Source organism: Leeuwenhoekiella sp. CH_XMU1409-2 (assembly GCF_037029365.1).
Classification (GTDB): domain Bacteria; phylum Bacteroidota; class Bacteroidia; order Flavobacteriales; family Flavobacteriaceae; genus Leeuwenhoekiella; species Leeuwenhoekiella blandensis.
Window position 1 is genome coordinate 288,357 of the sequence record NZ_JAYMEI010000001.1, and the last position, 57,671, is coordinate 346,027.

At 40.4% G+C, this 57,671-nt stretch carries 56 protein-coding genes (2 of these 56 cut by a window edge); 34 read left to right on the plus strand and 22 right to left on the minus strand.

The window, feature by feature from the left end; all coding sequences use genetic code 11:
* Positions 1-535: the 3' portion of a gliding motility lipoprotein GldD gene (gene gldD / locus WA338_RS01200; protein WP_050759307.1), read on the plus strand. Its footprint begins 32 nt before the window's first position; the window shows 535 of its 567 coding nt (coding positions 33-567); its start codon lies off the left edge, out of view; its stop codon occupies positions 533-535.
* A gap of 59 nt (positions 536-594) precedes the next feature.
* A complete protein-coding gene (locus WA338_RS01205; RefSeq protein WP_272987072.1) occupies positions 595-1,488 on the plus strand; it encodes a DMT family transporter in 894 nt (297 codons plus the stop codon).
* A gap of 72 nt (positions 1,489-1,560) precedes the next feature.
* Here the strand turns inward: WA338_RS01205 and WA338_RS01210 are convergent, their stop codons facing one another.
* Both WA338_RS01210 and WA338_RS01215 read right to left on the minus strand, forming a co-directional pair.
* Entirely contained in the window at positions 1,561-3,630 is a 2,070-nt protein-coding gene (locus WA338_RS01210) for an insulinase family protein (RefSeq protein ID WP_336091725.1), read from the minus strand.
* Between the two features lie 51 nt (positions 3,631-3,681).
* A complete protein-coding gene (locus tag WA338_RS01215; RefSeq protein ID WP_336091726.1) occupies positions 3,682-5,001 on the minus strand; it encodes a M16 family metallopeptidase in 1,320 nt (439 codons plus the stop codon).
* Positions 5,002-5,211: 210 nt separating this feature from the next.
* Between WA338_RS01215 and WA338_RS01220 the strand changes: the two genes are divergently transcribed.
* From WA338_RS01220 to WA338_RS01245, 6 genes are all read left to right on the plus strand, one after another.
* Positions 5,212-5,679 (plus strand): DUF4199 domain-containing protein, encoded by a 468-nt coding sequence (locus WA338_RS01220; protein ID WP_009778561.1) that lies wholly within the window; start codon positions 5,212-5,214, stop codon positions 5,677-5,679.
* Between the two features lie 103 nt (positions 5,680-5,782).
* The gene (gene rplU / locus WA338_RS01225) at positions 5,783-6,268 is read left to right on the plus strand and encodes a 50S ribosomal protein L21 (protein ID WP_272987067.1); all 486 of its coding nucleotides are present in this window, start codon (positions 5,783-5,785) and stop codon (positions 6,266-6,268) included.
* 25 nt (positions 6,269-6,293) lie between these two features.
* The gene (gene rpmA / locus WA338_RS01230) at positions 6,294-6,557 is read left to right on the plus strand and encodes a 50S ribosomal protein L27 (protein ID WP_009778563.1); all 264 of its coding nucleotides are present in this window, start codon (positions 6,294-6,296) and stop codon (positions 6,555-6,557) included.
* Positions 6,558-6,740: 183 nt separating this feature from the next.
* Entirely contained in the window at positions 6,741-8,315 is a 1,575-nt protein-coding gene (locus WA338_RS01235) for a tetratricopeptide repeat protein (protein WP_009778564.1), read from the plus strand.
* Between the two features lie 163 nt (positions 8,316-8,478).
* Positions 8,479-11,307, plus strand: a complete 2,829-nt coding sequence (locus tag WA338_RS01240) for a TonB-dependent receptor (RefSeq protein WP_009778565.1) — start codon at positions 8,479-8,481, stop codon at positions 11,305-11,307.
* 1 nt (position 11,308) lies between these two features.
* A complete protein-coding gene (locus WA338_RS01245) occupies positions 11,309-12,331 on the plus strand; it encodes a phytase (protein WP_336091727.1) in 1,023 nt (340 codons plus the stop codon).
* 75 nt (positions 12,332-12,406) lie between these two features.
* Here the strand turns inward: WA338_RS01245 and WA338_RS01250 are convergent, their stop codons facing one another.
* Entirely contained in the window at positions 12,407-12,745 is a 339-nt protein-coding gene (locus tag WA338_RS01250; RefSeq protein ID WP_009778567.1) for a TM2 domain-containing protein, read from the minus strand.
* A gap of 42 nt (positions 12,746-12,787) precedes the next feature.
* Between WA338_RS01250 and WA338_RS01255 the strand changes: the two genes are divergently transcribed.
* On the plus strand, positions 12,788-13,669 hold the full coding sequence (locus tag WA338_RS01255) for a hypothetical protein (protein WP_154648884.1): 882 nt from the start codon (positions 12,788-12,790) through the stop codon (positions 13,667-13,669).
* 55 nt (positions 13,670-13,724) lie between these two features.
* On the opposite strand, the gene ahcY is transcribed toward WA338_RS01255, so the two are convergent.
* On the minus strand, positions 13,725-15,041 hold the full coding sequence (gene ahcY / locus WA338_RS01260) for an adenosylhomocysteinase (protein ID WP_009778569.1): 1,317 nt from the start codon (positions 15,039-15,041) through the stop codon (positions 13,725-13,727).
* A 57-nt stretch (positions 15,042-15,098) separates the two neighbouring features.
* Here ahcY and WA338_RS01265 point away from each other — a divergent pair, with 57 nt between their 5' ends.
* The 8 genes from WA338_RS01265 (at position 15,099) to WA338_RS01300 (ending at position 21,753) form a co-directional block, all read left to right on the plus strand.
* Positions 15,099-15,731: a 4'-phosphopantetheinyl transferase family protein gene (locus WA338_RS01265; RefSeq protein ID WP_040532470.1), complete on the plus strand. Its 633-nt coding sequence runs from the start codon at positions 15,099-15,101 to the stop codon at positions 15,729-15,731.
* On the plus strand, positions 15,728-16,453 hold the full coding sequence (locus WA338_RS01270) for a geranylgeranylglyceryl/heptaprenylglyceryl phosphate synthase (RefSeq protein ID WP_009778571.1): 726 nt from the start codon (positions 15,728-15,730) through the stop codon (positions 16,451-16,453). The genes WA338_RS01265 and WA338_RS01270 overlap by 4 nt, the downstream gene beginning before the upstream one ends.
* A 1-nt stretch (position 16,454) precedes the next feature.
* Complete coding sequence (pnuC, locus tag WA338_RS01275; protein WP_009778572.1) at positions 16,455-17,087, plus strand: nicotinamide riboside transporter PnuC; 633 nt, start codon at positions 16,455-16,457, stop codon at positions 17,085-17,087.
* A gap of 5 nt (positions 17,088-17,092) precedes the next feature.
* Positions 17,093-17,608 carry an AAA family ATPase gene (locus WA338_RS01280; protein WP_009778573.1) on the plus strand — a complete coding sequence of 172 codons (516 nt, stop codon included), beginning with the start codon at positions 17,093-17,095 and terminating at the stop codon, positions 17,606-17,608.
* Positions 17,605-19,149: a DUF4301 family protein gene (locus WA338_RS01285; RefSeq protein WP_009778574.1), complete on the plus strand. Its 1,545-nt coding sequence runs from the start codon at positions 17,605-17,607 to the stop codon at positions 19,147-19,149. Before WA338_RS01280 ends, WA338_RS01285 begins: the two co-directional genes overlap by 4 nt.
* The gene (arfB, locus tag WA338_RS01290) at positions 19,149-19,550 is read left to right on the plus strand and encodes an alternative ribosome rescue aminoacyl-tRNA hydrolase ArfB (protein ID WP_336091732.1); all 402 of its coding nucleotides are present in this window, start codon (positions 19,149-19,151) and stop codon (positions 19,548-19,550) included. Before WA338_RS01285 ends, arfB begins: the two co-directional genes overlap by 1 nt.
* 244 nt (positions 19,551-19,794) lie before the next feature.
* On the plus strand, positions 19,795-20,118 hold the full coding sequence (locus WA338_RS01295) for a hypothetical protein (protein ID WP_009778577.1): 324 nt from the start codon (positions 19,795-19,797) through the stop codon (positions 20,116-20,118).
* A gap of 279 nt (positions 20,119-20,397) precedes the next feature.
* Positions 20,398-21,753, plus strand: a complete 1,356-nt coding sequence (locus WA338_RS01300) for a sigma-54-dependent transcriptional regulator (protein WP_272987052.1) — start codon at positions 20,398-20,400, stop codon at positions 21,751-21,753.
* On the opposite strand, the gene WA338_RS01305 is transcribed toward WA338_RS01300, so the two are convergent.
* On the minus strand, positions 21,743-24,157 hold the full coding sequence (locus WA338_RS01305; protein ID WP_336091735.1) for a hybrid sensor histidine kinase/response regulator: 2,415 nt from the start codon (positions 24,155-24,157) through the stop codon (positions 21,743-21,745). The two genes, WA338_RS01300 and WA338_RS01305, sit on opposite strands and share 11 nt — an antisense overlap.
* Before the next feature lie 283 nt (positions 24,158-24,440).
* On the opposite strand from WA338_RS01305, the gene WA338_RS01310 reads away from it, so the two are divergent.
* Positions 24,441-26,654, plus strand: coding sequence for a TonB-dependent receptor (locus WA338_RS01310; RefSeq protein ID WP_272987049.1), 2,214 nt, complete (start codon positions 24,441-24,443; stop codon positions 26,652-26,654).
* 45 nt (positions 26,655-26,699) lie between these two features.
* Here the strand turns inward: WA338_RS01310 and WA338_RS01315 are convergent, their stop codons facing one another.
* The gene (locus tag WA338_RS01315) at positions 26,700-27,149 is read right to left on the minus strand and encodes a hypothetical protein (RefSeq protein WP_273006634.1); all 450 of its coding nucleotides are present in this window, start codon (positions 27,147-27,149) and stop codon (positions 26,700-26,702) included.
* 171 nt (positions 27,150-27,320) lie between these two features.
* Here WA338_RS01315 and greA point away from each other — a divergent pair, with 171 nt between their 5' ends.
* A complete protein-coding gene (gene greA, locus WA338_RS01320) occupies positions 27,321-27,797 on the plus strand; it encodes a transcription elongation factor GreA (RefSeq protein ID WP_272987046.1) in 477 nt (158 codons plus the stop codon).
* A 103-nt stretch (positions 27,798-27,900) separates the two neighbouring features.
* Here greA and WA338_RS01325 read toward each other — a convergent pair whose 3' ends face one another.
* Positions 27,901-30,465 (minus strand): alpha/beta hydrolase-fold protein, encoded by a 2,565-nt coding sequence (locus tag WA338_RS01325; RefSeq protein ID WP_272987044.1) that lies wholly within the window; start codon positions 30,463-30,465, stop codon positions 27,901-27,903.
* Between the two features lie 512 nt (positions 30,466-30,977).
* Here WA338_RS01325 and WA338_RS01330 point away from each other — a divergent pair.
* Complete coding sequence (locus tag WA338_RS01330; protein WP_009778584.1) at positions 30,978-31,367, plus strand: HIT family protein; 390 nt, start codon at positions 30,978-30,980, stop codon at positions 31,365-31,367.
* Here the strand turns inward: WA338_RS01330 and WA338_RS01335 are convergent.
* From WA338_RS01335 to WA338_RS01345, 3 genes are read right to left on the minus strand one after another with little or no spacing between them, the layout of a single operon-like run.
* Positions 31,364-31,720: a hypothetical protein gene (locus WA338_RS01335; RefSeq protein ID WP_009778585.1), complete on the minus strand. Its 357-nt coding sequence runs from the start codon at positions 31,718-31,720 to the stop codon at positions 31,364-31,366. The genes WA338_RS01330 and WA338_RS01335 overlap by 4 nt on opposite strands.
* Positions 31,721-31,752: 32 nt before the next feature.
* On the minus strand, positions 31,753-32,340 hold the full coding sequence (locus WA338_RS01340; protein WP_009778586.1) for an NUDIX domain-containing protein: 588 nt from the start codon (positions 32,338-32,340) through the stop codon (positions 31,753-31,755).
* Positions 32,337-33,491 carry a sensor histidine kinase gene (locus WA338_RS01345; protein WP_009778587.1) on the minus strand — a complete coding sequence of 385 codons (1,155 nt, stop codon included), beginning with the start codon at positions 33,489-33,491 and terminating at the stop codon, positions 32,337-32,339. Before WA338_RS01345 ends, WA338_RS01340 begins: the two co-directional genes overlap by 4 nt.
* Before the next feature lie 163 nt (positions 33,492-33,654).
* Here WA338_RS01345 and WA338_RS01350 point away from each other — a divergent pair, with 163 nt between their 5' ends.
* The 3 genes from WA338_RS01350 (at position 33,655) to aat (ending at position 35,862) form a co-directional block, all read left to right on the plus strand.
* Complete coding sequence (locus WA338_RS01350) at positions 33,655-34,536, plus strand: flavin reductase family protein (protein WP_009778588.1); 882 nt, start codon at positions 33,655-33,657, stop codon at positions 34,534-34,536.
* A 36-nt stretch (positions 34,537-34,572) separates the two neighbouring features.
* Positions 34,573-34,950: a DUF3127 domain-containing protein gene (locus WA338_RS01355; protein ID WP_009778589.1), complete on the plus strand. Its 378-nt coding sequence runs from the start codon at positions 34,573-34,575 to the stop codon at positions 34,948-34,950.
* A gap of 273 nt (positions 34,951-35,223) precedes the next feature.
* Positions 35,224-35,862, plus strand: a complete 639-nt coding sequence (gene aat, locus WA338_RS01360; protein ID WP_040532475.1) for a leucyl/phenylalanyl-tRNA--protein transferase — start codon at positions 35,224-35,226, stop codon at positions 35,860-35,862.
* Positions 35,863-35,921: 59 nt separating this feature from the next.
* On the opposite strand, the gene WA338_RS01365 is transcribed toward aat, so the two are convergent.
* Entirely contained in the window at positions 35,922-36,506 is a 585-nt protein-coding gene (locus tag WA338_RS01365; protein ID WP_040532477.1) for a DNA-3-methyladenine glycosylase I, read from the minus strand.
* A 144-nt stretch (positions 36,507-36,650) separates the two neighbouring features.
* Here WA338_RS01365 and WA338_RS01370 point away from each other — a divergent pair, with 144 nt between their 5' ends.
* Complete coding sequence (locus WA338_RS01370) at positions 36,651-37,289, plus strand: thioredoxin family protein (RefSeq protein WP_009778593.1); 639 nt, start codon at positions 36,651-36,653, stop codon at positions 37,287-37,289.
* Here WA338_RS01370 and WA338_RS01375 read toward each other — a convergent pair.
* From WA338_RS01375 to WA338_RS01395, 5 genes are all read right to left on the minus strand, one after another.
* Positions 37,267-38,001, minus strand: a complete 735-nt coding sequence (locus WA338_RS01375; RefSeq protein ID WP_009778594.1) for a hypothetical protein — start codon at positions 37,999-38,001, stop codon at positions 37,267-37,269. The two genes, WA338_RS01370 and WA338_RS01375, sit on opposite strands and share 23 nt — an antisense overlap.
* Positions 38,002-38,062: 61 nt before the next feature.
* Positions 38,063-38,776, minus strand: a complete 714-nt coding sequence (gene truB / locus WA338_RS01380) for a tRNA pseudouridine(55) synthase TruB (protein WP_009778595.1) — start codon at positions 38,774-38,776, stop codon at positions 38,063-38,065.
* Positions 38,777-38,800: 24 nt separating this feature from the next.
* Positions 38,801-39,598, minus strand: coding sequence for an undecaprenyl-diphosphatase UppP (uppP, locus tag WA338_RS01385; protein ID WP_009778596.1), 798 nt, complete (start codon positions 39,596-39,598; stop codon positions 38,801-38,803).
* Between the two features lie 18 nt (positions 39,599-39,616).
* Positions 39,617-39,892: a DUF3098 domain-containing protein gene (locus WA338_RS01390; protein WP_009778597.1), complete on the minus strand. Its 276-nt coding sequence runs from the start codon at positions 39,890-39,892 to the stop codon at positions 39,617-39,619.
* Positions 39,893-39,961: 69 nt separating this feature from the next.
* The gene (locus WA338_RS01395) at positions 39,962-40,840 is read right to left on the minus strand and encodes a cell division protein FtsX (RefSeq protein ID WP_009778598.1); all 879 of its coding nucleotides are present in this window, start codon (positions 40,838-40,840) and stop codon (positions 39,962-39,964) included.
* A gap of 172 nt (positions 40,841-41,012) precedes the next feature.
* On the opposite strand from WA338_RS01395, the gene WA338_RS01400 reads away from it, so the two are divergent.
* From WA338_RS01400 to WA338_RS01425, 6 genes are all read left to right on the plus strand, one after another.
* A complete protein-coding gene (locus WA338_RS01400) occupies positions 41,013-41,936 on the plus strand; it encodes a ketopantoate reductase family protein (RefSeq protein WP_272987038.1) in 924 nt (307 codons plus the stop codon).
* A gap of 202 nt (positions 41,937-42,138) precedes the next feature.
* Complete coding sequence (gene leuS, locus WA338_RS01405) at positions 42,139-44,973, plus strand: leucine--tRNA ligase (RefSeq protein WP_272987037.1); 2,835 nt, start codon at positions 42,139-42,141, stop codon at positions 44,971-44,973.
* 139 nt (positions 44,974-45,112) lie between these two features.
* Positions 45,113-46,225, plus strand: coding sequence for an alanine dehydrogenase (gene ald / locus WA338_RS01410; protein ID WP_272987035.1), 1,113 nt, complete (start codon positions 45,113-45,115; stop codon positions 46,223-46,225).
* A gap of 83 nt (positions 46,226-46,308) precedes the next feature.
* Positions 46,309-47,019, plus strand: coding sequence for a zinc metallopeptidase (locus tag WA338_RS01415; RefSeq protein WP_272987033.1), 711 nt, complete (start codon positions 46,309-46,311; stop codon positions 47,017-47,019).
* Between the two features lie 85 nt (positions 47,020-47,104).
* Positions 47,105-47,320: a hypothetical protein gene (locus WA338_RS01420; protein WP_009778603.1), complete on the plus strand. Its 216-nt coding sequence runs from the start codon at positions 47,105-47,107 to the stop codon at positions 47,318-47,320.
* A 7-nt stretch (positions 47,321-47,327) separates the two neighbouring features.
* Positions 47,328-47,633 carry a type II toxin-antitoxin system RelE/ParE family toxin gene (locus WA338_RS01425; RefSeq protein WP_272987031.1) on the plus strand — a complete coding sequence of 102 codons (306 nt, stop codon included), beginning with the start codon at positions 47,328-47,330 and terminating at the stop codon, positions 47,631-47,633.
* A gap of 63 nt (positions 47,634-47,696) precedes the next feature.
* On the opposite strand, the gene tyrS is transcribed toward WA338_RS01425, so the two are convergent.
* Positions 47,697-48,995 (minus strand): tyrosine--tRNA ligase, encoded by a 1,299-nt coding sequence (gene tyrS / locus WA338_RS01430; protein WP_272987029.1) that lies wholly within the window; start codon positions 48,993-48,995, stop codon positions 47,697-47,699.
* A gap of 193 nt (positions 48,996-49,188) precedes the next feature.
* Here tyrS and WA338_RS01435 point away from each other — a divergent pair, with 193 nt between their 5' ends.
* The gene (locus tag WA338_RS01435; RefSeq protein ID WP_040533105.1) at positions 49,189-50,214 is read left to right on the plus strand and encodes an NAD-dependent epimerase/dehydratase family protein; all 1,026 of its coding nucleotides are present in this window, start codon (positions 49,189-49,191) and stop codon (positions 50,212-50,214) included.
* Here the strand turns inward: WA338_RS01435 and WA338_RS01440 are convergent.
* Genes WA338_RS01440 through WA338_RS01450 form a run of 3 tightly spaced genes read right to left on the minus strand, consistent with a single transcriptional unit; the run spans position 50,192 to position 52,731 of the window.
* Complete coding sequence (locus tag WA338_RS01440; RefSeq protein ID WP_009778607.1) at positions 50,192-50,662, minus strand: DUF4296 domain-containing protein; 471 nt, start codon at positions 50,660-50,662, stop codon at positions 50,192-50,194. The two genes, WA338_RS01435 and WA338_RS01440, sit on opposite strands and share 23 nt — an antisense overlap.
* The gene (locus WA338_RS01445) at positions 50,659-51,999 is read right to left on the minus strand and encodes a dihydroorotase (protein WP_009778608.1); all 1,341 of its coding nucleotides are present in this window, start codon (positions 51,997-51,999) and stop codon (positions 50,659-50,661) included. The genes WA338_RS01440 and WA338_RS01445 overlap by 4 nt, the downstream gene beginning before the upstream one ends.
* Positions 52,000-52,731 carry a polyprenol monophosphomannose synthase gene (locus WA338_RS01450; RefSeq protein ID WP_009778609.1) on the minus strand — a complete coding sequence of 244 codons (732 nt, stop codon included), beginning with the start codon at positions 52,729-52,731 and terminating at the stop codon, positions 52,000-52,002. It abuts the gene before it with no gap.
* Positions 52,732-52,839: 108 nt separating this feature from the next.
* Here WA338_RS01450 and WA338_RS01455 point away from each other — a divergent pair, with 108 nt between their 5' ends.
* Positions 52,840-53,499, plus strand: a complete 660-nt coding sequence (locus WA338_RS01455) for a DUF4271 domain-containing protein (protein WP_009778610.1) — start codon at positions 52,840-52,842, stop codon at positions 53,497-53,499.
* Positions 53,500-53,541: 42 nt separating this feature from the next.
* A complete protein-coding gene (locus tag WA338_RS01460) occupies positions 53,542-54,288 on the plus strand; it encodes a uroporphyrinogen-III synthase (RefSeq protein WP_040532481.1) in 747 nt (248 codons plus the stop codon).
* A gap of 61 nt (positions 54,289-54,349) precedes the next feature.
* On the opposite strand, the gene pckA is transcribed toward WA338_RS01460, so the two are convergent.
* Complete coding sequence (gene pckA, locus WA338_RS01465) at positions 54,350-55,960, minus strand: phosphoenolpyruvate carboxykinase (ATP) (RefSeq protein WP_009778612.1); 1,611 nt, start codon at positions 55,958-55,960, stop codon at positions 54,350-54,352.
* Positions 55,961-56,030: 70 nt separating this feature from the next.
* Entirely contained in the window at positions 56,031-56,417 is a 387-nt protein-coding gene (locus WA338_RS01470; RefSeq protein ID WP_009778613.1) for a DUF423 domain-containing protein, read from the minus strand.
* 63 nt (positions 56,418-56,480) lie between these two features.
* Here WA338_RS01470 and WA338_RS01475 point away from each other — a divergent pair, with 63 nt between their 5' ends.
* Positions 56,481-57,671 carry the 5' portion of a saccharopine dehydrogenase family protein gene (locus WA338_RS01475; protein ID WP_009778614.1) on the plus strand. Its footprint extends 174 nt past the window's final position, so only the first 1,191 of its 1,365 coding nucleotides appear in the window; it begins with the start codon at positions 56,481-56,483; its stop codon lies off the right edge, out of view.

Sequence of the window (57,671 nt, forward strand, 5' to 3'; positions counted from 1 at the left end):
TTTTTTGTGCGTGAGTTTATTCTCGTGCAAAGAGGATGTGTTGCCTAAACCAGATGGTTTTTTGGCGCTCAATTATAGCGAGCCAAAGTATATAGATTATGGAAGTGCCGATTGTCCCTACGGATTTATGAAAAACACCAAAGCAGTTGTGCGTTATAAAAGCGATTGCTCTGCAGTGCTTGAATATCCTGAGATGAATGGGGCATTATATCTTACCTACAGGCCGGTAGAAAATAATATTAAAGAATTGCTCATTGACGCGCAAAAACTCACCTATGAGCACGTTGTAAAAGCCGATAATATTGCCGAAGAAAAGTATGTAAATGAGTATCACGGCGTCTACGGTATGTTTTACGATGTGGCGGGTAACGCGGCTTCTCAGTCTCAGTTTTATGTGACTGATAGTACTTCGCATTTCATCACAGGCTCTATTTATTTTAATGTAACTCCCAATTACGACAGTATTCTACCTGCGGCGGCTTATCTTAAAAACGACATTAGGCATTTAATGGAGTCCCTCCGCTGGAAGAAATAATAGCTTCACGATGCTATTCTGACTTTTAAATCTCAATTTTGCAGCCTCAAAATAGAGCTATGCAGGCATCTAATAAAAAGTGGCTATATCTTTTCATTCTTTCCTTGATCTGGGGTACCTCGTACATCTTGATCAAAAAAGGTTTGGTGGGTCTTACCCCTTTACAGCTTGGAGCATTTCGCATCATTTTTACAACAATTTTTCTTTTTCTTATTGGTTTTAGATCACTGTTTAGAATTACAAAGACACAATGGGGTTGGGTGGCGTTAAGTGCGCTGCTGGGTACTTTTTTACCGGTGTTTTTATTCGCTTATGCCGAAACGCAAATCGACAGCAGTATTGCATCGATCTTAAATTCTTTAGTGCCGTTATTCACTATTTTTCTTGGCTTTTTGCTGTTTAAGATAGCCTTTACACGCAATCAGGTGGTAGGTGTGATTCTGGGATTACTGGGTGCGGCCATTCTTATCTTTCAAGGAGCAGAAGTGAATCCTGATCAAAACTACGTTTTTGCAGGTTTGGTGGTTATTGCGGCCTTATGTTATGCGGGTAATGCCAATATCTTGAAGTCAAAACTTCAAGAGGTTTCTTCGCTGGCTATTGCAGTAGGAAATTTTAGTGTTATGCTTATTCCTGCGGTAATCGTGCTTTATTTCGCCGGTGGAATGCAGCTCGATGTTGCAGAACCTGCGATTAGAAGTTCATTGCTGTATATTGTGATTTTGGCATTTTTCGGTACTGCATTGGCTAAAATTCTATTCAATAAATTGGTTCAAATCTCTTCTGCTGTGTTCTCAACTTCAGTAACCTATTTAATTCCGATAGTGGGCATTTTTTGGGGATTGCTTGATGGTGAGCGTTTCACGTTGATCCATCTCCTAGGAGCCGGCGTTATTTTAACCGGTGTTTATCTGGTGAATGCCAATAGAAAACAAAAAAAGACCAACAGTTAAGTTGGTCTTTCTTGATTTATTAGTTCCACCGAAGGGTTTAAACCCCTTACCTATTTGGCAAAAACCTACTTTTTACTGAAAGTCAGCGTCACTCACACCTTCATTAACTTTAATCTCGGTAAAAGTAAATTCGATGTTTTGAGGTCCCATCGATTGTGAAAGTTTGTGAGGGAATAACACACCGCCTACAGACTTATAATCGTCAAAAAGCATAGTTTGTACAAAGGTTTGTCCTTGCATTTGTTGTGTTGTTTCTTCCTTCAGTTTTAAGCCGCTTTCAGTAGCATAAAATGCTTTCTTAGCATCTGTCAATTGAATTACGTAAGCATCTTTACCATCTACTTTTTCAACGCCTTTTAATGTGATCGTTTCATCGCCTAGCATTGCCATTTCAGGAATGATAGCAGCTTCTTTTTTAAGGGCTTTTATTTGCTCTGCTGGCAGGTTCATTGTTTGTCCTTGTTTAGAAACTGAACCAGAATCCCCGTTAAGTACTTGTTTAGACATTACATTACCCATGACAGAGATTTCCTCTAAATACTGGTTATTGCTCGTCTTTTTGATGGTAAGTTTAAGCGGTGTTCCTTGCACGCTTCCTTCTCCCAACATCATTATAGAATTGATACCGGCAACAGCCTCTTGACCACCAACGGCTTCAATATAACTGTTGAAAACGTCTGTAGCTGTAAGGCCTTCTGGCATTGCTACTTCATAAGAAGGCTTTGCTACATTGTTGGCATTTTTGTCATAATATTTTACCGGAATGGTTTTTCCGTTAAAGCTTACCTTTTCTAAGTTTTCTAGAACCTCACTGCCTTTTCCTGCGATCACGATGCGGGCATTATCACTTAAAAAATACTTTTTAGCAACACGCTGTACGTCTTCAATAGTAACGGCGTTGATCTTGCTTAAATAATTCTGATAGAAATCTTCAGGAAGACCTTCGGTTTCTTTGTTAAGCGCAAAACGTGCGATAGTACTTGGCTGCTCTAAAGAGCGCACAAAACTACCTATATATTTAGCTTTTGTATTTTTAAGATCCTTTTCAGTAACGGGTTCTTGACGAATCTTGTCAATCTCTTCTAGGAACGCAACTACAGAGCTGTCTGTCACCATATTTCGCACACTTGCTGAAGCGCTAAAAGAAGTCTTGCCGTATTTGTCATTATTTATACTGGAATAAGCGCCATAGGTATAGCCTTTATCTTCTCTAAGGTTTAAGAATAAGCGGCCTTCTCCACCGCCACCCAGAATCTGATTGGCCATCAATGCCGGAAAGTAATCTGGATCACTCATTTTAAGATCAACAAGATTCTCAACAATTACCTGAGATTGTACTGCATTAGGCATATCAACAAAATTGATTTCGGTAGTTGCAACATTTTCTGGATTCGAGAAATCGTTGCTTAATGCAGCTCCTTTTTTCCAATCTTTAAAATAGGTAGTTACCCAGTCTTTAATGTCTTTATAGTCAACATCTCCTACCACAACGAGATAAGCGTTATTTGGGATAAATGCCTTGTTGTAAAAAGCCTTAGCGTCAGCAAGAGTAATACCTTCAATACTCTCTTGAGTTTCAAACTCCCCTTTAGGATGGTCTTTACCATAAAGTAAGGCACGGCTCACTTTACCAGCAGCAGCTTCTACACTTTTTTCATTGGTTTTTAAACTTTCAATAAGGATCTCTTGCTCTTTTTCAAATTCTTCTTGTGTGAAATTTGGGTGAATAGCAGCGTCTGCAAGAAGTTCAAGAATGCGTTCTGCATATTGTGAAAGTCCGCCTGCGGAAGCATATTGAGAACCAAAATTCATACGAGCTCCCATATAATCTACTTCCTCATTAAAATCATCTTTGCTGATGTTGGCAGAACCTTTTCCTAGCAAAGCGCCTGATAAGGCTGCAGCTCCTGTTTTTTCTCCTTCTGCAATAGGTGGATTGTCAAGCGTTAGTGTGTAGGATACGCGTGGTAATTTGTGGTTTTCTACAACAATAACTTTGAGTCCGTTTTTTAACGTGAAGGTTTCCGGTTCGCTAAGATTGATCTCAGGTGCAGGTCCCGGTTTTGGTTGTGTGCTTCGGTCTATTTGTGCAACAGCACCAAGGCTGCAGATAAATAGTAAGCTAAAGAATATATTTTTCATCTAAATTATATTTTATTTTCGTTTCTGAAGATTAAGCGGTAGAGCTTTCGATTATTGCTCTTCTTTTTTAGGAAGATATTCTACTTCTACGCGTTGGTTAGGCTTTAGGTATTTGTTTGCTACTTCCTTAATTTCTTCCCGTGTGATAGAACGATAGATTTCGATTTCAGAATTGATCAGGTTTGTGTCATCATAAAGCATGTAGTTGCGTGCTAAAGTATTTGCAATACCAGAAACACTTGAATTTGAATTCACAAAATTGGTTTCAGCCTTATTCTGTAGTTTTTCATAATCAGATTCAGAAATAAGTTCCTTACGCAGTTTTGCAATTTCTTCTTCCATACCTTCAAGAAGGGTGTCTAAACTGGTTTCGCCTAGCGGAAGACCAAAAATGATGTACATGCCATAATCTTCTTGCTCGAGATTGATCGCTCCGATCTGCAGGGCTTTCTTCTCATCGTCAACCATTTTCTTATAAAGCTTAGAGCTTTTTCCGTCGCTTAAGTATGAAGAGATCATATTTAAAACATAAGCATCGCGATCGCCGTAGCCCGGTGTGCGATATGCAGTAAGAATCGCAGGAACCTGAATATTTGAATCATAAAATTGGGTGCGCGTAGCTTCTGTAATAGGCGTTTCGGTAGGATAACTACGCTCAAGCTCTGGTCCGCTAGGAATAGGCCCAAAATAATCTTCGATCATTTTTTTAGTTTCATCAACTTCAATATCACCGGCAACTACAAGCACTGCATTGTTAGGCTTGTAATATTTTTTGAAATAGTCTTGAAATTCCTGAAGTGAAGCCGCATCAAGATCTTCCATGTAGCCTACGTTAGGATCTTTGTATGGGTGATTCTTGAAAAGCTGTTCGCTGATGGCAAACAAGAATTGCCCGTATGGAGAGTTGTCGTAGCGAAGACGACGTTCTTCTTTTACCACCTCATTTTGCGTGTCGACCCCATCTTGTTTAATGATTGGGTGCAGCATGCGTTCAGATTCCATCCATAATCCTAATTCCAGATTATTTGAAGGGAATACCTCATAATAATACGTACGGTCTTGAGAAGTATTGGCATTATTGGTTCCGCCGTTTGAACTTACGATCTCAAACCATTTTCCGTTTTCAATATTTTCAGTCCCTTCAAAGAGCAAATGCTCAAAGAAGTGTGCAAAGCCGGTACGGCCATCTTCGCGATCTTTACCACCCACGTGATACATAACAGAGGTTGTAACCACAGGTGCAGTATTGTCTTGATGTAGGATAACATGTAGCCCGTTGTCAAGATCATATTCTTCAAATTCTACCTCTTGCGCCTGAATAGTAAGGCTCATTGCAAGAATTGAAGCCAGTGAAAAAAACGTTTTTTTCATGAAAAAGAGTATTTATTTTGTTTCGGTTATACGTAAGTTAAAGAATGCCTTTGTTACACGCTGCCTCAACTTTAACATTAATGATTATGTTTAATTGTTTTAGAGGTTAATTAAACAAAATTTAAGGTGACTTCACTAAATTTAACAAGATGTTAGCTGATATTGAGTGATTTAATAGTGAAATTTATAAGGAATCAAAAAAATAAAGTTATGCTTAAAATCGCACTTCCTATACGTTTTGGCATCGCCATATCAGCTGGTTTGATCGCCTATTTTCTTGTTTTAGCCTTATTTGGGCTACATACAAACCCATTGTTTAGTCTATTTAACGGGGTAATTACCGGTTTTGGGATTTATGAAGCCATCAAGTTTTATAAGCTAAGTAAAGGCAAAGATTTTGAATACGGAGATGGTTTTTCTGTGGGCGTAGTGACCGGCTTTGTCGCAACTATTATTTTCACGGCCTTTTTTGGTCTGTATGCAGGAAATATCAATCCGGAATTTCTAAGCAATATGATCACCGCCTGGGAAACTACCTATAATACAAGTCTGGGTAGTGTTATCTTTGTAGTCGCTATTATGGGTTTTGCGACAAGTACCGTACTCACCCTCAGTTTTATGCAATTATTTAAACCAAGCTGGAATTTAAAGAAGAAGCCTAAAACTTCACAGGCTTAAAATTACATTATACATTTGTATTGTAAGTAAATAGCTGTATATTTGCGCCCTCTTAAACCAGAAGGTTTGAGAATTTTAAAAACTATTTTTTAATAATTACGCTATGTACGCAATTGTAGAGATAGCAGGGCAGCAATTTAAAGTTGCAAAAGACCAGAAGGTTTTTGTGAACCGCTTGGCAGGAGAAGAAGGAGACGAAGTTTCTTTTGATAAAGTTCTTTTGGCAGGAGATGGTGACAACATCACTTTAGGCGCCCCGGCTATAGAAGGAGCTCTAGTAGGAGCAAAGATTTCACGTCACTTAAAAGGAGACAAAGTAATTGTTTTCAAAAAGAAAAGACGTAAAGGTTATAAGAAGAAAAATGGTCACCGTCAATCTTTAACTGAGATTGTAATTGGCGATATTTCTTTAAAAGGAGGCAAAAAAGCTGCTCCTAAAGCTGAGAAAAAAGAAGAAGCAAAAGCTGAATCTTCTGATGATTTAAGTAAGCACACTGTAGCTGAACTTAAAGAAATGGCTAAAGAACAAGGTCTTGAAGGATATTCTTCAATGAAAAAAGCCGAATTAATTGAAGCTTTAAGTAAATAATAATCTACTAAAAACTTAAAATAAAATGGCACACAAAAAAGGAGTCGGTAGTTCGAAGAACGGTAGAGAATCAGAATCGAAACGTCTAGGTGTTAAGATTTTTGGTGGTCAAGCTGCAGTAGCAGGTAACATCATCGTTAGACAACGTGGTAACACACATCACCCAGGTGAAAATGTTTACGGTGGAAAAGATCACACTTTACATGCTAAAGTAGACGGTATCGTTAAGTTTACTAAAAAGAAAGACAACAAATCTTATGTATCTGTAGTTCCTACTGCAGAAGCTTAAGAAACGTTTGTTACTAGTATAGAAGCCTCATTGTCGCAAGAGACAATGAGGCTTTTTTTTTTGGCGCCGACAGAGGTTCAAATACTCCTAGGCTTGCCTCGAGGTAGTTTACGGTTCTGATTTAAACTTAATCTAATAATCAGGTAACATTAGACCGGTATATTGCTCGATTAAGCAGAAGCAATGTTGAGGTATTTCTTTTTTATCATCGTTTTTTTAGCGACTAGTGGTCTTCAGGCGCAGCAAAATAAAGAGCGTTTTCTCATTTTTGAAGATTCTGTGTTCTATGCGTACAAGAGCCGATTAGATTCGGCGAAAAAGAGACAAGATGAAAAGGAATTAAGTCTTGCGCACTTAGATTTAGCACGTTTTTATAAACAGAGTCAGATCTACACAGAGGCGGTCACGCATTACAATGCAGCGCTTACCAAAAATGCAAATCACAGCAGTCAGTTTGCCGCGACAGTAAAAAATGAGCTGGCAGAAATTTACATTGCCCTTAGTAACTACACAAAAGCAGCAGAACTTTTAAATAGCAGTTTAGGGTATTCTGAAAAACAACATTTTTTACAGCTTCAGGCAAAGAGTTACCAGCTTTTGGGAACTTGCTGGGAAAAGCAGGAGCAGCCTGAAAAGGCACTGACTTTTCAGCAGCGAAGTTTACAAATCTATAGAGATCTTAAAGATGTTCAAGGAGAGGCTGCTGTTCTTGAAAACATTGGTAGTATTTACGAGGATCTTGAGGATTATGATAAGGCCTATTCCTATTTTGAGAAAGCCTTCAGTTATTTTAAAAATGCGGGAAATGAAGCGCAGGTCAACGCATTAAATAACCTTGCTGATGTCTACCGAAAAAAGGGAAACTACGCGCAAGCCATTGCTAAAACTCAAGAAGCTTTAGCCCTGGCTGAGACCTATAAAAATGCTCATCAGGTTGAAAGCGCGTATAAAGATCTGGCAAAAGCATATGCCTTATCCCAGGATTTTGAGCAGGCACATCATTATGCGTTAGCCTATCAAGATCTGGTAGAAAAGCAATTTTATTCTCAAAACTTTAATCAGCTTAATGCCTTGCAAACGGTATACGATACCAAAGAAAAGCAAGCGAAGATCGATTTGCTTGAGGCAAAAAACAAAACGGCACAGATTAAGTTTGTTGGACTGTTGCTGCTCATTATTGTTCTCATTGCTACAACAGTGCTGTTTTTTTATGTTCAGAAAAGAAAAAGACAAGCAAGATTGGACGTTGAGTTGTACAAACAACGCGCACTAGAAGCAGAACTAGAAACCAAAGCAGCTCACGAACAAAATCTGCAAAATCAAATTCAGCTTAAGACCGCTGCGCTTTCTAAATACAGTTTGAGTTTGGCTCAAAAGAACAAGCTGCTGGAGGAAGTTTCGGGTACGCTACAAAAACTGAGTACACGCAAGCGAATGGATATTCCAAGCAAACTTCATGAGCTTTCTAATGATCTCAATGTGCATTTGCAAGAAGAGGACGAGTGGGATCAGTTTATGAGTTTGTTTGATGAGATTCATCCAGATTTTACAAAAAAGCTTAATCAGATCGCATTACAGAAATTAACAGCAACAGAGCTTCGGTTGTGTTTGCTGCTTCGATTGGGGCTTTCTTCAAAAGAAATCGCTTCCGTACTGCGCATTACACCAGATAGTGTGCGTGTGGCGCGCTACCGTCTTCGTAAAAAATTACCGCTGGAGAGTCAGGACGAACTCGTAACTTTTATGTTAAAGTTATAGAAACGCCTCTTGTTTTGCTTCAAGGTTATGCCTGTGTAAACTTTAGGTAATTGTTGCCTTGTTGTAGCCTGCAATTTCTTGATTCTTTACAATTTGTTAGACTTTAGTTTAGCCCGTATTTAAAGGGCTCAGGTAAATTTGGTGCAAACAAAACATCAAAAACATGAAAATAATTACTAGTCTAAAGTTGCTTGTTGTAACGCTACTTTTTACCTTAAATTATTCCGGATTATCTGCACAAGAGGGCATTATTCAGGGGGTAATTACAGATGAATACGGTATCAATGTTCCGGGTGCCGCGGTGATGATAGATGACCTTAATAAAGGAGCTGTTTCTAACCAAGATGGGAAATTTACCTTTGTTGAAGTTCCTGAAGGAAACCACACGCTTACCATAAAATATTTAGGTTTCGCAGATTTCACTAAAGAGGTGATGGTTAATGCAGGCAAAACCACCTCGGTTTCTATTTTATTGGCTTCAGAAGAAACGCAACTCGACGATGTGCAACTTGTAGGTTTTAGCGCAGGCGGTCAGGCAAGAGCATTGAACACACAAAAAAACAATGTAAATATCACCAATGTGGTCTCTACAGATCAAATCGGGAAATTCCCTGATGCCAATATTGGTGACGCGACAAAGCGTATTCCGGGGATCACGATGCAAGTAGATCAAGGGGAAGCGCGTAATATAATCGTGCGTGGTCTTGCACCACAATTAAACTCGGTAACCTTAAACGGAAGCCGTATTCCTTCGGCAGAAGGAGATAATCGTAACGTGCAGATGGACCTTATTCCTTCTGATATGATCCAGACTATTGAAGTGAATAAAGCGGTAACGCCGGATATGGATGCAGACGCTTTAGGTGGATCTGTAAACTTGGTGACACGTTCTACGCCGCAGCGTTTTAGACTTTCGGCAACGGGTGGTTCAGGAGTTAATTTTATTACTGATAAACGCATCTTAAGCGGATCGTTCTTAGTAGGTGATCGTTCAAAAAACAAGAAGTTTGGTTGGATGGTTTCAGCATCGATCAACGATAATGACTTTGGAAGTGATAATGTTGAAGCAGAATGGACAGACACTTTTGAATATACCAACGCTGCCGGTGAAGAGGTGGAGATGGAAGTGAATCCGTACGCGAATGTTTATGAGAATCGCAAATATTTAGTACAGCGTGTGCGACGCAGTTTTTCAGCAAATTTTGATTATAACTTTGATGAAAACAATGAGATCTATTTAAAAACGATGTATAACTGGCGCGATGACCGCGAGAATAGATTCCGTTTTGAAACCGAAGTTTTAGATGCAGAAGACATTATGGAAGGCGATTTTGAGATCGTAAACGGTACACCTGCTCGTTTTCCGGTAGAAGCAAAACGCGAGACTAAAGGTGGTATTCCCGGTGGAAGAATTCAAAACAGACGTCTTGAGGACCAGCGTATGCAAAACTATAGTTTAGGCGGAAATCACCTTTTTGGAAACCTGAAGTTCACGTGGATGGGTTCTTATGCAAAAGCTTCAGAAGAGCGTCCTAACGAGCGTTACTTAGTGTATGCTACCGAATACGGAATCAATAACGAGATCAACGACACGCGCAAACCTATTCATACGCCAGCTGCTGCAGAAGATTTCAGCGAATTTGAATTAGACGAGCTTACTGAAGAATACCAGTTTACTGAAGAAAAAGACATCAATTTCTTTGCAAATTTTGAACTTCCTGCAGATTTCTTTGCTCAGGGTGATGGTAGCGTGAAATTTGGTGTGCGTGGCCGTTTCAAAAATAAAAACAGAGCCAATAACTTCTTTGAATATTCACCGCTTACCGGCGCTTTAGACAATCTTGCGATGGTAGATCAGCGTATTTATAATGACAATGATTTTCTGGCAGGAACAAAATACAATCCGGGAGTGTTTGCTTCTCCGGAATATTTGGGAAGTCTTAATTTAAATGATGCTGCTGCTTTTGAAGGTGAAGCACTTCCTGATGAATATCTTGGTGACAACTTTGATGTGACCGAAAATGTATACGCCGGTTATGTGATGACCAATCAGAAACTTTCTGACAAATTGAGCGTACTTGTAGGTCTTCGTGTTGAAAATACGCGCATAGAAAGTACGGGTAACAACTTTGACGTGGACGAGCCGGAAGCTTTTACACAAATCAACGACGAGAGTTCGTATACTAACGTATTGCCTGGTGTACATTTTAAATACAACGCTTCAGAAAATACGGTGTTACGCTTTGCGTGGACCAATACATTAGCGCGACCTAACTACATCGACCTTGTACCTTACAGACAGCGTGAAGATGATGAGGTTTCCATTGGTAATCCACAGTTAGATCCTACTACTTCGATGAACTTCGATTTTATGGCTGAGAAGTATTTCAGTTCTGTGGGTATTCTTTCGGGAGGTGTGTTTTATAAAGACTTAAATGACTTTATTTACACGAGCGTTTCAGAAGAAGAAAGTACGGGTTATGAATTGTACCAGCCGCTTAACGGAGATAAAGCGCGTATTTTTGGTGCAGAGATTGCCTTTCAGCGTCAGCTTGATTTCCTTCCGGGATTCCTTAAAAACTTTGGGATTTATGCTAACTATACCTACCTAAATTCTGAAGCAAAAGGTATTGCTAACGAAGACGGTGATATGCGCGGAGACCTTGACTTGCCTGGTTCTTCACCTAATATGTTTAACGCGTCGATCTCGTATGCAGATAAGTGGTTTAGCGCGCGTCTTTCAGGAAATTATTCTGATGCATATATCGACGAATTAGGAGGTAACGCTTTTGAAGATCGTTTTTATGACGAGCAGTTTTTCTTAGACTTTAACGCGACTGTTTTCTTGTCAAGAAACCTTCAGGTGTATGCTAACCTAAACAACATTACTAACCAACCCTTACGTTACTACCAAGGTGCTAGAAACCGTACTATGCAAATGGAATACTACAGCACGCGTTTAACTTTTGGTGTAAAATATGATTTATTCTAGAATGAGAAATTTAAAGTATATCGCCGCCATAGGCGCGGCAGTGGTTTTATTTTCCTGCGGAAGCAAAAAATCGCAACTGCCAGAAATTAAACCGGATATTATTACCGAACACGTAAAGTATGATACCGATGATCCTGCGATCTGGATCAATCCGGAAGATGCGTCGCAAAGCATCGTTTTTGGTACCGATAAGGACACAGATGGTGGTATTTTTGCCTTTGATCTTGAAGGAAAGATTATTCCTGAGAAATCAATTCCCAATATTCAGCGTCCTAACAATGTGGATTTGCGTTACGGTTTTCCGGTAACCGATTCTACACAAACCGATATCATCGCGTTTACCGAAAGAGAGCGTAAAATGTTACGTATTTATTCGGTGCCTGATATGCAACCTTTAGACGGTGGTGGTTTTCCGGTGTTTGCTGATGACGCTAATGAGGAATTTCAGTATCCTATGGGTGTGAGTTTGTACAAATCGGCTGCTGACGGAGCATTCTATGCGATTGTTGGCCGTAAAACAGGACCTTTAGAAAACTATCTGTATCAATATAAGATCACAACTCAATCAGACAGTCTGGTAGGTTTTGAGTTGGTGCGCAAGTTTGGAAACTTCAGCGGTAAAAAAGAGATCGAAGCTATTGCTGTTGATGATGCGCTGGGATTTGTGTATTATTCTGATGAAGGAGATAGCGTAAAAAAATATTATGCAGAGCCTTCTAAAGGAAATGAGCAACTCGCCGCATTTGGTCAAGAAGATTTCTTAGAAGATATTGAAGGGATCGCGATCGCAGCTTACGAGGACGGAAGTGGGATGATCATTGTGTCAGATCAGCAGCAGGGACAATTCAATATTTACGACCGTAAAACCAATGAATTGATCAATGTATTGAATCTCACGACAACAGAAACCGATGGTTGTGAAGCGGTCACCGTGCCTTTAAATGACACCTTTAAAAACGGCTTGTTTGTCGCGATGAATGACGACGGAACCTTTTACTATTACGACTTGGGTAAGCTGAAATAAAGGCTGCCTCAAATCATAGTTCATAAAAAAACCCGCCAATTTTGGCGGGTTTTTGAGTTTTTAAAATAATACGGATTATAATCCTGGGTAGGTTCCGGTAATGATTTCGATACCATCAATAACCCAACCTACGATAAAGAATCCTGCGGTTAAGATAAAGATGATGTTCCATAAAATAGGACTGCCTAAATACCATCTGTGTGCTGCAAAGGCTCCTAAAAATAACCAAAGTAAGATGGCAACGGTTTGACGATCTGCCGCTACAGCAGCAGGAGAAATAAGTTCGCTTGAAGCTTCAGCAGCAGCGTTAACTTCAGTGGTTGCTTTTGCTACACGCTCTACAGGAAAGCCGGCAAAAGTTGTTGTTGAAATCATTAGCAGAAGTGCCAGTGAAAAGATAATTTTGAAATTCATAAGATCTAAGTTTAATTAAACTATCATAAAAAGTACGCTATTTTGAGAAATCCTTCCTTTCGATTATTCCTGTTTTTGATATGTTTAACTTTTACAACTGCGCTTCAGGCACAGGAATATGAGTTCTTTGGCGTCATCAAATTAAATGATACTTCCTTCATTAGTTACAAGGTTTTGTTTGACCGTGTCAACGATTCTATACAAGGATATTCTCTTACCGATTTTGCCGGAAAGCACGAAACTAAATCAAACATTAAAGGCTATTACAATGAAGATGAAAACCTGCTAAGCTTTGAAGAATACGACATTGTGTACACAAAGTCACCTGTTGTACAAAAAGATTTTTGCTTTGTAAACTTTGAAGGAAAGGTGCGCAATTTAGATCGGGTCAAAGCCTTCAGCGGAGATTTTAAAGGGCTGTATGCAGACGGTACTTCTTGCCTCGACGGAATGATCATTGTAAACTCTGGTCAGGAGGTAAAAAAGCGTGTTGAGAAAATAGATAAAGTGGTACAGCGTTCCCGTAAATTTTCAGATTCTATTAAGAAAAATATCAAGGTAGCTAAGGTGCTTGACACCCTCACACGTAACATCATTGCAAAAGATGAAAACCTGAATATTTTCACGCGCGACCAAAAAATAAAACTCGCGATCTATGATGCGGGAAAAGAAGATGGCGATGTGATCAATCTTTATGTAGATGACAAACCGGTTTTAGAAAATTATACGGTGCTGCACGAGATCAAATACTTAGAATTCGATCTTGAAAATGTAGAAACTAAAATTAGAGTAGAAGCGGTAAGCGAAGGAACTTCGTCTCCCAATACTGTGCGATTAGAAGTGGAAGACAGTCGCAATTTTGTGCGTACCATCACCAATTTAAAAGAAGGAGAACACGCGCAAATGACGCTGGTAAAAAAATAACCCCCGCAGTACTGCGAGGGTTTTATAGCTTAATCTCTTAATTGTAGAATTAATTTTAGTATCTGTAATACTCCGGCTTGTAAGGTCCTTCAACGGTTACACCGATGTATTCAGCTTGCTCTTCGTTAAGTTGCGTCAACTCAACACCTATTTTTTCTAAGTGTAAAGCAGCAACTTTCTCATCAAGATGTTTTGGCAGCATATATACTTTATTCTCGTAGTTGTCGCTGTTTTTCCAAAGCTCGATCTGTGCCAAAGTTTGGTTAGTAAACGAGTTACTCATCACAAAACTTGGGTGACCGGTTGCGCAACCTAAGTTTACCAGACGTCCTTCAGCAAGAAGAATAATATCTTTCCCGTCGATGGTATATTTATCAACCTGAGGTTTGATCTCGTCTTTAGTGTCACCATAGTTTTCATTTAACCAAGCAACCTGGATCTCATTATCAAAGTGGCCTATGTTACACACGATGGTTTTGTCTTTCATCGCCTTAAAGTGCTCAGCACGTACGATATCTTTATTTCCGGTAGTGGTGATCACAATGTCAGCTTTGTCAAGAACCGTTTCTAAACGCTTTACTTCAAAACCATCCATTGCCGCTTGTAGCGCACAAATAGGATCAATTTCGGTAACGGTTACTATAGAACCTGCACCTCTAAACGAAGCAGCGGTACCTTTACCTACATCACCATAACCACAAACCACAACGCGTTTTCCTGCAAGCATTACATCGGTAGCACGACGTATCGCGTCTACTGCACTCTCGCGGCAACCAAATTTATTATCAAACTTAGACTTGGTTACACTGTCATTCACGTTGATCGCCGGCATAGGCAACGTGCCTTTGTTCATACGCTCATATAAACGGTGAACTCCGGTAGTGGTTTCTTCAGAAAGACCTTTAATTGCAGCAGCAAGTTCTGGGTATTCATCAAGAACCATATTGGTTAAATCACCACCGTCATCAAGAATCATATTTAACGGCTCGCGCTCTTCCCCAAAAAATAAGGTCTGCTCGATACACCAGTTAAATTCTTCTTCGTTCATTCCTTTCCAGGCATAAACCGGGATTCCTGCAGCAGCAATTGCAGCAGCAGCGTGATCTTGAGTAGAGAAAATATTACAAGAACTCCAGGTAACATCTGCACCTAGCGCTACAAGCGTCTCGATTAAAACAGCGGTTTGTATGGTCATATGCAAACAGCCCGCGATACGAGCACCTTTTAAAGGTTGTTCTGCGCCATATTCTTCACGCAAAGCCATAAGGCCAGGCATTTCAGCTTCGGCAAGTTCTATTTCTTTTCTTCCCCAAGCTGCCAAAGAAATATCTCTGACTTTATAAGGAACGTACTGCACGGTTTTCGTTGACATAATCTTATATTTACAATTCTTATTTTTTGCAAAAATACGTAATATCTACTAGTTAACGTGCCACTTTTCAAAACTATAACGCCCAATCCTAGCACTCAGGTTTACATCTGGAAGGTGGAAGAATCTGTTGAGACCTTGTCTGAAAATGTGAATCTTACACAACATTGTCAGGCGCGTTTTGAAAGTATGAAATCGCAATTGCATCAGCGCGGATTTTTAAGCATACGGCACTTGTTGCACGTGGCCGGTTATACCGATCACGATCTGTATTACACCGAAAATGGTAAGCCGCATCTTAAAGATGGCAAATACATTTCGATAACGCATTCTTACAATTTTACCGCGATTATCGTGAGTGCAACGGTTGAGGTAGGCATTGATATTGAAATGCAACGCGATAAGATCTTGCGCATCGCTTCCCGTTTTACACCACTCAAAGAATACCGAACCTTGGCAAATGATGATGCAGTAATTAGAAAGCTTACGATCGTTTGGGGTGCTAAAGAAGCATTGTATAAGATTTACGGAGTGAAAGGCTTGAGTTTTCTTCAACACATCAACGTTACCAATTTTGATTTTGAGGATTATAAAACCGATGCGGTAATCAATTACCACGGAAAGCACAGCAAATATGCTATTGATTTCCTGGAGTTTGAAGGCTTTACATGTGTTTATGCTCAGGCATTATGATCGAAAAATTAGCGCATAGCGGAACCAGTATTTATTCAGCGCTTTTAAAATCGATTGAAGCTGAAAAACCGCTTTTTGCCATACTTTTTGATCCCGAAGAACTTTCTGAAACGTTTTTGACGCAGCAGCTTTCAAAGCTACCCGAATTCACTACACACATTCTCGTTGGGGGAAGCACCGCTACACAAGCACAAACACAGGTCGCGGTTAATTTGATCAAACAAAAAACTTCTTTACCGGTGCTTTTGTTTCCTGGAGATTACCGGCAAATAACTGCAGCGGCAGATGGAATTTTGTTCTTAAGTCTTTTATCTGGAGAAAATCCGGAGTATTTGATTCGGCAGCAAATACAATCTGTGGGAAAATTGCGTGCTTCAGCCTTAGAGATCATTCCTACCGGATATATTTTAATCGATGGTGGAAAACAAACTACGGTAGAACGCGTGAGTCAAACGCAGGCGATTCCGCAAGAGTTGGTGCAACGCATTGTAGACACAGCGCTGGCGGGAGAATATTCAGGTAAAAAACTCATTTACCTCGAGGCCGGAAGCGGCGCGTTAAATCCTGTTTCCGAAGAAATCATTCAAGCCGTAAAAGACGCGATTTCTATTCCGCTAATCGTAGGTGGTGGCATACGAAGTCAATTAAAACTTGAAGCTATTTATGCAGCGGGAGCAGATCTCGTTGTGGTAGGAACGGCTTTTGAACAAGGAAATTTTTAGTATGAGTGCAGTATTTGATTTTTTCTTTGGGCAATATGCAGATTATGAGACCTCATCAATAATCCTCGAAATTATCGCGGTGATTTTTGGATTGCTTTCTGTGTGGTATTCCAAACAAAATAACATTCTCGTTTATCCAACGGGGATGATAAGCACGTCGATTTTTGTGTATTTATTACTCAAATGGGGACTTCTGGGAGATATGATGATCAACGTATATTATTTCTCGATGAGTGTTTACGGCTGGTATGTCTGGACGCGAAAAGTAGATGAAGAACATGTAACTCCAATCGCAAGAGCTACGGCGAAAGAACACCTGTGGTCTGTAATAATTTTTGTGGCTACCGTGCTTTTTGTATTTGGCGTCTATACCTATTTTGAGAAGTGGACGAGCTGGACGGCTTATGTAGATACTTTTACCACAGCAGTATTTTTTGTTGGAATGTGGCTCATGGCAAAGCGTAAAATTGAAAACTGGATCTACTGGATCGTGGGAGATATAATCTCTGTACCACTGTATTTTTACAAAGGTTTCACATTTACCAGTTTTCAATATCTTATTTTTACGGGACTAGCTATTTATGGTTTTGTCGCTTGGAAAAAATACCTCAACAACAGTCCGGTTCCTGCTTAAAAATCGTGCTTTTCGGTCCCGAAAGTTCCGGGAAAACTACGCTTGCAAAAAAGCTTTCTGAATATTACCAAGGCACTTGGGTGCCAGAATTCGCGCGGGAATACCTTCAGCAGAAGTGGGATGCTGAGCAGAAGATTTGTGAGCCTCAGGATATCTTGCCCATTGCGATTGGCCAGATGAAGCTTGAAAATGCAGCCGTAAAATCCGAAAAAAAAGTAGTATTTTGTGACACAGACCTTTTAGAAACAAAGGTTTATAGTGAAGCATACTACGATGGCTGGTGTGACGATGAAGTTGCTAAAGCAGCTTTAGAAAACACCTACGATCTGTATTTGCTTACGTACATAGATACACCCTGGCAGGCAGATGATTTAAGAGACCGGCCAGATCAACGAGAAGAAATGTTCGCCTATTTTAAACATTCTTTAATTAAACACGGCCGCCCCTACCTGCTTGTTAAAGGAAGTTTAGAAGATCGAATGCAATTAATAACCAACCATTTAAATTCTTTACTCAATTGAATTTTACAGACCAAGAAATCAACGAAATCAAAGATCACGGTTTAACTCCTGAACAAGTTAAATCACAAATTGATCTTTTTACAAACGGGGTACCTAATGTCAAACTTGTTGCGCCGGCAACAGTTGCAGACGGGATTTTTAAATTGTCTGATGCCGAAGAACTTTCGTATTTAGACTATTATGAAGATAGAAAATCAGAACTCGATCTTCTAAAATTTACACCGGCCTCAGGAGCTGCGAGCCGTATGTTTAAAAAGATCTATCAGTTTTTAGAAGACTATGATGCTTCAAAAGAAACGATAGACGAGTACCTCGAGCGCACTGATGATGATCATATGCAAGCATTTTTTGCTGGCTATAAAAAGTTTCCGTTTTACAACCACATTATCGATGGTCTTGATGAGGAAACAAAAAAGGATGAAAACGCAACAAAATATGCTTTTATCAAAACGATGATGGCTGAAGATGGGGAGAACTACGGTAATCTGCCTAAAGGTCTGATTCCTTTTCATTACTACGGGGCATATATGGCAACCGCTTTTGAAGAGCATTTGCATGAGGCAGCAGCCTATGCGGCAAAAAATGGTCAAGCCGATTTACATTTTACAGTTTCACCAGAGCACAAGGAGGCTTTTGAAAAGGAGTTTGACGCCATTCACGCTTCTGTGAGCAATACGACTAATGTGAATTTTGATGTTGATTATTCCTTTCAAAAGCCTGAAACCGATACGGTGGCGGTTACGATGGAGAATAAATTGTATCGTAAAGCAGATGGTTCTTTACTCTTTAGACCCGGCGGACACGGCGCACTTATCGAAAACCTAAACGATGTAGATGCAGACGTGGTTTTTATTAAAAATATTGACAATGTTTTGGTTCAGGATAACATCCAGGTATTGTCTAGAACAAAGCGTTTTCTGGCCGGTTTACTGCTAAAAAAGCAAGAAAGTGTTTTTAAATATGCCGAACTTTTAGATAAAGATTCTATTTCTGAAAGTGAATTGGCAGAGTTGGTGAAGTTCTTAAAAGAAGATTTCAGTACGCGTATTGATGAGGCTTATGCATCTTTTTCTAACGAAGAAAAGAAAAGTTATTTAAAGGAGCTTCTAGATCGTCCTATTCGTGTGTGTGGGATGGTAAAGAATGAAGGCGAGCCGGGCGGTGGCCCGTTTTGGGTTGAAGATGAAAGCGGAAAAGTAGCGCTGCAAATTATTGAAAGCGCTCAGGTAAATGACAAAGACGACCAGCAAGAAGCGATCTTTAAAAATTCTACGCATTTTAATCCGGTAGATATTGTTGCCGGAGTGCGCAATTATAAAGGCGAAAAATACAATCTGCTCGATTATGTAAACCCTGATCTGGCTTTTATCGCATATAAAACCGATGGTGGAAACGAAATTAAAGCCTTAGAACTTCCGGGCTTATGGAATGGTGCCATGGCACGCTGGAACACGCTTTTTGTTGAAGTGCCTCTGGAAACGTTCAATCCGGTTAAGACGGTAAATGATTTACTGAAACCATCGCATCAGGCAGGAGCGTAATGAATAAGGAAGCGCTCTTTCAGGAATGTGATTTTAAGGCAGTTCGTAGTAGCGGCCCGGGCGGGCAACACGTAAATAAAACATCTACAAAAGTTATGTTACATTGGAGTCTTAAGGACTCCAATGTTTTTTCTGAAGATCAAAAGCAGCGTTTATATAAACGCTTACAAAACAAACTTACCACCGATGATCAATTGGTTTTGTCTTATGATCAGAGCCGCAGTCAACATAAAAATAAAGATGAGGTTTTTAAAAATCTCGTTAGACTTTTAGAAAACGGACTCCTAAAACCGAAGCGTCGCAAAAAAACAAAGCCTTCTCTGGCTTCTAGAAAACGCAGGCTAGATTCTAAAAAGCGCAATGCCGAGAAAAAAGCCAATCGCAAACCGCCTTCTTTCTGAAGAATTGAAAGTATTTTAAATAAATTCTTTAAAAGTGTGGATTATGTCCACACTTTTTTTGTGGAATTCTCTTTTTTCTACAGAATCCTTTTTGAAATGTATTTCTGTCAAGATTCACATTTACAAGGTTTTAATGGGTTTGACCGAAGCTTTTTTGATGATGGTATGATTTTGCTACTTATCTAAGCGAACCTTTGATGTTAAAGGTTTTAAAATCAGATTAAACACATTAAAATATAGAATCATGAAAAATTTAGTAATGACCGTAGCAGCAGCTGCAACCATGTTGTTTGCAGCAGAAAATGTAAACGCACAAGAAGGCGAAGAGGTAGCAGTAACTACCACAGAGTTGCAAGCACCGGTAGAAGGATACACCAAAATTGATGTTGCAGATCTTCCAGATACGGTAACCAAAGCGGTAGCAGAAGATAAAGAAGGGGCTAAAGTCACAGAAGCTTGGGTTGATGCCGAAAACAAGACGTTTAAGTTAACCTTAGAAGCTGAAGACGCAGAACCAGAAACTGCATATATTAATGCAGCAGGTGAATGGATCGAGCCAAAAGAGTAGGTTAGGTTTCCCTAATTTGAGTTTTTAATACTAGAGTGGTTAAAAATTCAAATTTAAGCCCCGGCGTGAGTCGGGGCTTTTTTATTGGCGCCACAAAAGGTTTTGATATTTTCAGTATTGCCTAGACGTAGTTTACTTATCACGCCTAAAAATCCTTAACTTTTTTTTACGAATTAAATGTTTACCACAGTGGGTGGTATTTGTACTTTTATCGATACCGCTAAGGGAGTTTGAGATTCCTAGGCTCGCTTCAAAATAGATTACCTAAAACTAATTGATTTGTCAAAAATCTTACTAATAGAAGATGACGTAGCATTTTGTAAAATGCTTGAAACCTTTTTATCAAAAAAGGGATATGAGTTGATTAGTGCTTTTGCAGCCGGCGAAGCCTATAAGATCTTGGCGAATCACGCAGTAGATTTGGTGATTACAGACGTGCGTTTGCCTGATGATGACGGCCTTAGTATTCTTAAACATATCAAGGAAGATTATAATAACATACCGGTTATTCTTATGACCGGTTATGCCGAAGTAAATAAGGCGGTTGAAGCGATGAAAGAAGGGGCCTTTGATTATATTTCAAAGCCGGTGCGTCCAGACGAACTCTTAAAGATCGTTGATAAAGCTTTACAAGCTGAAGCTGAAGAAGAGCCGAAAACTTCAAAAAAAGCTCCCAAGTCAGCAACTGCTGCACCACAAGCTCCAACCGGATTCATAAAAGGAGTAAGTGATGCCTCGGCAAAACTAAATCAATATATAGATCTGGTTGCGCCTACTAACATGTCTATTCTTATAACTGGAGATAGCGGTACAGGTAAGGAATATGTTGCAAAAAGCATTCACGATAAAAGTAAGCGTCAGGCTCAGCCGTTTATTGCGGTAGATTGTGGCGCAATTCCTAAAGAAATCGCGGGGAGCGAATTCTTTGGTCATGTCAAAGGTTCGTTTACAGGAGCCGTTAACGATAAAGTGGGGCATTTTGAAGCAGCCAATGGCGGAACCCTTTTTTTAGATGAAATAGGCAATCTTTCTTACGAACTTCAAGTGCAATTGCTTCGGGCTTTGCAAGAGCGAAAGATCAAACCTGTTGGAAGTAATAATGAAATTGCAGTAGATATTCGAGTGGTCGCAGCAACCAATGAAGACCTTGAAGAAGCGGTGAAGGAAGGAGATTTTAGAGAAGATCTTTACCATCGTCTGAATGAATTTTCAATTGAAGTGCCGCGTTTGCGGGAGCGTCAGGAGGATTTGATGCTTTTTATAAATCTATTTCTAGATCAGGCCAATAAGGAGCTGGAGAAAGAAGTAGAAGGCTTCAGTCCGGATGCGGTGGAAGCCTTGATTCAATATTCGTGGCCGGGCAACTTGAGAGAGTTGAAAAACATCGTAAAGCGTATGGTGCTGTTGGCTCCTGCAGCTGTGATTCCGAAGGAATTGTTACCACGGGAAATTCGTGTGGCCATGATTGAAGATAAAAAAGACGATTACGCATTATTCAACGCAAAAAATGAGCAGGAGCGCATTTTAGATGCTCTTGAAAAAACCGGCGGAAATAAAAGCAAAGCCGCTCGTCTGCTTGATATAGATCGAAAAACGCTCTATAATAAACTGAAGCAATACGACATTAAGCTATAACATTTTGCTTCAAAGCTTCCAAAAGCGCTTCAGTTTTTTGGATGCTTTGTGTTATAATACGTTGTATTTCCTGCTTTTTCCTTTGAGCTAACTCTGGATTTTCTAATTGTTCTAGTAGTGCAATTACCTCATTTGCTTCAAGCTGGCGCATCATGGGTGAAATTTTGTGTGCAATTTGATTGATTTGCTCCGGGTGCGCTCGATGCTTGTCCAGCTCAATCAAACTTGCTGAGGTGCTTTCAACAAAAACGCTAAGAATGCTTTTTAACGAATCGTCATCGTCTGCGGTGAAGGCTTTGAGTTGCTTCAGGTCATAAAGATCGCTAGATGCGCTTGCTTTTGTGGCTATAGTGATATTCTCTTTTTCTTCAATTTGAGTACCGCCAAAATCTTTTAAAATGTGCAACAACGCACTGGGTCTGTACGGTTTTTTTAGATTTTCGGAGAAGCCAAAATGCTTATAATCGGCCTGTTTTAAGGTTTCATTTCCGCTTAAAGCAATCACCGGAATATCTTGTAATTCAGTGTTTGACTTTAGTGTTTTTATGAATTCAATACCGTTCATCACCGGCATCTGAATGTCTGAAAGAATAAGGTCGTATGTGTTTTTATTAATCAGTTCTAGTGCTTCTTTTCCATTAGAAGCGGTATCTATTTTTAAGTCGAAGGGAGCCAAAGTAGCTTTAGTAAGTTGTTGCTGAACAGGCTCATCATCTATGATCAAGATACTTTGAAGCCTGCCGAGATGAACTTCGGAAAGATCCTGGTCAAAAGCTGCTGGTTCTTGATGTTCAGTTTGCTCCACAGGAACGATTAAAGTAAACGTACTCCCTTTCCCCGGAATACTTTTCAGCTGAAGTTTTCCCTCTAATAATTCGGTTAATTTCTGGGAAATAGATAAACCAAGACCAAAACCACCATACTTGCGCTGGGTGGTTTCTTCGGCTTGTGAAAACTCTTTAAAAATAAGCTGTTGCTTCTCTTTAGGAATCCCGCAGCCGGTATCAATTATTTTAAATCTTAGGTTTTTTCCGTCTTTGTGCAGTGCGACAGTGATGCTTCCTTCTTCGGTGAATTTATACGCGTTGGTGATGAGATTCGCGAGAATTTGTTTGATCCTAAAAGGGTCGCTTAAAAAGATAGTGTCCAGTTCATCGGGAATTTCAGTATGAACTTCAACTCCGGTTTTTAAAGGTTGTGGTAAGCTTACGACGATTACATCTTCAATCAACTTTTTAGGATTGAAGGGTACTTTTTCAACGCTGATTTTTCCGGCTTCCAGCTTTGCAAAATCCAGCAGGTCATTGACCAGTTTTAAGATGTAATCGCCAGATTTTTGTACGGTGTCTAGATACCGCATTTGCTTGGCATCTACAGCGGTTTTTTTCAGCAAATCGGTAAAACCTAGAACCGTGTTTAAGGGCGAGCGCATATCGTGCGTTATGGTTGCCATCAATTGCTCTCTACTTTTTAAAAGCGATTGGGCTGTCGCATTGCTTTCTTCGAGTTCCCGACTGTATTGCTGGCTGCGTGAAGCATCCTTAAAAATCATAATCACAAATCCGATAGCAAGCGAAACACTAAGGATCCCAATGATCTTCAGCGTTTTTGAAATCTCTTGAATTCTACTGTTTAAGAGGGCTTCACGTTGTCTGGCAGTGAATGTGCCTTCACGTTCTAAAGTGCTTAAAAGATTGCGTATTTTAAGGTTGATGCTGCGGTCGTTCGCCAGCAGAGTATTCTCCCGGTTTATAATGTCAAGTTCCAATTCCTTCTTACGCTCTTCGATTTTGGAGAGCGTTCTACGTACGGTTTCTGCCATCGATTTGAGGCCTTGATCTTCGTCTCGCGTGTCTTTGCGTATGTATTCATTAAAATCTACAATCACACTTTTGATATAAGGATCAACCGAATCTAAGCGCGGATCGTTCTCATAATCTTCAAAGTAAATATCTTCTTTTACGAGTTCGTCAAGGGCTTCGTCGTAATAATTACGCGAGTATTGTTCATCGCGTAAACGCACCATCGCCTTTATATTGCTCGTTTTGTTTGAGAGTAGCATTTTGATACTATCCAGCTGCTCGTTCTGCTCTTTGGTTTCTGTGAGGCGTTGTAGGGAATCGAGCTCTATTTTTATACTGTCAACCAGCACCTGATATTCTTTAAACTGTTGTTGCGAGCCGGTAGCCATTGCAGTCCTACCTATGGTTTCAGCCTCATAAAGATAACTCAGTGCATTGCTGGTAAAGGTGAGTTTTTGATTGGTCGCCTGCTCTTTTTTAGGCGGGTAAATAAAAGTTTTAAGCTGTGGATAAATAAAATAAATAGCGACCGATACCAGCAAACCAATCATGATATAGCCGGTAAGGACCTTGAGGGTGATGGATCGCTTGGTGTTCTTCATAGAATTTTAAAATTAAGATTCGCTTAAACAAAAGCCCTTAATTTTTTGATAAAAGCATAATTATTGTTTTACATTTGCGCCCTAAATCTCAAAGGGGTGCTTAAACTTCTGTTTTAGAGCAGAAAGCGAGCTGAGATCATACCCAATGAACCTGGGCAGATAATGCTGCCAAGGGAATCGCTTAAAAAAGCGGGTGACGACCTGCGTGTTTTTAAGCAACATTGCATATTAACTTATAGTAACACAGAATAATTGCCCCTTTTATTCGTAAAAATTTTTACGAATGAAAACTCTTTTATTCGCCTGTGCTGCCACTTTAACGACTTTTGGCGCACTCGCACAACAAACACCACAAGATTCTACCGATGTAGAAAAACTAGATGAGGTGCTGGTACAATCGGTACGTGTAGATGCCGATTCGCCCATCACGTACAGCAATTTGTCTAAAGACGAAATCAACGAGCGCAATCTGGGACAAGATCTGCCTATTTTACTCAATTATTTACCCAGTGTAGTTACCACTTCTGATGCCGGCGCCGGTGTGGGCTATACCGGTTTTAGAGTGCGTGGTACCGGCAACCGCGGTATTAATGTAACCATAAACGGAATCCCGTATAACGATGCCGAAAGCTTGGGAACGTTCTTTGTGAATTTGCAAGATTTTAGCAGTTCGATACAAAGTGTGCAGTTGCAACGTGGAGTAGGAACATCAACTAATGGAGCCGGAGCTTTTGGTGCCAGTTTAAATATTTTGACCGATGCGGCTACGCTGGAAGCTTACGCTGAAGTCAATGCTTCAGGCGGATCTTTTGATACGCGTAGAGCCAATGTGAAATTTGGTACCGGACTTATAAATGATCATTTTACTTTTTCCGGAAGGCTTTCTGCTATAAAATCTGACGGATATGTAGATCGTGCCAGTTCAGATTTGAAATCCTATTACCTTCAGGGCGAATACCGCAACGAGAAGACGTTGTTAAAAGCTGTTGTTTTTGGCGGTCACGAGGTAACTTACCAGTCGTGGAATGGTATCGACGCGCAGACTTTAGCGACGGACAGAACGTACAATCCTATAGGTTTCCAATACGATGATGATGGAAATTTTGAAGGTTTTTATGACAATCAGGTTGATGATTACAAGCAAGATCACGTGCAACTGCACTGGAATCAAAAATATGGCGGAGGCTGGTCAACACAGCTGAGTTTAAACTACACCATGGGTCGTGGCTTTTTTGAAGAATATGTAGATTCTTGGTATTATGCCAACGTGAATTTCTCTAGCGATGCGACTTTTGATTTCATTGGCTGGGAACCGTATGAAGTTGATGGAGAATTACAAACCGATACCGATCTTATTCGCCGTCGCTGGCTAGACAACCGCTACTATGTGGCAAACCTGACAACCAATTATAAGTCAAACGCAATAGATTTTGATGCCGGAGTTTTTGGTAGTATGTATAGTGGCGATCATTATGGCGAGATCACTTGGGCACGTTATTTTGCTCAGGATGAAGAAGCCGGTTACCGTTATTATTTTGGCACCGCAGATAAAAATGAGTTTACCACATTTGCTAAAGCAACTTGGCGCATAAACGATATGTGGAGTGTTTTTGGAGATTTACAAGGGCGTTTTATTAGCTACGAAACCGACGGGATCAACAGCGATATTGACGAATTTATCATCGATGAAAACTATTCGTTTTTCAATCCGAAAGCGGGATTGACGCTTACGCTGAATGAGGAAAATAAAATTTATGCTTCTTACGCCAGAGCCAATAGAGAGCCTAGTCGTACCGATTTTGAAAACGGAAATCCGGTGCCGGAAACTTTAAATGATTTTGAATTAGGTTATCGTTTTACTAAAGAGCGTGCGCGTGTTTTTGCCAATCTTTATTTTATGGATTATCGCGATCAGCTTGTGCTTACCGGTGCGATTGATGATGTAGGAGCGCCTATTCGTCAAAACAGCGGTTCGAGCTATCGTTTAGGATTGGAGGTAGAAGCAGGATTTCAGTTGGGAAGCAAATTTGCGATCACGCCCAACCTTGCCTTGAGTACCAATAAAAACCGTGACTTTTTCTTTCAGCGAGATGGGGAGTTGCAGAATTTAGGGAATACCAATATTTCTTTTTCACCAGAAATCGTAGCGGGTAATCGCCTTGATTTCTTTCCGGTTCAAAACTTGCGCTTGTCGCTACTTTCTAAATACGTAGGAGAACAATATTTAGGAAATATAGACGCCGAAAGTTCTAAGCTTGATGCGTATTTTATCAATGACTTTAACGTGCAGTATGATCTGAAGAATATAGGCTTTGCAAAGCGGGTTACGCTAACTGCTTTGGTAAATAATATCTTCAGTGAAGAATATGTTTCAAACGGTTATTTCTTTACTTATGATGAGGTCGCCAATTCTGGAGCAGTAACTACAGTTGAAGGAGCGGGATATTATCCGCAGGCAAAAATCAATTTTTTACTTGGTGCGACGGTGCGATTTTAGGGGATCACACCAGAAGCAGAAAAGCCGGCAAATTGCCGGCTTTTTTTAATATGAAACAGTGATAATATTTCTATTTTGAGAGACCCTGTATTCAAGCAGTGTGTACGGTAATTCTTGGGCGGTATCCTGACCGGTAAATAAAGTATAGGTGTTATCCTCACAGGGGCATGTTGCTTCGGTACCATTTAAAGTCATCGTAGAGCAGCTATTAGGAACGTGATTGGGGTCTGTTGCTTCCCACGCACGAATTCCTGCACCGGTATTGATGATAAATATTCCGCGGATGCCAATCCCAGGCTCATATATTGCATTTCCAGGAAATTCTAATATACTATACGTTCCGAAATTGGTGTTAAGGTTTACGCTAAAAGAAAAAGGATTTAAATTAGGATTGTTGATGCGGTTATCATCTGCGCTACAGCCTGTCAGAAATATTGCCGCGATCAAAAAAACGGGTAAAAATTTCACTCCAAAAGAAAATTTAAGGTTTATCAATTTATAAAATTTTAGAAGTAACAATTAATAAATTCGTATATTAGCAATGCTTAATCCCGTTTCTGATGGGATTTTTTGTGTTTATAAGCGAGCATGTTCTTTCGCAGGCTAAACACGATTTTGAATAAACGAAAATCACACACATTACATTGTGCATTAATAGACGAAGTTATGAGTAAAGTATCATACTATACAGCAGAAGGATTAAAAAAATTAAAAGACGAGCTAAATCAGCTTAAAGATATTGAGCGTCCTAAGGCGTCACAAGCAATTGCTGAGGCTAGAGATAAAGGGGATTTGAGTGAAAATGCAGAATATGATGCTGCCAAGGAAGCGCAGGGAATGCTTGAGATGCGTATTTCAAAAATGGAAGCGCTTGTAGCTAATGCCCGTATTATTGATGAGTCGCAGTTAGATACTTCTAAAGCTTTGGTGCATTCTACGGTAAAGATTAAAAATCAAACCAATGGCATGCAGATGACGTATAAATTGGTAGCGCAAAGTGAAGCCGATTTAAAGAGCGGAAAGATCTCTGTAGATTCTCCTATTGGCAAAGGATTATTAGGTAAAAAAGTAGGCGAAGTGGCAGAAGTACAAGTCCCTAACGGAACGATGAAATTTGACATTCTCGAAATTACGAGAGACTAGATATTCAATTTGAAATAAAGAAAAAGCGGAGTTCAAAATAAAAATTGAACTCCGCTTTTTTTTATTGAAACCATCAAAGGCTTAGGCCTCTGAGGTTATAAATTTAGTTTCTCCAAACAAAATCTCCTGCTTCTACAGACCAGTCGTTGCCAAAGAAACCACTGCATTCTATGCCTTCAATGCCTTTTTGCATCGCAGTGTTGTCAAAGATCAATACATCAGGATAAGTAGTCGCATTTACCAGATAATCATTGGCGTAAGCGCCTTTCATTCCGGTTGTTCCTGTTGCTGTTACTACACCAATACTTGCCACATCACTTCCTGAACGCGGATAAATGAATAAACCGCCCCATTGATCTCCTTTTAAGGTTTTGTCGCCCAATTTTAAGCTGTTGTTGGTCACAAGAATCGGGGCGTCTTTAAGCAGTTTATTCCAAGCAGCGTTGTTGCTTTTGTTTCCGTATAAAACAATGTTTTGATCTGGATAATTTTCAGGTTTGAATTGGGTGTCTTTAACTACTTCTACAGCACCGTTTGCTCTGTACCAGAATTTTTCAGCATCAAATTTAGCTTTATTATACCACCAGGTGTTCTCTTCTTTTGAACCTTTTGAAGCATAAACAAAAACGACATTATTTCTAAAAGCATCTTTGAATCCGCCATTGCGTAATGGACTTTTATCCATTTCAGAAGGAGCTTCAACAGCCTTCCAGGTTCCTTGTTCATTTTTGTAATAAACGAGATCTTTAGAAGCCGGAATGAGCTTTTGACCGTCTAGTGTAAGGGTGTCGTTTATGGTGCCGGCTTTAGCTAGATCGATCTGTAAAACTGCGGCATTCTCGGTGGTTATGATAAGGTTGCCCTCATTTTTCTCAAGGTTAAATGAGCTGATCTCAAACGGCTTGTTTTGTTGTAAAATATCTACGTAATGCGACCCTGAAGAAACACCCGGAGAAGCAGTGTAAAACTCAATTTCCTCAATAGCTTCGGTAGGTTTGATCGAGTGTGCTTTAAAATAGTTAAAAAGCAAAGGATCATCTACACTCTCATCCCCGTACCAATGCTTTCCGTTAGGGTACTCATAGTATGAAAAGTCATTATGATAGGTTCCTAAGCGTTCTCTCATATCGCGTGCAATAGCGGTAGGAACTACATTGTCGATCTCGCCGTGCAGTACAAAAACACCATAGTGTAAATAGTTGCGTAAGAGTTTAAGCGTACGGCTAGGATTTCCTGCTCGCATAATAATCGCATCAAGTTCCTTATCTATTTCAGCATTGAAGCTTGCTGTGGTTTGCGCAATAAATTCTTCTTTGGTAATGCCAAGATCTTTGAAATCTTCTTCAGGAAGTTTTGCCATTTGCTCTACTCTAAAATTGCGATAACGCAATAAGTCAGGATATCCTGCACAAGGTGCAATAGCCGCAAAACGATCTGGATATGTCGCTCCCAAGTACCAGCTTCCGTGACCTCCCATTGAGTGACCGGTTAAGTAGGTGTGAGAAGAATCGGTTTTATAAATTCGCTCAGCTTCTTCTAGCACTTCAAGTGCATCTAAGCGGCCCCAATCTTCCCAGGCAAAACCATAAGGTCTGCGGTTAGTTGGCGCAACAAGGTGACCCCAATCTTTTTGTTTATAGGCGTTGGCTTGATTTACCGCTTCAACCGATGCGCCGTGCACAGATAAGAATAAAGCCTGATTGTCTTTGTCTTTAGTCAACGATGGAGCAACGCTAAAGTACTGCACGCTTCCATCTACTTTACTTATAAATGTCTTTTTGTGGTGCTTGTATTTCGATTTTGTGCCAAACGTCAAGGTGTCTTTGGCTAAAACTTTTCCGGATTTTGAGAGTAGGGTCAGCTCCGCTTCAGCTTCCTCATTTGCTTTAAGGTTGCTGGGCGGTGTGATCGTAAAAGGAACCTTGCGTACAAGAAGCGGCGATATATCGGGAACTGCTGAAGTATATGTGGCGTCTCCAATTTTTACTTCAATCTTTCCACCTTTAAACCAAGACTCTTTGGTGTTCATAATTCTGATGGCACCATAAACCGGTTTAGCATCATCTACAAGCAAGTCTGGTAAGGTAAGGTCTCTTTTAGTAAACTGCACCGCTTGATCTGGTTTGAGCAGTCTTGCGCGCATATTGTTGAATCTACCGCCAGAAAGTACAAACTCATTTTTTCCTTTTTTTAATTTAATCGGAATAAGGCTCCAGCCAAAGTCATAATGATCGCCTTCATGAGGTAAACCATTGATTAAAACACTGGTGTGGCCTGAAGCTTCAAAGAGCACAATTTGTTCTGTCTCTGATGTGTATTCTAAATACAGATGACCAGATCTGAGGTTGTCGTTTTTAAATTCGTTTTTTTCTCCGGCTTCGATCGCTTCCCATTTAGAATCTAACATGGCGGCGCCTTCTTTTATGGCAGGAGCATCGCCACTCAGAATTTGAGCAAATACAGCATCGGTTTCAATGGTGTTGTGTGTTTTGTCAAAGCGTTTCCCTTTAAGTAGCAGGCCTTCTTTAAAAAGGTGAAGGATTGATCCTTCATTAATATCTTCGACTTTTTCCTTGCCAAAGTATTGAACAATATTTCCTTTTTTGCTTTGCGCAAATGAAAAAGTAGTAATTAAGAAAATGCAACTTAACAGAATGCGAATTTTCATACGTTTTAGAGGTTTAAACAAATAAGTTCTAAAAAGATGCTTATTTGTAAATGGTTAATGATGTAAATAAAATTTAAGCATACTTCAGTAGTTGAACTGAAGCTGATGGATCAATAAGCATAATCTGAATCTTGCACCAACCCAAGAATATAAACTTGGCTGGTTTTTTTTAAAATCCTAAGCACAGGCTTTAACTTTAGATAGCTGTTTTAAAAAATAACGATACTGTGCTAAAATCTATTAAAATTAGAAATTATCACAGCTTAATGATTATGCTTATTGATTATCAATGACTAATCCTTAGTAATTAAGCTAAAATCAAGCAAAAGTTGAGGTTAAAATAGACAGACAACAGCATAACGTTGCTAGACGACAGAATTTGGCCTTCAAATTTTAAACGTTCGTTTAATAATTGCTGGTAAGCGTGCAATGCATCCCTTTAGTTAGAGATTGTTTAATTATAAATAATACTTTTGTTAAGCATACAAAAGCTTATCCTTAGAATTTAAATTATGGCTTCAATATTCACAAAAATCATCAACCGCGAAATTCCCGGTCATATCGTTGCCGAAGATGCGCAACACATCGCAATTTTAGATATAAATCCCAATGCAAAGGGGCATACCTTGTGCATTCCTAAAAAGGAGGTAAACAAGATTTTTGATCTACCTGAAGAAGATTATATGGCGCTTATGGCTTTTAGCCGAAAGGTAGCACTTGCTTTAGAACAGGTAGTGACTTGCGAGCGCATAGGTGTATCAGTAATTGGTCTTGAAGTACCACACGTGCACGTACATTTGATCCCGCTTACTACGATGGAAGATGCGCGTTTTATCAATAAAACTAAACTAGATCAGGAGGAATTTAAAGCTCTTGCTCAACAGATCAATGAAGCGCTTTAAGCCGCTATTTTAAAATTATAAAGTGCAAAAGCTGCTGCTGCGGCAACGACTACAATGGCAATAAGAATGAGTATTGCAAGAGGTTTAAAGCGGGTATAGGTCTCAGGATCGCCTATTCTCTTTAGGTTATAAAGGTAAACACGGTCGATTTCGTCGGTCCATAGACCGGGATATACCTGCGAAGAACAATGACTGCAATGCAGCTCTCCTTTTACGTTTTTGGTAGCTTTGGTAAGTAATTTATTGTCTTCTATTTTGTTGTAAAACGTAAAACTTAATCCATCTTGCGCGTAACATTTTGGGCAGTTGTTGCGCAGTTTAGACTCGCCAAATTTTACGTAGGAAGAAGCCATATTCAAAGGTTAGTTGGTGGCGCAAAAATAAATCATTTCATAAGATTCGCCAGATTTATTTGTGCATATTGTAAGAGCATAATGGTTTTGGCATCCTTGATTTCTCCCGATTTTATTAGTGCTAAAGCTTCAGTAAAGCTATATTCTAGAACCTCAATATTTTCGGTTTCATCGGCAGCACCACCACCTTCTGATACTTTTTGATCTTCAGTATATGCTGCAATAAAGAAATGGAGAATTTCGGTTACAGATCCCGGTGACATATAGGATTCAAATACCTTTTCAACCGTTTTGATGCGGTAGCCGGTTTCTTCTTCGATCTCTTTAATGATAGCGGTTTTGGGATCGTTTTCATCCAGCAAACCGGCACAGGCTTCGATCATCATGCCGTCTTTATTCTTATTGAGATACGTGGGCATTCTAAACTGTCGTGTGAGAATTACCGTTTGCCGCTCGAGATTATAAAGTAAAACCACCGCGCCATTGCCACGGTCATAGGCTTCGCGCGATTGCTTTTCCCAAGTGTTTTGATTGTTGAGGTATTCAAAATCAACCTTCTTTAGCGTATACCAATTGTCAGACAGTATACTCACGTTCATATTTCTTACCTTATCGTTCATTCATCTATAAGTTTTAGGGCTATTTGAAAGGTTGTTCCTTTGTTGAGTTCGCTTTGCAACACACGCACTTGGCCATCATGATATTCTTCAATAATGCGTTTAGTAAGTGATAAGCCCAGTCCCCAACCTCGTTTTTTGGTTGTATAACCCGGTTCAAAAATGGTATTGAAGTTCATTTTTGGGATTCCTTTACCGGTGTCTGAAATTAAAATTTTTGCGTAGCGGGTGTCGCGTTTTATGGTTAATGTGAGTTTACCTTTTCCTTTCATCGCATCAATGGCATTCTTGACCAAGTTCTCAATGCTCCAGGCATAAAGTTCTTTATTGAGCATCACAAAAAGCTGTCCGCGGGGGACGTCTATCTCAAAATCAATGAGTTTTGAACTGCGATTGGCCAGGTATTCAAACGCGTCTTGCGTTTCGGTAATGATATTTTTAGGATCAAGTTTTGGGATACTTCCTATTTGTGAAAATCTACCGGTAATAATTTCGAGTCGGTTTATGTCTTTGTTGATCTCTTCAATATAATCGGGATTCACATGTTCGGCCTTTAAAATTTCGGTCCATCCAACGAGCGAAGAAAGCGGCGTGCCTATTTGATGCGCTGTTTCTTTGGCCATTCCTGCCCATAAGGAGTTTTGTTCAGAAGCTTTTGAAGTCGCATAGAAGAAATAGATCACCGCGATAAAAAGGATCACGATAATAACCAGCACTACCGGGAAAAACTTTAATTGATTGATCACCGGAGAGTGCCCGTAGTAGGCGTACCAGAGTTCACCACCTAGAATATCGATGCGTATGGGGTCATTTTCGGCAGCCATTTCGAGCAGTAATTCTTGAGACCGTGCCGGATTTTCAAGAATGTTCTCGGGTATGTTAATGCTGTTTACAATACTGTCCTTGTAATCGGTAATGATTATCGGGATGTATTGGTTTTTTGAATTTATCTTTTGACTTAGCGCATAATACTGGTTGATGTCTTCGGTGTTAAAGGCTTCCATAGACGTAGCCCAAATTTCCATACGGTCCCGTTCTGACTGTTTGAGTTGGTCAAAAAATAAGGAGACATTCCAAAGAATAAGCGCAGTAATGACCACCGCTGCAAAAATGATAAACCAGCGAATAAAACGCTGATCTTTATTAAAATTCATAGGATTCGTTTCTTTGAAGCTCGTGTTTAGGTTAAGCCTATTGCTGCGTCTTGAATAAAGCGCAAATGCAAGGTGGCACTCGAACTAAATATAAAATATTTCTAATACAATTATTGTTTTCAAAACGGTTTTAAGAATACTATCGTATGCCTACCTTTGCCAAATGAGCACCGAAACACTTTCTATAGACCCTAAAACTTCAGAGAATGCCAGGATTTATGGCCTTTTATCTGCTGCTGTGGGGCCGCGTCCTATTGCTTTTGCAAGTACTTTAGATGCTGAAGGCAAACCCAATCTGGCGCCGTATAGTTTTTTTAATGTGTTCAGTTCAAATCCGCCTATTGTTGTGTTTTCGCCTGTGCGTAGGGGGAGAGACAATACCACAAAGCATACGTTAGATAATATTCTTGCGACCAGAGAAGTTGTGATCAATATGGTGAATTATGCGATGGTGCAGCAAATGTCTCTGGCAAGTACAGAATATGAAGCCGGCGTAGATGAGTTTATCAAAGCAGGTTTTAGCAAAGCGCATTCAGAAGCGGTGAAACCTTTTCGCGTGAAAGAAGCTCCGGTACAATTAGAATGTAAGGTAAATGAGGTTGTCGCTTTGGGAACCGAAGGAGGCTCCGGGAATCTTGTCGTTTGCGAGGTGCTCAGAATTCATATCAAAAAGGAGGTGTTGACCGAAGCAGAAACAATCGATGAGCATAAAATCGATCTTGTAGCGCGTATGGGAGGTAATTGGTACACGCGTGCTATAGACGGCATGTTTGAAGTGCCCAAGCCGTTGCGCAATCTTGGGGTTGGTGTAGATGCGTTGCCGGAAGCGGTACGATTGAGTACTGTGCTTAGCGGAAACGATCTGGGAAGATTGGGCAATATCGCAGCTTTACCGGATGCCGAAGCTGTAAAGGTATTTTTAGCTGAAAATCAAGACTTGAAAGAAGTGGTAAACTCAGGTGATCAGGAACGCTTGCATCAAGCAATTAAAGAATTAGTAAATCAAGATAGAACGGGCGATGCCTGGAAATTAATTTTAGCCTAATTTTAAAAGGCTTATCATATAAACAAAACAACAGAAATGGAAGTACAGGGAAAAATTAAATTGATTGGAGACGTACAAACCTTTGGGAACAATGGTTTTAGAAAGCGCGAAGTTGTTGTAACTACCGAAGAACAATACCCACAGCCTATAATGGTTGAATTTGTACAGGACAAGACCGACTTGTTGAACAACTTTAACATTGGGCAAAATGTAAAAATAAGCATCAATCTTAGAGGTCGCGAGTGGGTGAATCCTCAAGGAGAGACCAAATATTTTAATAGCATACAAGGTTGGAGAATCGAAAGTCTTGAAAGCGCAGCACCATCTGCAGGAATGCCACCGGTACCACCAGCAGACCAGTTTGAGCCGGCTTCAGATTTTGATGATGACGATCACGACGATTTGCCTTTCTAAAAAGTGCGTTAAACTAGAATAAAACCCCCGATACTTTTAGTAAGTTTCGGGGGTTCTTCATTTTATTTAATAATCGAGGTTTAATGCTCCAAGGCTAGTTTACTGCATAAAAAAAAGCTCTTGGTACAAGAGCTTTTAATTGGTTTTAGGTTAACCTATTCTTAAACTAAAAAAGCAATGATGAACAAAATTTTTAAAGAGGTTATTATAAATTTCGGTAAAAAATCGGAATTAATCAAAATTTTGTATTCATTTTTATCAAAATCATAAAGTATCATATTCATTAACTCCAATCAGCCGTTTCCTGATTACCGCTTTGCAGATGAAGACGGGTTGCTTGCTGTGGGGGCAGACCTAAGTTCGGCACGACTCGTTGACGCCTATTCTAAAGGGATATTCCCGTGGTATAATGATGGCCAACCGGTTTTATGGTGGTCGCCCGACCCCAGAATGGTTTTGATTCCTCAGGAAATTCATATTTCAAAATCAATGCGTAAAGTGCTGCGTGAAGCAGCATTTAAGGTGACGTATAACACCCGTTTTCTTGATGTGATCTTAAATTGCAAACGGATTGAGCGCGAGGGACAGCATGGCACCTGGATCACAAACGATATGGTTGAAGCTTATTTAAATCTTCATAAATTAGGTTATGCCCAGTCTGTAGAGGTGTGGCAAGATGAGGAGCTCGTAGGTGGTTTGTACGGTGTAAATTTAAAAGACAAGCAGGTTTTTTGTGGCGAAAGCATGTTTTCAAAAGTGAGTAATGCCAGTAAAGTGGCGTTTATTTCTTTGGCTCAAAAACTTACGCAACAGGATTACAAGCTTATCGACTGCCAAGTGTATACCGCTCATCTTGAAAGTTTGGGGGCTAAAGAAATCTCAAGAGAAGAATTTCTGTCTTACTTAGGCTAGTTTTTATTCGATTCTAAAAGCTGGCGTGCTCAAACTAAGCATAACTTTCTCCTAATCGCTCAAGGTTTTACCCCGAGGCTTTTAACTTCAGCATATCTAAAACAATCTACCTCGTGATCGTTAACCATTCCGGTCGCTTGCATATGCGCATAGACTACCGTCGAACCGGTAAATTTAAAACCACGTTTTTTTAGGTCTTTTGATAGCGCGTCACTTATTGCTGTAGTTGCCGGAGCTTCTTTGTAAATTTTCACCGAATTCTGAACAGGCTTATGGTTGACAAAACTCCAGATGTATTTTGAAAAACTACCAAATTCTTCCTGAATTTCTATAAAAGCCTGTGCATTGCTAACGGTAGCTTTTACCTTTAATTTATTTCTGATGATTCCGGGGTTTTGAAGCAGCGCTTCCAGTTTGGCTTCAGAATAACACGCTATCTTTTTATAGTCAAAGTCATCAAGTGCTTCGCGGAAGTTTTCGCGCTTGCGCAAAATCGTGATCCAACTTAAACCCGCCTGAAAAGTTTCTAAAATCAAAAACTCAAAAATCGTTTGATCGTCATAAACAGGAACGCCCCATTCTTGATCGTGGTACGCCTCATAAAGCGGGTCGCCCACACACCAGCCACATCTTTGTTTTGTCATAATTCAAAGTAAATTACTTCAGGGCGAGCCTTGGAGTATTAATCCCTTTGGCGGCGCCAATTAAAAATTAAAGGTATACATTTTTAAAACGCATCAAAGCACTTTGGATTGTAAGTTGGTTTATAAAAAACCGACTTTTGTTCTATGACTATTACAACCTTAGAACGACAAGAATTGGTGACCGAAGCGCTTAAGAATGCATTAACCTATGCAGATTATCGCTTACTGGTTGCAAAGCACGCCGAAGCTTTTACAAGTACGGGACATACACAAACCGAAGCCTTATCAAATTATACGGTACTCAATGACCGCCGGATGAAGCGCTGGGATAAAACGCTCAAGTTTACGCAGGAGCAGGAGGAAGCTTTAAAAGCCTACACAAAGCCGGTAAACTGGTTAGTACTTACCGAAAGTTGGTGTGGCGACGCTCCCGCAGCCGTTGCGGTGATGCATAAAATGGCACAACTTCAGCCTGCGATCAATTTTAATCTGGTATTGCGTGATGATCACCCGCAATTGATGGACGCGTTTTTGACCAATGGCGGAAAAGCAATTCCTAAGTTGATCGTTCAGGATCCTGAGAATAATGCGGTGGTAACAAGTTGGGGTTCACGCTCCAAAGCCGCGCAACAACTCGTCACAGATTTTAAAGCAGAAAACGAAGCGATAACGCCAGAGTTTATCAATACGCTCCAGAAATGGTATAACGATAACAAAGGGCAGGCGATAGTTGAAGAATTGCTTGAGATCTTAAAAGCCTTTAACCTTGAAACTCAAAACTGATCGAACCTAGTTGCGATTCTCGCTTACTGGAGTTAAAAATCGCTTGTTTAGCATATTCTAAGGCTTGATCTACAAGACAGCCGTTTGAAGTGCTCGACGCATTTTTATTAAAGGTAACTTTAGAAACGCCGCCTGCGCCACTCACTTGAATGTTAATGACCACGCGTCCTGTTGCATCACAGGTATAAACGGGATTAGGGATTTGGATGGCGTTTCGGTCTTTGAGTTGATAGTTTACTGTACTGCGACGATTGCTAGACGTGTTTACTTTTGAGACTTCTTCTGTGTTTTCTGAAGTGCCGGCAGATTGTTGTGCCGCGCGTTTTTGACGCAAGAGTGCAATACGCTCTCTGTAATCGGGAAAGGCTTCCTCATCACCATCAGAATCCTCTGAGGGATCTGCGGTTTCGGTATCGCTTTTTAAGGCGTTGTCGCGTTCATCTTGTTGGCTGAAGAAACGATTGGCTTCGCGTACCAATCTACTGCTGCTTTGTGCTTGATTGGTGATTTGCTGTGTTTGTAACACTTCTTCTTCGGTCTGCTCCAAAAGTTCTTCCTCAATAACTTCTTCTTCAATGATAGGAATCGGAATAAATTCTTCTACTTGTGAAGTGTCATAAGGTTTGATGGTAAAAAACAAAAAGATAACTGCAAGAATACTGGCACCGCTAAAGGTGATCAACATCGCTTTATCTTCAGGTGAAAGTTTCATCAGTATAAAAATACAAAAACGCCGAATGCGTGGTTGTTAAACAAAACGGAAGAGCTGTTAACTAATTGTTTGAAGCTTCAGCTTGTTGTAAAGCAGCTTCAAATGCCTCTAACGAAGTGGCATCTATCACATCAAAATCTCCAATTTTTGTTCTGCGCAAAGCGGAAAGATGCCCGCCGCTATTTAATGCTTTTCCAAAATCGTGAGCTAGAGATCTTATGTAAGTGCCTTTACTGCAACGCACCCTAAAATCAACCTCAGGAAGTTCGATTCTTGTGATCTCAAAGGCTGAAACTTCAACTGTTCTGCTGGGAATTTCAACTTTCTCACCCGCGCGCGCAAACTCGTACAAACGCTTTCCGTCTTTCTTCAATGCGGAAAAAACCGGCGGTTGCTGCTGTATGCTTCCTGTAAATTGAGCAGTAGTTTTTTTTATGAGTTCGTCATTCAAATGAGCTGTAGGGAAAGTTTGATCAATCTCCGTTTCCAGGTCATAAGAAGGTGTAGTAGCACCTAACACGATGGTGCCTGTATATTCTTTCTCTTGCCCCATAAATTCTTCAATACGCTTGGTGAATTTACCGGTGCAGATGATAAGCAGGCCCGTAGCTAAGGGGTCTAAAGTACCCGCGTGACCCACCTTAATTTTTTTGATTTTATAGGTCTTGCGTATCAACCAACGCACTTTGTTTACCAGTTGGAATGAGGTCCAATTGAGCGGCTTGTCAAAAAGTAAAACCTGACCTTCTTTAAAATATTCTTCGGTAAACTGCATAATGTGTTTTTGTAATGCTTCGGTTTACAGGTTGTAATACCCAAAACTTACGGCGATGATACCTACGATAAGGCAATAGATGGCAAACCAAGAAAGTTTACTCTTTTTAACCAATTTGATCATCCAGGTACAAGCGATAAGTCCGCTGATGAATGCAGCAACAAAACCTATAGAAAGTGCTGTGAAATTACCAGATTCGGTTGTGATCTCACCGCTAAGCAGGTCTTTTGCGATCTTTCCGAATATAAGGGGAACCACCATCAAAAACGAAAAACGTGCGGCTTTACTTTTGTCATTTCCTAATAAAACCGAAGTCGAGATGGTTGCACCACTTCTGGAAATCCCGGGTAGCATGGCAATGGCTTGCGCGATACCAATTGTAAAAGCGTTGCTATAACTTACCGGCTTTTGGGTGTCTTTAGCCTTATCTGCCAGCCATAGTAAAAGTGCGGTAATGATAAGCATCATTCCTACCAGCAGAATGTTTCCGCCAAAAAGACTTTCTAATTGTTCTTCAAAAAATAAACCGATGATCACAGCAGGAATCATAGAGATGATGATTTTTACAGAAAACTGCATTTCATCATTCCATTTAAACTGAAACAAGCCTTTGAGAATGTCAAAAATATCCTTTCTAAAAACTACGATCGTACTCAAAGCGGTTGCAAAATGCAAAACCACAGTAAAGAGTAAGCTTTCTTCAGGCAGGGTGCTGTCGCCCAAAATAGCTTTTCCGAGTTCAAGATGACCGCTTGAAGAAACCGGTAAAAATTCGGTAAGGCCTTGAATGATTCCGAGAATTATCGCATCGATTATATCCATTTACTAGATGTAGGTAAGTTAGTTGGTGTTTTTATTCTTATCAGGATTCAGTAAAATCGCATAGACTTCAATACCAAAACCAATCAAAACCAAAGCAGGCGCCAGGCGTATACGTCTCCAGTTGTAAATTTCCGGATTGAAAACATTAGGATCATCACTACCACCGCCAGACATCAGGATAAAACCAAGTGCGATCACACCAAGTCCTATCAACATCACCTTGTAGTTTTTCTTCTTAAAAATAAAACTGCTACGGTGCAGTTCGTTTTGCTTTTTTCGTTTTTGTTCTCCCATGCTAAAAGGGTTAAAAATTATGTTTGGAAAGAGCTGTTGATCTAAAAGCTCTTATCTAATGTCTCAAGTCTAATAATAGAGCTCGTCTGTTCTTAAATTCAAAAAGCGTTGAGTAGCCAAAAACGTGCTAAACCACGTGATGATCATACTCGCTACAAAAACGCCTACAAATAAAATAGCCAGAATCATAGGGTCTGCCAGCAATTCTAACTCAGGGAAGGTTTGGTTTAAATAATACAAAACCGCAGCCATTCCTGCGAGTGCGATTACTGCGCCTACCATTCCTAATTTCATACTCAGCCAGATAAACGGGCGGCGAATGAACCCCTTGGTCGCGCCCACCATTTGCATCGTTTTAATCGTAAAACGCTTAGAATATACCGAAAGACGTATCGCAGAGTTGATGAGCAATACCGCGATGAGCGTAAACACACCGCTGATGATCATCACCCACAAACTTATTTTTTTGATGTTATCGTTAAGCAGCGAGATCAAAGGCTGGTCATAATTTACTTCTTCTACAAAGTCTTTAGCAAGTAAATTATCTGCGATTTCTTTAACCTGAGCCGCATCAACAAAATCGGCTTTGAGATAGACGTCAATGGAATTTTGCAGCGGGTTGTAGCCCAAAAAGTCCATAAAATTCTCGCCTATTTCTTTGCTGTGTTCTTCGGCAGCTTCTTCTTTAGAAACAAACTGCGTCGACTTGGTGTAATCGGCTAGGGCAAGTGTTTTTTCCAATTGTTTGATCTCAACATCTTTTGCATCATCCTTTAAATAAATCGTCAATGCGATCTGTTCTTTAAAATGATCGGCAACTTTTTTAGAGTTGAGCACAAGAAGGCCCAGTAATCCCAATAAGAAAAGTACCAGCGCAATACTTAAAATCACCGAAAAATACGAGGAGATCAGTCTGCGACGTTGAAACTTTTCAAAGGATGATGCCATGCTGCTGCGTAAAATTTAATGCGATTCGTGGACAAAAATACTAAAGTTCGTGCTTCTTAAACGCACGCTTGGCGCATTTTGTATTTTTATACTGAAGCAATTCGCGCGTTTAGCACCAATACTGGCGTTATCGGTTTAAAATGAAGTGCTTAAACTCTTATTACAAACGTTTATGAATATTTTAATCTACGGAATAGGTGGCGTTGGAGGCTATTTTGGCGGAAAACTCACCAAAACTAAGAATCACGTGACGTTTATTGCTCGCGGAAAACACCTGGAAGCGATTCAAAAAAACGGATTAGAAGTCACAAGTTATAAAGGTGATTTTGTAGCTGAACCCGATTTGGCTACTGACGATTTAAACGAAATCCCAACGTCTAATCTTGTGATTTTAGGAGTAAAATCGTGGCAGGTTCCCGAGACGATTGAAGCTTTAAAGCCTTATGTGAACGCCGAAACGCTGTTTCTGCCGTTACAAAACGGAGCTTCTAATGCTGAAAAAATTCTTGAAGTATTGCCTGATGCTCAGGTTTTGGGTGGTTTATGTAGAATAGTTGCATTTAAAGACGGTCCGGGAAAAATAAAGCATCCTACTTTTGAACCCAGCATCACCTTTGGTGAACTCGACGGAAGCCTTTCTGAACGAGCAAAAGAACTTCAAGCATTATTTGAAGAAGCCGGTTTTACAGCGCATTTGGTTAAAGATATTCAAGTAGAGATCTGGAAGAAATTTCTATTCATTTGTACCATAAGCGGTATTGGTGGTTTGACGCGTGTGCCTATGGGTAAAATACGTTCGAGTGCTTATTTATTTAAAATGATGCAAGACACCGCACAGGAGATTTTTAATGTAGCCAAAGCAAAAGGAATTGCACTTACCGAAAAACATATGAAATCGGTATTTGAGGCGATCCAGAATCAAGGCGCAGAGGTGACTGCTTCTACGCAACGCGATATTATGGAGGGTAAACCCAGCGAACTCAACAACTTTAACGGCTACATTGTGCGCGAAGGAAAGCGTCTAGGTGTTTCTGTGCCGGTAAACGAGATGATCTTTGAGTGTTTATTGCCAACGGAAAAAGAGGCAAGATCCTAGAAAACCTCGAGTAAACTCCCTTAGGGCAGACCCACGTGGCATTCGTTCCGAACAAATTTTCAATTTCGTGACATCCCGAAAGCTTTCGGGACGGAGTATTTAACCCTTTGGCGGTGCCAAAAAACCGGTCTGCTTAAATCGCTTTTAAATCGTTAAATTTGCCGCTCATTAAAATGCGCAGTGCGCAAAGCAATACACGGTAATGAACTACGATTTTAACGCGATAGAAGAAAAATGGCAAGAGTACTGGAGTGATCACGGTACTTTTCAGGCAAAAAATAACAGCGACAAGCCAAAATATTATGTGCTCGATATGTTTCCGTATCCATCAGGTGCGGGACTGCACGTTGGGCATCCGCTGGGATATATTGCCAGTGATATTTATGCGCGTTACAAGCGTCATCAAGGGTTTAATGTGTTGCATCCGCAGGGGTATGATTCGTTTGGTCTTCCGGCAGAGCAATATGCGATTCAAACCGGGCAACACCCTGCAATTACTACCGAAACTAACATTGCCCGTTACCGCGAGCAATTAGATAAAATAGGATTTTCATTCGATTGGAGTCGCGAGGTGCGCACTTCAAATCCGGAATATTACAAATGGACACAATGGATTTTCATTCAGCTTTTTGAAAGTTGGTATAACAACGATACCAACCAGGCAGAGCATATTGACACGCTGATCGCCAAGTTTGAAGCCGAAGGAAATGCTTCGGTAAATGCAGTATGCGATGAGGATGTTGAAACCTTTACCGCTGAAGAATGGAATTCCGCTTCCGCGAAAGCAAAACAAGAACTTCTTTTAAAATATAGATTAACCTATCTGGCAGAAACCGAAGTAAACTGGTGTCCTGCGTTGGGTACGGTTTTGGCAAACGATGAGATCGTGAACGGCGTTTCAGAACGTGGCGGGCATCCTGTGGTGCGCAAAAAAATGACGCAGTGGAGTATGCGTATCAGCGCTTATGCACAGCGTTTGCTAGACGGTTTGCAATATATTGACTGGCCACAGCCGCTTAAAGACTCGCAAACCAACTGGATCGGGCGTTCAAAAGGAGCCTCGGTACAGTTTAAGATTAAAGATTCAGAAGAGACTATTTCAGTATTTACCACGCGTCCCGATACCATTTTTGGGGTGACGTTTATGACACTAGCGCCGGAATTAGACCTTGTAAAAGAAATAACAACTCCAGAGCAAAAAGCTGAGGTTGATGCCTATATCGAAGCTACTGCAAAGCGTAGCGAGCGCGAGCGTATGGCCGATGTAAAAACCATTTCTGGTGCATTTACCGGTGCGTATGCCGAGCATCCCTTTACAAAAGAGCCGATTCCGATCTGGATTGGTGACTACGTGTTGGCTGGTTATGGAACCGGTGCTGTGATGGCGGTTCCTTGTGGAGATCAACGCGACTGGGATTTTGCAACGCATTTCAACATTCCGATCAAGAATATTTTTGACGGAGTCGATATCAGCGAACAAGCCTATGCTGAAAAAGATGCAACTCCGCTTAAAGATTCAGATTTCTTAAATGGACTGGCATACAAGCAAGCATTGCCAAAAGCGATTGAAGCATTAGAAAAATTAGGTGCCGGAAAAGGGAAAGTAAATTACCGTTTGCGCGACGCGGTGTTTAGCCGTCAGCGTTATTGGGGAGAGCCGTTCCCGGTGTATTATGTAGATGGAATGCCTCAAATGATTGATGCAGCGCATTTACCGATTCACTTGCCGGAAGTAGAAAAATATTTACCTACCGAAGAAGGCGAGCCGCCACTAGGTCGCGCCGATGTTTGGGCGTGGGATATCCAAGCCAATGCAGTCGTGAGCAATGACAAGATCGATCACGAGACGGTTTTTCCTTTAGAGTTGAATACGATGCCGGGTTGGGCAGGAAGCAGCTGGTATTTTTTCAGATATATGGAGAAAGCTCTGCGCGACGAAGCTTTTGCCTCAGAAGAAGCGATGGAGTATTGGCAAAATGTGGACCTCTATATTGGAGGTAGCGAGCACGCAACAGGGCATTTATTGTACAGCCGTTTTTGGGTGAAATTCCTTAAAGACCGTGGTTTTGCACCTGTGGAAGAGCCTTTCAAAAAGCTGATCAATCAGGGGATGATTTTGGGAACTAGTGCTTTTGTGTATCGCATTGAGGGTGAAAATAAATTTATTTCCGCTCAAAGCAAGAAAGACTTATCTGTACAACCCATCCACGCGCCTGTGGAGTTTGTAAACGCATCTGATGAGTTGGATGTAGAGGCATTTAAAAACTGGAGACCAGAATTTAAGGATGCTGAATTTGTTCTTGAAAACGGAGTTTATAAAGTAGGTCGCGAAGTCGAAAAAATGTCTAAATCCAAATACAACGTGGTGAATCCCGATGATATTTGTGAGGAGTACGGGGCTGATACGTTGCGTATGTATGAGATGTTTTTAGGTCCATTAGAGCAGGCAAAACCTTGGAATACTGCAGGAATTACGGGAGTACATAACTTCCTTAAAAAATTATGGAAGCTATACCATCAGGTAGATAAAGCAGGAAATCTAGGTGACTTTGAAGTTTCTGATGTGCCGGCTTCTAAAGAGGCGATGAAAACCTTGCATAAAACCATCAAGAAGGTACAGGAAGATATTGAGAACTTCAGTTTTAATACTTCGGTTTCTACGTTTATGATCGCAGTTAACGAACTCGCTGCTGCAAAATGTAACAACCGTGAAGTGCTGGAGCCATTGGCGGTGTTGATTTCGCCTTACGCACCACACATCGCTGAAGAATTGTGGAGTTTGCTCGGTCACGACGAGTCGATCGCCACTGCCTCTTTCCCGGATTTTGATGAAAAGCATCTGGTAGAAAGCAGTAAAGAATATCCAATATCGTTTAATGGGAAAATGCGTTTTACGATGGAACTTCCGCTAGATCTTTCTAAAGATGAAATCGAAAAAGCAGTACGCGCGCACGAGAAAACACAAGAGTATTTAGGCGGTCGCGAACCGAAAAAGGTGATCGTGGTTCCCGGTAAGATCGTGAACTTTGTAGGATAGAAATTCAGTCCTACTCATAAAACAGAGGCTTATTTTGAGATGTTAATTCACATATTATCAAAATAAGCCTTTCCTTTTTGACATATTCTTTCTAAGCTTCTTTTTGAGAACTCTTAATTTTCTGCCTAAACCAGAAACTATGATTATTGGAGTTCCCAAAGAAATTAAAAACAATGAAAACCGCGTAGGACTCACGCCCGGTGGCGTTTTTGAACTTACCAAACGTGGGCACACGGTGTATGTTCAAAAAACGGCCGGAGAACACAGCGGCTTTACCGATACTATTTATGAAGAGGCCGGAGCAGCAATTCTTGACACGATCGAGGAGGTGTATGCCATCGCCGAAATGATCGTTAAGGTAAAAGAACCTATCGAGCCGGAATATGATCTGGTTAAGGAAAATCAGATCGTGTTTACCTATTTTCATTTTGCTTCAAGCGAAGCGCTTACGCAGGCGATGCTCAAAAGTAAAAGCGTTTGTATCGCTTATGAAACCGTAGAAGAGTCTGATCGCAGTTTGCCCTTGCTCACCCCAATGAGTGAAGTTGCGGGACGTATGGCAATTCAGCAGGGGGCGCGTTATTTGGAAAAACCGGTAAAAGGGCGCGGCGTATTGTTGGGAGGTGTTCCCGGGGTAACTCCCGGAAAAGTCCTTGTTCTAGGTGCCGGAGTAGTGGGGATTCAAGCCGCTAAAATGGCTGCCGGTCTCGGTGCACACGTTACCATTCTCGATATCAGTATGAAGCGTTTGCGTTATGTAAATGATATTATGCCTCCGCACGTGGTTACCGAGTTTTCGAATGAGTTCAACATCCGCAGACATATAAAAACCCACGATTTGATAATAGGTGGTGTACTAATTCCGGGTGCCAAAGCGCCCAAATTGATCACGCGAGATATGCTTAAAGATATGCGACCGGGAACTGTGATCGTAGATGTGGCGGTAGATCAAGGCGGTTGTGTAGAAACTTCACGACCTACCACACACGAAGATCCTGTATTTATCATTGATGATGTGGTGCATTATTGTGTGGCAAATATGCCGGGTGCTGTGCCGTATACGTCAACCGTGGCGCTAACCAATGTGACCTTGCCGTATGTGCTCAAACTTGCTGAAAAGGGTTGGGAAAAAGCCTGCCAGGATCATCTGGATTTACAGAAAGGATTGAGCATTATCAAAGGAGAAGTGGTATATGAGGAAATATCTCAAGCGTTTGATTTGCCCTTTAAACCTGTAGCTGAATTTTTATAGGTTACGTCAAAACGGCAGAAGCGATTTTCGGCGTATTTATTGCTAATTATTCTTTAGTTTTAAAACACTAAAATTCAAAAAACATGATAACAGGAGGATATATGGGCTACTACATACTTGTTGGTGCTATTGCATTGGTAAGTTGGCTAGTAAGCAATAAATTAAAAAGTAAGTTTAAAGAATACTCGCAGATACATCTGCAAAACGGGATGAGCGGTGCCGAGATCGCGCGCAAAATGCTAAGCGATAACGGGATTACCGATGTAAAGGTAATTTCGGTTCAAGGGCAGTTAACAGACCATTATAACCCTGCAAAAAAGACCGTTAACCTTAGTGAGCCGGTTTATAATCAGCGCAACGCCGCTGCGGCTGCTGTTGCAGCACACGAGTGTGGTCACGCGGTACAACATGCTAAGGCCTACAGTTGGTTAACCATGCGTTCTAAATTGGTTCCTGTAGTGAGTGTGGCGTCGCGTATGTCGATGTTTGTGATTATTGGAGGGGTTGTTTTAATGTCGATCATTGGGTCTGGTCTTGGGATGACCGTAGCTATCATTGGTTTAGGGCTTTTTGCAATGGGAACCTTGTTTTCATTCATCACACTTCCTGTGGAATATGATGCAAGTAACCGTGCATTGGCGTGGTTAGAATCGGCTAATATGTTGACACCAAGAGAACACGACGGAGCTAAAGATGCACTTAAATGGGCCGCCCGCACGTATGTAGTCGCTGCGATTGGTTCGTTAGCCACCTTATTATACTTCGCATTGCAGATTTTAGGAAGTAGAAGATAAGTTTGAAACTTAGAAGAATTAAGAACCCATTTCATTTAATTGGAATGGGTTTTTTTGTGTAACTTCAAGCTATAAAGTTTTGAAAATGTGGACTAAAACTAAAATATTAAAACAGTTAGAACATCTTCCGGAAGAGTTTTCAATAGATCAATTGATTGAACAGCTTTTGAATTCTGAAGATGAAGGTGTGCGCTTTTCAAAAGAGGATTTAATATCTCGTGTTAATGAATCTGAAGATGATTATACTCAAGGCCGAGTACAATCTTTGAAAGATTTAAATAAAACATCAGAAACGTGGTGACGAAATTATGCGTATTCTCTGGTCTCAATTTGCAATTGATCGCTTAAAGGAAAGTTTTGAGTATTATGCAGAGCATGTAAATAAGCGTGTAGCCCATAAAATAAGAACTGAAATTTTAAGTGCTTCCAAGTATTTAGAGAAACATCCGGAGTCAGGTCAAATTGAAGAAAACCTCAAATCTTTAAAATTTACGTATCGTTATATTCTGGTAAGTAACTATAAAATTATTTATAGAATAGTGGATGGAGATACAATACTTATCAATGATGTTTTTGACGTGCGACGTGATCCAGATAAGATGTTGAATTTATAAAAATCAAAAAATCCCCAAACTGCAGTGCTGTTTGGGGATTTTTGTTTCAATTTATATCCTAGCTTAATCTAGAATGCGAATCACAAAGTAATTCTTCTTTCCGCGTTGTAAAAGAACAAAGCGGTCGTTGATCAAATCATCTGTAGTAATGGTGAAATCTTCAGCTACTTTTTCCTGATTTACAGAAATTGAATTCTGTTTTAAAGCGCGTCGTGCTTCCCCGTTAGATTTTAAAAATCCGGTTTTTTCTGCCAGTGCACTTACCATATCGAGTCCGGCTTCGATCTCACCACGGCTTACTTCCGCTTGCGGAACCCCATCAAAAACATCTAAAAAAGTTTTTTCGTTAAGCGCTTTTAGGTTTGCTGCTGTTGACTTTCCGAAGAGAATTTCTGAAGCTTTTACCGCGTTCTCATAATTTTCAACGCCGTGTGTGCTGATGGTCACTTCTTCTGCCAGACGCTTTTGCAAGGCGCGCTGATGTGGCGCTTCTTGATGCTCTGCGATAAGATTCTCTATTTCTTCTTTTCCTAAAAAGGTGAAGATCTTAATGTATTTTGCTGCATCCTCGTCGCTGGTATTCAACCAATATTGGTAAAATCTGTATGGAGAAGTGCGTTCTGCATCTAACCAAATATTGCCGCCGGCAGTTTTTCCAAATTTTGTTCCGTCTGCTTTGGTGATCAGCGGGCAGGTCATCGCATACGCTTTTCCACCACCAATTCTACGCACCAATTCGGTTCCAGTAGTGATGTTTCCCCACTGGTCGCTTCCGCCCATTTGCAGCGTTAGCTCTTTTTCACGATATAAGTGTAAAAAGTCATAACCCTGAACGAGTTGGTAAGTAAACTCAGTAAAACTCATTCCTTCCGCAGATTCTGCAGATAGACGCTTTTTAACCGAATCTTTGGCCATCATATAGTTTACGGTGATGTGTTTCCCCACATCGCGTATAAACTCCAGAAAGCTAAAATCTTTCATCCAGTCGTAATTGTTCACAAGAACGGCTGCGTTTTCTTCATCAGAATCAAAATCAAGAAAGCGCGATAATTGCTCTTTGATAGCTTCCTGATTGTGACGCAAAGTATCTTCATCAAGCAGATTACGCTCGTCAGATTTACCTGAAGGATCGCCAATCATACCCGTGGCACCACCTACAAGCGCAATAGGCCTGTGGCCGCTTGCCTGAAAATGTTTCAACATCATAACGCCTACAAGGTGACCTATGTGAAGCGAGTCTGCAGTTGGGTCGATCCCCACATAGGCAGATCGCATTTGTTCCATAAGGTGTTCTTCAGTCCCGGGCATCACATCGTGAATCATCCCACGCCATTGCAGCTCTTCAACAAAATTGGTAATCATAATTGCTAGTTTACGCGCCAAGCGCGATTTAAAATCTTTTTTTCTTACTACTGCCTGTCGAAAAGGATTTTATAAAATCAATTTTGCAACTGCGGCAGCGGGTCAACCTGTGACCATTTCTAAGCCTGCAAATATAAATATTATGCACAAAGCTTAGCTGCAAGAATAGAAGAATATGACTAACTTCGTAGCTATGATTTTAGTTACGGGAGGTACCGGTTTAGTTGGGTCGCATTTGTTGTGGCAATTAGTTGCGCAAGGCGAAAATAAGATACGTGCGATCTATAGGACCGAAGCTAAAATTAAAACGGTAGAAGCGCTTTTTCAATGGAAAAATAAGCAAGCTGAAGCGACTAACATGTCGGCTGATTTTTCTCAAATTGAATGGATTCAAGCAGATGTGACCGATATTCCTGCTCTGACCGAAGCTTTTGCCGGAGTTGCTAAAGTTTACCATTGCGCCGCACTGGTTTCTTTCAATCCTAAACGTTTTGACGAACTTCAAAAAAACAATGTCGAAGGCACAGCAAATATTATCAATTTGTGTTTAAAGCATCAGGTTGAAAAATGCTGTTATGTGAGCTCGGTAGCGGCATTGGGAGATAGTGTAAAAGCCATAACTGAAGAAACGCATTGGGAAGCCAATAAAGAAAATAGTGTTTATAGCATTTCAAAATTTGCTTCAGAAATGGAAGTCTGGCGTGGTACGCAAGAAGGCCTCGGTGTGGTGATCGTAAACCCGGGAGTAATCTTAGGAGAAGGCTATTATAACAGTGGAAGCGGCACGATGTTTAAGCAAATCGCAAACGGACTAAAATTTACAGTTCCCGGTTCTACAGGTTTTGTTGATGTGATTGATGTTGTGCGCGCGATGATTCTTTTAATGCAAAGCGATGTGCACAATGAACGCTTCATTTTAGTTGGTCATAATCTTGCTTTTGAAACCGTATTGAAAAATACAGCTACAGCTTTAGGAGTGAAGTCTCCTTCTAAAATGCTTAAAAAGTGGCAACTTGATCTCACCTGGAAAATAGATTGGTTTCTAAGTCTTTTGGGTAAACGACGTCGCCTCACTAAAAGTACCGCAAAATCTGCTTTTACGCAGACCGTTTATGACGCATCTAAATTAAAAGCTGAGCTTGCAGATTTTGAATACACGCCAATAAAAGAAACTTTACAGCGCGTTGCAAAGCATTTTAACTACTCACAGGAGCGATAAGCGAATCGGTTTTTAATGGTCTATCAGGCATTGGCGTGTTTGCTTTTTTGATAGAATCACGTCTGCGTTTACTTTCTTCAATGCGAATACTGTCCAAATCATTCTGCTTAAACTGAATTTCGTCACGTTGTGCAGTAAGACGCGTGCTTACCTCTTCCCACATCGCGATATATTCATTAAAATTTACGCTGTAATAATCGATACTTTGTGCTAGTTGCAAACTGTCGATTTCGTACTTATCGTAGATAAACGAGTCGGGTTCTATACCTAAAGCACGCATATCGTTAACACTATAGGTCTTGAGCGCGCGCAACAAGGAGATGTCATATAAGATATCGGTCATTTTTTCCCGCTCGATAAAATTATCGGGCTTTTGAGGGCGCTCGATATCGTGACAGCTCAGTACTGCCAGCATAAATAAAAGCAAGATGTAGCCTTTTTTGATCATCGGTTAAAAGTTAAACGCTTTCCATGCTTCTCATCGTATACTTTAAAGTTTTTATAGGCCAGTTGACCGTTTACAAACGTGTGAGAAATGCGCGATTTAAAGGTGTTTCCTTCAAAAGGTGACCACTTGCATTTATAGAGAATATTATCTGTAGTTACTGTCCAGGGGTTGTTTAGGTCTACTAAAACAAGATCTGCATAATAACCGGGTTTGATATAACCGCGTTTTTCTACATCAAAAAGAATAGCCGGGTTATGACACATCTTTTCAACAATTTTCTCCAGACTTATTTTACCCTCGTGATATTTTTCAAGCATTGCAGGTAACGCGTGTTGTACGAGAGGTCCGCCACTAGGCGCTTTAGTGTACACATTTTGTTTTTCTTCTAAAGTGTGCGGCGCGTGGTCTGTCGCGATGACATCAAGACGGTCGTCAAGCAAAGCTTCCCATAGTGCAGCGCGATCGGTCTTTTTCTTTACCGCGGGATTCCATTTGATAAGGGTTTGCTTGTCTTCATAATCTTCATCAGAAAACCAAAGATGGTGAATACAAACTTCTGCGGTGATCTTTTTATCTTTTAATGGAATTTTATTGTCAAAAAGCTCCATTTCTTTAGCTGTAGAAAGATGGAATACATGCAAACGCGCACCGGTTTCTTTTGCTAAAGCGATCGCTTTTGAAGAAGATAAATAACAGGCTTCTTCACTGCGAATAATGGGGTGCATATTGATAGGAATATCATCACCGTAGCGTTCTTTATAGATCTCCAGATTGTTCTTGATCGTTTCTTCATCTTCGCAATGAACAGAAATGACAAGATCTGTACTCTTAAAGATCTCTCGTAAAACCTCTTCATCATCTACGAGCATATTTCCGGTAGAACTTCCTAAAAAGAGTTTAAGGCCGGCAACTTTTGTTTTGTCGACTTTCTTGATTTCAGAAAGGTTGTCGTTAGTCCCGCCAAACATAAATGAATAGTTTGCGTGCGATGTTTCGGCAGCGCGACTAAATTTATCTTCTAGTTTCTCAATCGTAGTCGCTTGAGGGACGGTATTAGGCATCTCAATGAATGAGGTGATCCCACCGGCGACCGCAGCGCGAGACTCTGAACCTATCGTTGCTTTATGCGTAAGCCCCGGTTCTCTAAAGTGCACTTGATCATCTATAACTCCCGGTAAAAGGTGTTTTCCTTCAGCATCAAAAACATGCACGTCAGGACCTTTAACGCTTAGATTTTGACTTATTTCTAAAATTATTCCGTGTTCAATGTAAACGTCGCCACGCACAATGGTGCCTTCATTTACGATATGCGCATCCTTGATCAGTACCTTTTCCATCTATATATCGTAACTTTTAAACAGACTTTTAAATTTCATTCCTAAAACGCCAAAAACGGCTTCACTAAAAATACCTGTACTCATTTTGCTGGTACCTTTGGTACGATCAACAAATATCACAGGTACTTCAATAATATTAAAACCAAGTAGATGCGCTTTGAATTTCATTTCAATTTGAAAAGCATAGCCTACAAACTTGATTTTATCAAGGGTTATTTGCTCGAGCACTTCACGTCTATAACAAATAAAACCTGCGGTCGTATCTGCAATATCTAAGCCAGTTATAAATCTAACATATTTTGACGCGATATATGACATTAAGACGCGTCCCATAGGCCAGTTTACCACATTTACTCCGGTCTTGTATCTTGAACCTATAGCAAGATCTGCACCGCCTTTTGCACACGCATTATACAGCCTGATGAGGTCATTAGGGGCATGCGAGAAATCTGCATCCATCTCAAAAATATAGGCATAATCACGCTCTAATGCCCATTTAAATCCTGCGATATAGGCTGTGCCCAAACCGTTTTTGCCGGGGCGCTCGAGCAGGTGAATTTGTCCAATAAATTCTTCTTGTAAACTTTTTACAAGCTTGGCGGTGCCGTCTGGTGAATTGTCATCAACCACCAATACTTCAAACGCGCGTTGCTGCGCAAAAATGTTGCGCACCAATTTCTCAATATTCTCGGCTTCGTTATAGGTAGGAATTATGACGAGCGAACCTGCCATCGTTGTATGATTTATGCGCAAATGTAAAGATTTTGAAGGTTATTTGTTCTGGCATTTATTCAAACTCTCGTATTTATGGTAATTTTGGACCTATAAAAAATCAAGAGTTTGCAAGCCTTAGAACGCAGTTTTAGTAGTAATGACTGGATTACCATAGTACTTGTGGCATGCTTGGTTCTTGTGGCAGTAGCCAAAGTGATCTATGAATCCCGTTTTGTAGATTTTGCAGAGCTGCTGGTAAATGAAAAGTACCTCTTAAAATCAAATAAGGATATTCGCTTTGAAAATCCATTTAACCTGATTCTTTTTACGGTTCAGTTCTTTTCGATCTCCCTTTTTATCTATATTATCTTTAGGGAGTTGGGGGTTGAGACCGATGCTTCTTCCTTTCTGCTTTATGTGCGTATTGTTCTGGCTTATGTGGTATTTGTATCCTTAAAGTTTTTTATAGAGCGTATGCTAGGCGTTTTATTTAATGGCGAGCAGGAACTCAATACGTATCAATTTTCAAAATTGAGCTACCGCAGTTATTTTGCATTGGTATTACTTCCTGTAAATGCGGTATTTATATATGCGTTAAAACCCGGGTTTATTACCATTTGTATCATTGTGGGAATCTTTCTGATTTTTAACGTAATCAGCCTATTTAACACGTATAGACGGTATGAAAATATGATTTACAATAATCTGTTTTATTTTATTTTGTACCTTTGCGCACTTGAAATCGCACCCTACTTCATTTTATATAAGGTGTTTAGTTTTATATAGCTTGAATATGAGGAGTGAAATAAACCCAAATTTAGAATGTCTATGAAAGTGAAGACTATTTTGGTTTCGCAACCAGAACCAAAAGTTGAGAATTCCCCCTATTTTGAGTTACAGGAAAAGAAGAAGGTAAAAGTTGACTTCATTCCATTTATTCACGTTGAAGGTGTATCAGGCAAGGAGGTTAGACATCAAAAAATTGACCTTAGTAAATACACAGCGATCATCCTAACCAGCCGTAATGCTGTGGATAATTTTTTCCGCATAGCGGAAGAAATGCGTTTTAAGGTGCCAGACAGCTTGAAGTACTTTTGTCAAAGTGAAGCTGTAGCTTACTATTTGCAAAAGTATGTGGTATATCGCAAGCGTAAGATTTATGTAGGTAAACGTACGTTTACTGAATTGTCACCTATTTTAAAGAAGTATAAGAATGAGAAGTTTTTGCTTCCATCATCAGATTCTTTAAAGCCGGAGGTTCCTAATGTATTGAATGATCTTAAACTGAACTGGGATCGTGGTATTTTTTACCGTACCGTGGTAAGTGATCTGTCACACCTTAAAGATGTTACTTATGACATTTTAGTATTCTTTAGCCCAAGCGGAATCAAATCACTATTTGAAAATTTTCCAGATTTTAAACAAAACGACACACGCATTGCTGTTTTTGGAAACTCTACCATCAGAGCCGTAGAAGAAGCTGGATTAAAGGTGAACATCAAAGCACCTACTCCAGAAACTCCATCAATGACGATGGCTTTGGAGAAATATATTGACGACGTCAATAAAAAATAACGCGCTCTCAAAAAGAACTAAAAAGGCTCCTGATCAGGAGCCTTTTTTTATGGAGTCATCTCTAGCCTAAAGGCGGTTGCCCTGCTAAAAGTTCGTCATTTGCAAAAGCTTCAAATTTTTTGAAATTCTCTTTAAAGGAAGCTGCTAGTTTGTGAGCAGTCTCATAATACGCTTCATCGTCACCCCAAGTTTGGCGCGGACTCAAAACATCATCTGGAACTCCCGGACACGTGCGGGGTTGTGCCACTCCAAAAACCGAATGAATATGGTAATTCTCGTGATCGATAGGGCCAAAAGAGTTGTTTAAAACCGCGTTGATCATTGCACGCGTGTATTTTAATTTCATACGTTTCCCTACGCCATAAGGTCCGCCCGTCCATCCTGTATTGATGAGCCAAACATTTACGCCGGCTTCTTTCATCTTCTTACTTAGCATTTGTGCATACTCGGTAGGATGTAAAGGCATAAACGGGGCTCCAAAACACGCAGAAAATGATGGCACAGGTTCATTTACTCCTGCTTCGGTGCCGGCAACCTTTGCGGTGTAGCCGCTAATGAAATGATACGCTGCCTGTCCTGGTGTTAATTTTGAAATAGGAGGTAAAACCCCAAAGGCATCTGCCGTAAGGAAAAAGATATGCTTTGGGTTTTTACCCACAGAAGGCTTTTGAATGTTTTCAATATGATGTATCGGGTAGCTAACGCGCGTATTGGGCGTTATAGACGTATTGGTGTAATCTACTTGTTTCTGCTTATCAAGGATCACATTTTCGAGCAAAGCGCCTTTTTTTATCGCATTAAAAATATCGGGTTCTTGAGCTTCAGAAAGGTTGATCACTTTGGCATAACAACCACCTTCAAAATTGAAAATGGCATTGTCTGCTGTCCAGCCGTGTTCATCGTCGCCAATTAATTTTCGGTTAGGATCTGCGCTTAAGGTGGTTTTTCCTGTTCCTGATAAACCGAAGAAAATAGCGGTTTCGTCATTTTGACCTACATTGGCAGAGCAATGCATAGGCAAGGTGTTTTGCTGCGTAGGAAGTATAAAGTTAAGTACCGAAAAAATACTCTTCTTGATTTCGCCGGTATATCCCGTACCCCCAATAAGAATGGTTTTTTCTTCAAAGCTGATGACGGCAAAATTCTCTTGCCGAGTGCCGTCGATTTCAGGATTTGCTTTAAATCCGGGAGCGTTGAGCACCAGCCAATCTTCTTTAAAGTTATCAAGCTCCTCTTCAGAAGGTCTTAAGAACATATTGTGAACAAAAAGATTAGACCAAGGGTGTTCATTTACGACGCGCACGCCCATTTTGTAACGGTCATCGGCGCAGGCAAATGCATCACGCACGTAGAGTTTACGTTCTGACAAATACGTATTCATCTTGTTACGTAGCTGTCGAAATTTGTTCTTATCAAACGGGATGTTGATAGCTCCCCACCAGACCTTGTCTCTTGTTAATTCGTCAATCACGATAAATCGGTCTTTTGGAGATCTTCCGGTAAATTTCCCGGTTTCTATTGCCAAAGCCCCCGAGTCAGTGGTTGTTCCCTGACCGAGAAGTACACAGATTTGGTGCAATTCTTCTGGAGGCAATTGGTAATGAATTGTGGCATTTTTAATTCCGTATTGCGATATCGCAATCGTTTTCGTAAATAAGGCAGTTGAAGCCATAAAATTGAATTTTTAGAAATACGCCGTAAAGCTAATGCTTTAAAATTATCAAAAAGTTAAAAAAAGATAATTATTTTAGTAATTTGATAAAATTATAAGTGATTGCGATCCAGGCCGAAATAAGCAAAGCACCGCCTATCGGGGTAATCCAGGCAATTGCCGAAATATCAACTCCGGTTATAGGTTTTGTAGTAAGTAAATAAATCGAACCGCTAAAGAGTAACACGCCACTTATAACCAAATAAAAACTGATTTTTTGTGCTTTTTGAGATAAGGGCAATGCGCCGCCGACAAGTAATAATAAAAATGCGTGATACATTTGATAGCGCACTCCGGTTTCAAACGAATTTATAGCTTCAGGCGTTAAACTTTCTTTGAGTCCGTGCGCGCCAAAAGCGCCTAAAATTACTGCGGTTAATCCTAAAAGTGCACCGGTAATGAGAAGTGTTCTTTGCATGATTTTGATTTAAAATACGCGATCAAATGACTAAATTATACACAGCAAAAATACGCTTTTATTATGCGAAACATCTTAATTATAGGGGCAGGAAAATCTACTGCGCAACTTATAAAATATCTAGCCGATAAGGCTTCTTCTGAAAATTTACAACTCATTATAGCAGATCGTGATCTCGCTCAGGCACAGGCATTGGCAGGGAACTATGATTGCGCCAACGCCATTACACTAGATATCTATAATGTTGAAGACCGAAAGGAGCAAATCACAAAAGCAGATATCGTTATAAGTATGCTTCCTGCGCGTTTGCATATCGATGTGGCGCGCGATTGCCTTGCACTCAGTAAAAATCTGGTGACCGCTTCTTATATAAGTGATGCGATGAAGGAGCTTGATGACGAGGTCAAAAAGAAAGGTTTGGTGTTTATGAACGAAGTAGGTCTTGACCCGGGAATTGATCATATGAGTGCGATGCGGGTGATTGACCGTGTGCGAGATGCTGGTGGCAAAATGCTGTTATTTGAGTCTTTTTGTGGTGGTTTAGTCGCTCCCGAAAGCGATACGAATCTCTGGAATTATAAATTCACGTGGAATCCCAGAAATGTCGTTTTAGCCGGTCAAGGCGGGGCGGCAGAATTTATTCAGGAGGGAACTTATAAGTATATTCCGTATCAACGCTTATTCAGAAGAACTGAATTTCTTGATGTGGAAGGCTACGGAAGGTTTGAAGCGTATGCCAATAGAAACTCTCTAAAATACCGAAGCATTTACGGTTTGGAGGATATTTTGACGCTGTATCGCGGTACGATGCGTCGCGTAGGATTTTCTCGTGCCTGGAATCTTTTTGTGCAATTGGGAATGACTGATGATAGCTATACCTTACAAAATACCGAAGCGATGAGCTATCGCGAATTTACCAACCTCTTTTTGCCGTATTCGCCCACAGATTCTGTACAGCTCAAATTGCGTCATATGCTTAAGATTGATCAGGATGATTTGCTTTGGGATAAATTGTTAGAGCTTGACCTGTTTGATGACACCAAAAAAATAGGATTGAAAAATGCAACACCCGCGCAATGCCTGCAGCGTATACTTGAAGATCAATGGACGCTTGCCGAAACGGACAAAGATATGATCGTGATGTATCATAAGTTTGGTTATGAGATCAATGGCAAAAAGAAACAAATTGATGCGACGATGGTGAGTGTTGGTGCTAATCAAACCTATACTGCAATGGCAAAAACTGTTGGTTTG

Coding starts and splice junctions, on each gene's coding strand:
- WA338_RS01205 (WP_272987072.1), top strand. CDS start 595: ATGCAGGCATCTAATAAAAAGTGGCTATATCTTTTCATTCTTTCCTTG.
- WA338_RS01210 (WP_336091725.1), bottom strand. CDS start 3,630: ATGAAAAATATATTCTTTAGCTTACTATTTATCTGCAGCCTTGGTGCT.
- WA338_RS01215 (WP_336091726.1), bottom strand. CDS start 5,001: ATGAAAAAAACGTTTTTTTCACTGGCTTCAATTCTTGCAATGAGCCTT.
- WA338_RS01220 (WP_009778561.1), top strand. CDS start 5,212: ATGCTTAAAATCGCACTTCCTATACGTTTTGGCATCGCCATATCAGCT.
- rplU (WP_272987067.1), top strand. CDS start 5,783: ATGTACGCAATTGTAGAGATAGCAGGGCAGCAATTTAAAGTTGCAAAA.
- rpmA (WP_009778563.1), top strand. CDS start 6,294: ATGGCACACAAAAAAGGAGTCGGTAGTTCGAAGAACGGTAGAGAATCA.
- WA338_RS01235 (WP_009778564.1), top strand. CDS start 6,741: ATGTTGAGGTATTTCTTTTTTATCATCGTTTTTTTAGCGACTAGTGGT.
- WA338_RS01240 (WP_009778565.1), top strand. CDS start 8,479: ATGAAAATAATTACTAGTCTAAAGTTGCTTGTTGTAACGCTACTTTTT.
- WA338_RS01245 (WP_336091727.1), top strand. CDS start 11,309: ATGAGAAATTTAAAGTATATCGCCGCCATAGGCGCGGCAGTGGTTTTA.
- WA338_RS01250 (WP_009778567.1), bottom strand. CDS start 12,745: ATGAATTTCAAAATTATCTTTTCACTGGCACTTCTGCTAATGATTTCA.
- ahcY (WP_009778569.1), bottom strand. CDS start 15,041: ATGTCAACGAAAACCGTGCAGTACGTTCCTTATAAAGTCAGAGATATT.
- WA338_RS01270 (WP_009778571.1), top strand. CDS start 15,728: ATGATCGAAAAATTAGCGCATAGCGGAACCAGTATTTATTCAGCGCTT.
- pnuC (WP_009778572.1), top strand. CDS start 16,455: ATGAGTGCAGTATTTGATTTTTTCTTTGGGCAATATGCAGATTATGAG.
- arfB (WP_336091732.1), top strand. CDS start 19,149: ATGAATAAGGAAGCGCTCTTTCAGGAATGTGATTTTAAGGCAGTTCGT.
- WA338_RS01295 (WP_009778577.1), top strand. CDS start 19,795: ATGAAAAATTTAGTAATGACCGTAGCAGCAGCTGCAACCATGTTGTTT.
- WA338_RS01305 (WP_336091735.1), bottom strand. CDS start 24,157: ATGAAGAACACCAAGCGATCCATCACCCTCAAGGTCCTTACCGGCTAT.
- WA338_RS01310 (WP_272987049.1), top strand. CDS start 24,441: ATGAAAACTCTTTTATTCGCCTGTGCTGCCACTTTAACGACTTTTGGC.
- greA (WP_272987046.1), top strand. CDS start 27,321: ATGAGTAAAGTATCATACTATACAGCAGAAGGATTAAAAAAATTAAAA.
- WA338_RS01325 (WP_272987044.1), bottom strand. CDS start 30,465: ATGAAAATTCGCATTCTGTTAAGTTGCATTTTCTTAATTACTACTTTT.
- WA338_RS01330 (WP_009778584.1), top strand. CDS start 30,978: ATGGCTTCAATATTCACAAAAATCATCAACCGCGAAATTCCCGGTCAT.
- WA338_RS01335 (WP_009778585.1), bottom strand. CDS start 31,720: ATGGCTTCTTCCTACGTAAAATTTGGCGAGTCTAAACTGCGCAACAAC.
- WA338_RS01340 (WP_009778586.1), bottom strand. CDS start 32,340: ATGAACGATAAGGTAAGAAATATGAACGTGAGTATACTGTCTGACAAT.
- WA338_RS01345 (WP_009778587.1), bottom strand. CDS start 33,491: ATGAATTTTAATAAAGATCAGCGTTTTATTCGCTGGTTTATCATTTTT.
- WA338_RS01350 (WP_009778588.1), top strand. CDS start 33,655: ATGAGCACCGAAACACTTTCTATAGACCCTAAAACTTCAGAGAATGCC.
- WA338_RS01355 (WP_009778589.1), top strand. CDS start 34,573: ATGGAAGTACAGGGAAAAATTAAATTGATTGGAGACGTACAAACCTTT.
- WA338_RS01365 (WP_040532477.1), bottom strand. CDS start 36,506: ATGACAAAACAAAGATGTGGCTGGTGTGTGGGCGACCCGCTTTATGAG.
- WA338_RS01370 (WP_009778593.1), top strand. CDS start 36,651: ATGACTATTACAACCTTAGAACGACAAGAATTGGTGACCGAAGCGCTT.
- WA338_RS01375 (WP_009778594.1), bottom strand. CDS start 38,001: ATGAAACTTTCACCTGAAGATAAAGCGATGTTGATCACCTTTAGCGGT.
- truB (WP_009778595.1), bottom strand. CDS start 38,776: ATGCAGTTTACCGAAGAATATTTTAAAGAAGGTCAGGTTTTACTTTTT.
- uppP (WP_009778596.1), bottom strand. CDS start 39,598: ATGGATATAATCGATGCGATAATTCTCGGAATCATTCAAGGCCTTACC.
- WA338_RS01390 (WP_009778597.1), bottom strand. CDS start 39,892: ATGGGAGAACAAAAACGAAAAAAGCAAAACGAACTGCACCGTAGCAGT.
- WA338_RS01395 (WP_009778598.1), bottom strand. CDS start 40,840: ATGGCATCATCCTTTGAAAAGTTTCAACGTCGCAGACTGATCTCCTCG.
- WA338_RS01400 (WP_272987038.1), top strand. CDS start 41,013: ATGAATATTTTAATCTACGGAATAGGTGGCGTTGGAGGCTATTTTGGC.
- leuS (WP_272987037.1), top strand. CDS start 42,139: ATGAACTACGATTTTAACGCGATAGAAGAAAAATGGCAAGAGTACTGG.
- ald (WP_272987035.1), top strand. CDS start 45,113: ATGATTATTGGAGTTCCCAAAGAAATTAAAAACAATGAAAACCGCGTA.
- WA338_RS01415 (WP_272987033.1), top strand. CDS start 46,309: ATGATAACAGGAGGATATATGGGCTACTACATACTTGTTGGTGCTATT.
- WA338_RS01420 (WP_009778603.1), top strand. CDS start 47,105: ATGTGGACTAAAACTAAAATATTAAAACAGTTAGAACATCTTCCGGAA.
- WA338_RS01425 (WP_272987031.1), top strand. CDS start 47,328: ATGCGTATTCTCTGGTCTCAATTTGCAATTGATCGCTTAAAGGAAAGT.
- tyrS (WP_272987029.1), bottom strand. CDS start 48,995: ATGATTACCAATTTTGTTGAAGAGCTGCAATGGCGTGGGATGATTCAC.
- WA338_RS01435 (WP_040533105.1), top strand. CDS start 49,189: ATGATTTTAGTTACGGGAGGTACCGGTTTAGTTGGGTCGCATTTGTTG.
- WA338_RS01440 (WP_009778607.1), bottom strand. CDS start 50,662: ATGATCAAAAAAGGCTACATCTTGCTTTTATTTATGCTGGCAGTACTG.
- WA338_RS01445 (WP_009778608.1), bottom strand. CDS start 51,999: ATGGAAAAGGTACTGATCAAGGATGCGCATATCGTAAATGAAGGCACC.
- WA338_RS01450 (WP_009778609.1), bottom strand. CDS start 52,731: ATGGCAGGTTCGCTCGTCATAATTCCTACCTATAACGAAGCCGAGAAT.
- WA338_RS01460 (WP_040532481.1), top strand. CDS start 53,542: ATGAAAGTGAAGACTATTTTGGTTTCGCAACCAGAACCAAAAGTTGAG.
- pckA (WP_009778612.1), bottom strand. CDS start 55,960: ATGGCTTCAACTGCCTTATTTACGAAAACGATTGCGATATCGCAATAC.
- WA338_RS01470 (WP_009778613.1), bottom strand. CDS start 56,417: ATGCAAAGAACACTTCTCATTACCGGTGCACTTTTAGGATTAACCGCA.